The sequence below is a fragment of the Parabacteroides sp. AF27-14 genome (genome assembly GCF_003635425.1).
Classification (GTDB): Bacteria; Bacteroidota; Bacteroidia; order Bacteroidales; family Tannerellaceae; genus Parabacteroides; species Parabacteroides distasonis.
In genome coordinates this window covers 1-46,682 of the sequence record NZ_QTLZ01000031.1, presented here as the reverse complement: position 1 = coordinate 46,682, position 46,682 = coordinate 1, and the positions used below count along the sequence as shown (strand labels likewise).

Sequence of the window (46,682 nt, the reverse complement as noted above, 5' to 3'; positions counted from 1 at the left end):
CTGAAATAAACAATAGCAAAAAGGGGCTGTCACACTTTTTGGACAGCCCCTTCATTGGCTATTGAAGCATACTTACTTTTTTACTAACAAGAGCCATCTCTCTACAACTAATAGATAAAGGAATTTCTATTTGGAGCGAGTCATGATATAATCGGCCAACTGGATCAAGGATGTCCGGGCCCCGGATTCTGGCAATCTCAAAAGAACATCGACTGCCTTATCATGATATTCCTTCATGCGGGCCTCGGCATATTCGATTCCACCGTTCGCCTTGGCAAACTCAATCAAAGAATCGACATTCTCCGCCGCGAAATCCTTCCGTAAAATCATATCCAAATAACGGGCGGCCTCCTCTTCCCTACCCTGCCGCAAGGCATATAATAATGGAAGCGTAACCTTACCCTCACGAATGTCATTTCCCGTCGGCTTACCGATATTCGCCTCCTTGAAATAATCAAAGATATCATCCTTGATCTGGAAGCAATACCCCAGATGCTCGCCAAACTCACGGCAAAGAGCGATCACCTCCGCAGAGGCGCCCGATGAAATGGCCCCAATCTCCGTGCAAGCGGAAAGCAAGGTAGCCGTCTTCTTCTTGATAACTTGCAGATAACAATTCTCGTCTAAGATACTCTCCTCGGCGGTCTCCAATTGCTTGATCTCACCTTCGGACAAGTCTCTGCCTAAATTAGAGATAATCCCGACAATCCGCAAATCGCCGGTTTGTATGGAACGGATCAAAGCGGTAGAAAGCACATAATCACCTACCAACACGGAAATACGGTTATCGAAGATAGCGTTCAATGAGGGAACGCCACGACGTTGCTTCGTCTCATCGATCACGTCATCGTGAATCAATGTAGCGGTATGCAAAAGCTCCAGCAAAACAGCGGAATTGATCGTGTTATCCGTAACCTGTCCACAGACCTTGGCGGTAAGGAGCACCAATAACGGACGCACATGCTTCCCGGTAGAATTCAGTATAACGTCGATAGCCGATTGTAACCGGGTCGTCTCGCTGCGTAGAGATGCCTCGAAATCCTTATTGAAACGTTCAAATTCAGCGGAAACCGGTTCTTCTATTTTCCTTCTTTCATCCATAATTCCATGCAAAGATTCGCAAAAGTAACAAAAACTATCGAGTAAGCGAGTTTTTTCGTACATTTACCCAGATTTTGTCCCACTAAAACGTGTTAAAAGTAATGAAGTTATTCCTTATAGATGCGTATGCGTTAATTTATCGCTCCTATTACGCCTTCATCAAGAATCCGCGTATCAACTCCAAGGGTGTGAATACCTCCGCCATTTTCGGTTTTATCAACAGTCTGGAGGATGTATTAAAACGTGAGAACCCGACTCATATAGCGGTGGCCTTTGACCCGAAGGGACCGACCTTCCGCCATGAGGCCTTCGAGCAATACAAGGCACAACGGGAAGAGACGCCGGAAGTGATCCGGCAATCCGTCCCTATCATTAAAGAAATCATAGAGGCTTACAATATTCCGATTCTGGAAGTACCCCGCTACGAGGCGGACGATGTGATCGGCACCGTGTCCAAACAGGCGGAGAAGGAAGGCTTCGAGGTGTACATGATGACGCCGGATAAAGATTACGGCCAATTGGTGTCCGAACATATATTTATGTATCGTCCGAAATTCGGAGGCGATTACGAGATCATGGGCGTGCCCGAGGTCTTAAACAAGTACGGCCTCACGAGTACGGAGCAAGTGATCGACTTGCTGGGACTGATGGGCGACGCTTCCGATAATATCCCCGGCTGTCCGGGTGTCGGCGAGAAGACCGCTCAAAAACTACTGACCGAATTCGGAAGCATCGAGAACCTGTTAGCGAACACTGATAAGTTGAAAGGCGCGCAAAAGAAGAAGGTGGAGGAGAACGCCGAGCAAATCCGTTTCTCCAAATTCTTGGCGACGATCAAAACGGATGTCCCTATCGAGTTTGATGCCGCCCGTTGCGTTCGTGAAAAGCCAAACGAAGAGCGCCTGACTGAGATTTACACAGAATTGGAATTTAGAACATTTATTAACAAACTAAGTTCTGAGCCGGTCAAAGCCGCTCCGAAAGGTCCCGTTCAAGGCGATTTGTTCGCGATTTTTACGCCCGAGAGTACGGAAGAGCCAAAAAAATCGATTCTCACGGACTTAAAGTCCACCCCTCACAACTATTATTTAACTGATACAGAGGAAAAACAAGCCGATTTAGCCCGCTTTTTATTGGGTCAAGAATTTTTCGCTTTTGACACGGAAACCGACGGCATCGATCCCTTGAAAGCCGGACTGGTCGGAATGTCGTTCGCCGTGAAAGAAAACGAGGCTTGGTATGTTCCTGTTCCCGCCAACTCAGTAGAGGCGGCGAAAGTAGTGGAACGCTTCTCCCCTGCCCTGCAAAATCCGAAATCATTAAAGATCGGGCAAAACATCAAATTCGATATTTTGGTACTTCGTAAATACAACGTGAAGGTAGCCGGTCCTCTGTTCGATACGATGATCGCCCATTACCTGCTGAATCCGGAATTACGGCACGGAATGGATTACCTAGCGGAGACCTACCTCAAGTACCAGACCGTCCACATCGAGGAACTGATCGGCCCAAAAGGAAAGAACCAGTTATCGATGCGAAACGTACCCGTGGAGCAAATCGCCGAATACGCCGCCGAGGATGCGGACATCACGCTCAAGCTAAAGAATTATTTCGCGCCCGAGTTAAAGAAGGAAGGACTGGAATCCCTCTTCACCACGATCGAGATGCCATTAATATATGTATTAGCGGAAATGGAGGCCACCGGCGTCACGCTGGATACGGTAGCGCTTAAGCAATCTTCGGGGGAACTTACCGCCTCCATGAACAAGCTGGAGCAAGAGGTTTACGAGCTGGCCGGCACGGAATTCAACATCAACTCCACGAAACAGGTCGGCGAAATCCTTTTCGACCGCTTGAAGCTGGACGAGAAAGCGAAGAAGACCAAAACTGGCGGTTACAGTACCAGCGAGGATGTATTGGAGAAACTTCGCAACAAGCATCCCATCATCGGCAAGCTCCTTGAATACCGCGGACTTAAAAAGTTATTAAGTACCTATATCGACGCTCTACCCGAGTTGATCAATCCGCAGACCGGAAAGATACATACCTCTTTCAACCAAGCGGTAACATCTACCGGACGCCTCAGCTCTACCAATCCGAACCTGCAAAACATTCCGGTACGGGACGATCTGGGCCGTGAGATCCGTAAGGCATTTATCCCGGACAATACGGATTGCCTCTTCTTCTCGGCCGACTACTCCCAGATCGAGCTTCGTATCATGGCCCACCTGAGCGGTGACCCGCATATGATCGAGGCTTTCCAAAGCGGAGCGGATATCCACGCCGCCACAGCCGCCAAGATCTACGGAATCCCGGTAGAAGAAGTAACCAGCGATATGCGCCGGAAGGCGAAAACCGCCAACTTCGGTATCATCTACGGCATCTCCGTCTTCGGGCTCGCCGAGCGTCTGGGCATCCCTCGTTCTGAGTCCAAGGAACTGATAGACGGTTATTTCAGCACCTACCCCCGCATCAAGGAATACATGGAGGAGAGCATCAAGGTAGCCAAGGAAAAAGGATACGTAGAGACCATTTTCAAGCGCAAGCGTTTCCTTCCGGATATCAACTCACACAACGCCGTCGTACGCGGCTATGCCGAGCGAAACGCGATCAATGCCCCTATCCAAGGGAGCGCCGCCGATATCATCAAACTAGCGATGGTACGCATTTACGAACGCTTTGAGGAAGAGGGATTGAAAAGCAAGATGATCCTCCAAGTACACGATGAGTTAAACTTCAATGTCTACAAAGAGGAAGCCGAGGAGGTAAAGAAAATCGTGCTGGAGGAAATGGAAAACGTCATGAAACTACAAGTCCCCTTAATCGCCGATTGCGGCGAGGGAGAGAACTGGTTGGAGGCGCATTAAAATAATGCCGGAATTCCCCTTAAAAAAACATGTACGTGTTTTTTTAAGACCATAATAGCCTAAGTAAAAACAACAGGGTGTCCTAAATCGCCGGAAGCTTTTTAGGACACCCTATTTATTAGTGATCAAAAGGAACTCTTATTGCTTATAAATCTTCTTAGAGATTATTCCATCCGCCGTCTTTATACGTAAGATATAATGCCCGGAAGGTATCGACAAGGTAGTCGTATATTGTTTCCGGCTATCTATGGTAGTTCCCCAGACAGACGCGCCGTCGTAAGTATAAAGCATCATATTTTCTATCGCCACATCCGATTGAACCGATAATAGGCCGGAAGCGGAATCAAACGCATATTTCAAATCCGAGACAGACGGCTCGGTAACCTCATTAGAAACCACTAGCGAACCATCGATCTTTAGGCAGAACGTACGATAGCTTTCACGGATATCCGTATACTTGGTTTCCCACAGCTCACTCAAGTCACCTTGGTAAGTAGCCATTACGGCAAGCATATCACCAATACCCCAATCAAACGAGCCACTATAAGATACCGTCTGGCTCTTCCCTGCCGGAATCTCCAGCCAATTATTCACCTCCCAACTGTAATCGTCTATCGAGAGATTAGGATCTCGCACGTAAAGGCCGGCCGTACCTTGGAAATTCGTTTTTTGCTTGTTATAGAAAGTCACCTCAAAGGTAGCGGTCCCACTTTCCGCATCATACTCGACCTTTACAGGATCAGCGGTCAAGCTATTCCGTGCCTGTGAGAAAGAAATAACGCTATCCTTCACATCCAACAAGATATAATCATACGGATGATTTACCGAACGGATCGGACGTAGGATGCTATCTCCTTCCATTCCTCCCAGTACGTACATATACAGAGTAGCCGTAGTATCCGGGATACCTAGGGACTCACAAAGGAAATCTTTCGTTATATAATTACCTAGCTGAAAGTCCGCGATCGTATCTAAAAATGCCGCTTCGCTAACAGGCAACTCCACCGCCTCATTCTCCTCGAAAAAGGCTAATGTATGGACATAGCTCCCATCTTGCCCCAAGTTAAATAGGTTATAAGTAATCGGAAACTTCTCACCAAGCTTGATACTTTCAATATCTTTAGTACCCAAAGAACTGATCGTTAACAACTTCACAGGCTTCGAGTCATCAGACGGTTTGCGGATACCCGTGATCATGGCTTGGCGTTCATTGTAAGTACGTAAATTATCGCCAATCGCACCTAACTCAAAATATCCACTGCCAAACCAGCCCGTATTTAAATGGAAAAGTCCGCTCCGATTATAGCCATCGCAAACAAATGCCCATTTATAGGCCTGATTATTTTCTCCGCTACCTCCTTCATAATAAACCGGACGTTGAGCGGCTAGTTCCGTTTTCAGCAGATCCGTCCATTCTTTTCCGGAAAAGAAGGTCCTATCATACAATTGTATATTCTTATCATATCCAAAATTATTAATGAAAGCCTTCCGTACATCTTCTTTATTAGCCCCCATATCCCATTCATAATTCATATAGGCAGCCGCTCCACAATGAAAAATCAGCGTGGAAACAGCCTCTATCTCATCCCAAGAGGAAGACTCATCAAGAGTAGCAGGCATATTTTCCCAATCATACGTTGTATGCCCAAAATTAGCGGAAACAACCAACGTACTTCCCGGATTCTTATAATTTACGTTACCCATACCGCTTTTCGGATATTGATAATAATTCATGATCTGCGCCATAGCGACACCTTCCCCACCCGCAAAAGTTAGAACATCATTGACAACCGGGCACATCTCATTGTAGGGAGCATCATCCTTCCATTCCGTTTTAATCAAAGGGATCACCGCCTCTGGAAACCGTGAAGAAGCCTCAACACTATCCACCGCTAGAGGCATCCCGGACCGTAACGCCTTTACATAATGGATATACATACGCATAAAATTCTCCATCGTAGCGGACAGACCTTTCTCCGGCAAAGCCCCCTTATCGGATATACCCAATAACTGCTTTCCACGATCTTCTCCGGATACGATTACAAAACCTTGGTTATCCCCTGCGTTATACAGGTAAAGTAAGGCATTCTCCACACTCGAGGAACGTAATTTAGAAGGGGCCTCGATGCCTTCCTCCGTCCCTACGTAGGCCAACTTAAACTCAGGAAAAGAACCGGCCCTCAACACCGAGGTATTCTCCATCGAATACTGTTGCTGGGCAATCCGGAGCGCTTCGGCCGAACCTATCGGATCAGCTGAAAGTGTTTGTACACATAGCGTAGCACAAGCTAACAAAGCCAAGTAGACGTGTTTCATTGACATAAAGTTTTGAATGAATATTAAATACTAATACATACAAAGTTATCAAAAGCTTTCAAATTCTTTCTATACATAGGCAAGTCTCTACGCTAATTCATGCAAGAAAATTATGACAAATTAGCCATATGTATACATATTTCATCATATTCTCTTATTTTTGCGGAGATAAGGATCAGTAAATCTAATGGTATGATGAAAAATATCGATGATATCTTTCTTTTACAACGAATCAAAGAAGATGACGAGGCGGCATTCAAATATCTCTTCGACACCTACTTCACCGCTGTGTATCGACTTTCTTTTTTCTATATAAAGAAAGATACGTTATCGGAGGAAATAGCATTGGATGTATTCACGGCCCTTTGGGAGAAACGAAAGACAATCGAGATCAAATTATCCATAAAAGCTTACCTCCTCACCTCTGCCCGTAACCGGACCTTAAACTATCTCCGAGACCATGAACAAGAGCTTTACACGGAGAATATATCCCTTTTCGAATCCGCTATCGAGGAATATCCTCTCGAGATGAAAGAACTGGAACAACTGATAAACGAAGCCATTTATGCCTTACCGGACAAATGTAGGGAAGTCTTCTTAAAAAGCCGTATGGAGAATCGTTCTAACAAAGAAATCGCCACGGATATGAATATCACGGTAAAAACCGTAGAAGCCCAGATAACCAAAGCGCTCAAACATATTAAAACTCATTTAGGGAAAGGCTATCATTATCTTTTCTGAAAAAATTTCATTCGAGACGTTAGGGTTCTTTTCCAAAACCGTGTCTCTATTATAAAAGGCTAATTTCGGTGTAATGGAAAAAATCATACCATGGGGGCTACTTATAGCTCAATTAAAACACGAATCCACCCCGGAACAAGATGTATTGTTCGACGCATGGATAAAAGAAACGGATAACGCCGGGTTATTCGCCGACATCACCTTGCTCTGGGACAAAATACAAGAAGAGGTATCGGAAGCGAAACCGGATCTGGCAGTTTCTTGGGAAAAGATGCAAACTCGTATACATGCGGGCCAACATAAACAAAGAAATTTACGCCGGATCAAGTACTCAGTTATCTCCATCGCTGCCAGTATCTTATTACTGTTAGGTATCGGTTATAGCTATCAATTCGTACGGCAATATAATACAAATCAATATTATTCCGCCCTGAACGGGAAATCCAAAATAATCTTACCAGATAGCTCTGTTGTCTGGCTAAATACCGGCTCTACCCTTCAATATGCCTCTTCGTTCATCCATAAACGGCAATTAGTTCTGGAGGGAGAAGCCTCCTTTGAGGTCACAAAAGATAAAAGGCACCCGTTTATCGTCTCCAGCGGAGACTTAAAAGTAAAGGTATATGGAACGAAGTTCAACGTATATTCCTACCCGAACGATAATAATGCGAAGATCGCCCTTCGTAGCGGATCGGTATCCGTATCACTAAAAGACGGAAAGGAAGCCTTTCTAAGCCCGGGAGAGATCGCAAGGATCAATAAAAAGGAGCAGACATTGAAGATTGAACAGTCGGATGTGGAGCTAGAGACATTCTGGGCAAAAGAATCAGTATTCTTTAAAAGTAAGTCGCTCGGCTATATCTGTAAATATCTGGAAAGATGGTACAACGTGAAAATCAATGTCGATCCAAAGATAGCCGAGAGTCAATTCTATACGTTCACGGTAAAAGATGATTCCTTGGAAACGATATTACGAACTTTGTCTAAGATTAATCCGATAAAATATACATTCGATGATAACAACCGTGTAACAATAAGTAGTGTAGAACCTTAAATTATTTTGCCTATGAGTATATGACAAAAGACAAAAGGCATAATTTGATTATGCCTTTCGGGGGCATCGCATGCCCTCATAAACGAAAAAAAACGTGAGTTATGACAAAAGTTGGCGCTTTCCGTAGCTCACAGATTCTTAATCTTTTATTAATACAAAAGTATGAAAAATTATTCCATCTTTAAACATTCATTTTGCACTTTATCATTATTTATAGTGATGCTCCTCCATGCGGGAGTAACCTATGCGCAAGAAAAGCTTCGTATTTCTTTCTCTAATGTCTCTCTGGAAGAGGCTTTGAAAAAAATTGAGTCCGCAAGTAAATATACCTTTTTCTATGATGACAAGAGAACGGATCTTTCTCAGAAAGTCTCCGCTAACGCAAATGGTCAAAGTATAGAGGAGGTCCTCAATGCTATGTTAAAAACCACAAATCTCACCTACGAGATCGATAACCGCCAGATCGCTCTTATTATTAAAGAAAAGAATGGTATATCGCAAAAGAGCAAGAAGATTTCCGGTGTGGTAAAAGACGAGAATAACGAACCGGTTATTGGCGTCAGCATCGTTCAACGCAATACCACGAACGGAACGATCACGGATTTGGACGGACGTTTCTCTATGGAATTACCGGAAAACAGCTCGATAGAGATTTCGTATGTCGGCTATGGAAAACAAATTATCCCGGTAGCGAACAAGAGTAATTTCGATATCGTCTTGAAAGAAAACTCCTTGAATCTGGATGAGGTAGTAGTCGTTGGTTATGCCAGCCGCAAGGTTGAGGATATCACCGGAGCCGTTTCCAATATCCGTGCGGACAAGACGAATATAGGAGGAGCCTCTACTTCGGTGGATCAAATGCTTTCCGGTCGTATCTCCGGTGTACAGTTCAAGCAAAACACCTCTCAGCCCGGTGGTGGCGGTAAGACGATTATCCGCGGGCGTAACTCTCTTTTCTTAAATACGGACCCCTTATATGTAGTAGATGGTTTCGTCGTAAACACACCTAGCGCTCCTAGTAGCGGAATGGCGTTCAACGCTCCGGACCGTGATCCGCTGAACTCTATCAACCCGAACGATATCGAGAGCATAGCGGTCTTGAAAGATGCCGCCGCCACCGCTATTTATGGTGCTCAAGGCTCTAATGGTGTATTTATCATCACGACCAAAAGAGGTAAACAAGGTAAAATTCGCATATCCTATGATGGATATGCCGGCGTACAAACTGTCGCTAACGAGTATGACGTCATGAACGCACAACAATATATGCGATACAACAACGCTTTCAATTTGACCAGCTTTACCGAACAAGAGATCAACGCGGCACAAGCCACGAATTGGTTTGATCAAGTAACCAGAAACGGCTTCTTGCAAAGTCATAATGTAAACCTTTCCGGTGGTTCCGAATCACTTAAATATTATTTCTCCCTCGGATATTACGGAATGGACGGTATCGTGAAAAATACTGGAATGGACCGCTATACCGGAAGAAGTAATATTGAGTATAAGAAAGATAAATTCACCTTCAGTTCCAATATTTTCGCTACCCATATCTTGGATACGAACCAGCCGACGGAAGGTGGTACCCGTAATTCCGTCATCTCCTCCTCCATCGCTTTCGCCCCCAACGTAACCGTACGGGATCAAAACGGAGCGTATAATAAAGATCCGAACAATGATTTTATCGCCAATCCGGTTTCTTTATTAGACATAAACGATAAGATCTATACGGACAAATTAAATTTCAGCGCAGGCGCTTCTTACGAGGTATTACCCGGATTGAAACCGGAGATCAAGCTTACCTACGACGTACAAAACGCCCACCGCAGCTTCTATGTACCGTCGACAACCGCATATAATGGAAACTTTACGCACGGAGGAACCGCTAGCCAAAGTTCGATGAGAAGTACCGGTATCTCCTTCGATGGCTTACTTCATTATGATGCCGTATTCAATAAAAAACATCACGTAACCGGGTTATTAGGATACGAGTATTACCAACGGGATAACAATTATTTCCGTGCGGAGAACTCAGGTTTTGGTACAGATGCCACACACGAAAACAATCTAGGTGGTGGAAACGCTCCCAAGATGAGTTCTTCCAAAGATCGTCGTAAAGATATCTCCGGTTTCGGACGAGTCGATTATTCTTTCGATGATAAATACCTCGCTACGGTAACGTTAAGACGTGACGGATCTTCCGTATTCGGTGGTAATAATAAATATGCTTATTTCCCGGGTGTTTCAGTAGGTTGGAAAATAGACAAGGAAGATTTTATGGCCGGAGCCGCAGATAAGGTCGATATATTAAAACTCCGTCTGGGTTACGGACAATCCGGTAACTCGGGTATCGATCCTTACCAATCTCTTTCTAAGTATGATATGACAACGAATGGCATTCTCGGACAAAACAAAGTATCCGGAGCCACGCTAACGAATTATATGGAAAATCCGGACTTGAAGTGGGAAACTACCTCACAGGTCAACTTGGGTATCGACTATGGCTTCTTCAGCCGTTTATCGGGTAATCTGGATTTCTTCGTGAAAAACACGAAGGATATGTTAGTTCAGGTTTCACAATCACCTATGACCGGCCATAAATATCAATGGCAGAACGCCGCCTCCATGCGAGTATGGGGTCTTGAGTATAGCTTGAACTCAACCAATATACAAACCCGGGATTTCGAATGGGATACACAGTTGAGTTTCTCTTGGACAGATAATGAGATCACGGATTATAACGTAACCGACGAAAGCACGGTAGCGGCGTTGAATACGATCGGTGTTATCAAGGGAGAGCGCACGAACTCATATTATACCTACGTCATCGACGGCATCGATCCTTCCAGTGGCTCGTATCGTTTCAAGGATTTAGATGGAGACGGTTCTATCACGGTCAAAGACAAAGCGATTCTCGGGACTCCGGATCCCCGGGTAATCCTAGGCTTCGGCAATACATTCAAGTATAAGAACTTTGCTTTAGATATCTTCTTTAACGCTAATTTCGGCAATAAGATGTATAACTACTCAGCGATGAACTTCACGCTGCCGAATACTTTCGAGACTTCCAACTATATGGTAGATGCCATGAATTATTGGTCCGAATCCAATCCGAACTCAGATATAGCGGCCAACCGTGCGAATGGAAATGGTAATGCCCTTTATAATTCCCGCTGGATTGAGGATGCTTGGTTTATCCGTCTACAAAACGTAACCTTGTCTTATAACTTGGCTTCTATCCCTTCACTTCGTAAGATATTCCCGACGGCTAAGATATATGTGCAGGCACAAAACTTGTTCCTGATCACCCCTTACTCCGGCTTGGACCCGGAATTAGCGAATAACGCTTATATGTCCTCTTCCGAGAATCTTCCCGCATTCCTTCCCGGTAGCGTAGATATGAACGCATATCCCCCGGCACGGACATTCACGGTTGGTCTTAACTTTAGTTTCTAACATTAAAAACATACATTCAATATGATACGTAAACATTCTATCCAATATATTTTACTTGCCTTGTTAGCTGGCAATCTCGCTTTTACTTCTTGCTCTGATTCCATGGTAGAAGAAAAATTGTTCAGTCAGATCGGAGACGGTAACCTTTCCGATATCGAAGGCGCTCGTTTATTGACCAATGGTATTTACGGATATGTACAGTATTTCAGTTACTTCGGGGGAAATAATTGGCTAATGAATGTTAGCTCTTACTCCGATGAGTTTTTCTGTAATTGGGGTGGTACGCCTGAAACCGGATGGGGAGGCGCACAAAACTTCCTCAATATGGATGCCGGACATGCTATGTCGGAAACAAACTGGAATAGTGTCTACAGTCTTATTACGCAATGTAATGAGGTAATCACTAAATATGGGGAATCCACAGAACCGGAAATTATCCAGTATGTAGCTGAGGCTCGCTTCTGGAGGGCTTTCTCGTACGACAAATTATATCATTTATTCGGTACGGTTCCTTTGGTTACAGGTAGCCAAGATATCAAAAACGGCATTGCCCGGGCTTCCCAAGAGGAAATGGAATCTTTTATCGAGACGGAATTGGCTGATGTAGAGAAGGTCTTGCCGGAAACTTATTCCTCTACGGATTATGGCCGTCCCACCTCATGGGCTGTCAAGGCTACATTATCCCGCTATTACTTGAATAAGAAAGATTGGAAGAAAGCTTCCATCTATGCGAAAGAGATTATCGACAAGGGAGGTTTCAACTTGGTTGATTATCAAGATATATTCTCCAAGAATCAAAATGATGAAGTCATATTGGCTATTAATCATATAGCGGAGGCTAATCATGGAAACAAATACGTAGCCTTGGTATTGGAGGCATCCATCCGCGACGCCCTTGGCATTACCGGAGTATCCGCTTCCAACGGATACGGTATGGCCGTACCTTTCTTCCGAACTTTCGATCCGGACGATAAACGCATCACACCTTATAATCCAGCTACCGGCAAAGGTATAGCCGTATCCGGAATCGTTTATAAGAGTGATGGAACGCCGGTTTATGGTACTCCCGAGGAACCCAAAAGCGTAGAGGAACAACTAAGTCGCGTACTTACGTTCAAATGGGAGGTGCAAACGAATATTCCATTAGGAGAGGATGCCTCCCTAAATGTTCCCGCATTGCGTCTTGGCGAAGTTATGTTAACCTATGCGGAAGCCGAGAATGAATTAGGCCATTTGGAGGAAGCGAAAACCTATGTCGATAAAATCCGTAGCCGGGCGGGTTTGGAGAATCTCCCGGCAAACTTAAACATGGCATCCATGCGTGACGCCATTCTCGATGAGAGAGGTTGGGAATTGTACCATGAAGGCTATCGCCGTGAGGATTTAGTGAGACACGGCAAGTTATTGGAGAAAGTAAATGAGAAATATCATTATTATTTTGGTAAAGATATGCCATGGAAAAATAATAATGACCGGATATTGCAACCGATCCCGACAAATGCGTTACTTTTAAACCCGCTGTTGAAACAAAATCCGGGATATTAAATCCGGAATCTAATTAAATAACTCAAATTCTTCGATCATGAAATTATGTATATTATTAGCGAGCATCCCCCTTTTCCTTAGCTGTAACGCACCTAAGGCTCCCCAAGCATTCAGCTTTGGGAAAGAGGTTGGTCAATTACCTAATATCCAAGGTAAGAAAGGGAACGGGAACTATTTATATGTGACCGCCGGAAATAACTTATATTCCATCGGTAACCAGTATGGAGATTTCCCGCCGGCAGGTTTCCACGTACCCGGTGAAATGAGCGGTATATGGCAACATCCGATCAAGTTACTGGACGGCTTTACCTTATCCATACAGGATGGGGCAAAATCCATCGTTTTGAATAAATGCGATTCTTTTATCACGTACCCGTTAGCCACCCAATTCAAATATGACGGGGCCGATGATTTGGAAATTGTACGTACGGATTTTGTTCCGGATAGCCTTCCGGTATTGGCCGTAGAGTATCAAGTCCGTAATAAAACGAATCAGCCGAAAGAAATCCTTTTATCACTTACCGCCGATACCGATCTATCTCCGGTCTGGTTAGGTGAACGTAGTGGAATGACGGATACCAGAGACCAATATACCGGTTTGATCCATAATACGGTTTTCGCTAAAGACAGCTTAAACAATTGGTTCGTCGGCGTTACTTCCGATCAAGATAGCTTATCGATCGACGATTTGGGAAATAGCCCGGTACAAGGCCAAGGGATTTCCGTGAAACTTAATACACCCCGTTTAAACCTTGCGGCCAACGAAGTGAGGAACATCCGTTTCTTTATCTCCGGCTCCATGAAAAACGAGACCGAGATACAAGAGAACCTTCGGGTAGCGAAAGAGAATCTAAAAGACCTGTATGAGCAAAAGAGACTACGGTATGAGGAAATAGACCGTACCGCCGCTATAACCATACCGGATACTTTACTTATGACCGCCTACCAATGGGGTAAGTACAATAGTGATTGGTTGGTTCGTGATGTCCCCGGTTTAGGGAATGCCATGAGCGCCGGACTTCCGGATTATCCTTGGTTCTTTAGTAATGACCAATCCATCACGTTCAAGGCCCTAGTCGGAACCCGTGACCCGGGCTTATTCTACAATTCCATGAAAATGATCAAGGAGGTATCGGACAAGTTCAATAATAATACAGGGCGTATCGTCCACGAGTTCTCTACCAACGGGGCGGTCTATGATAAAGGGCGTATGGAAGAATCCCAAGAGTTTATCATCGCCACTTGGGAAATATTCAAATGGACCGGGAATATAGATTTCCTAAGAACCTATTATGAGCATGGGAAAAAGGTATGGGAGTTTTTACAGGAGCACGATACCAACCATAACTTATACGTGGAAGGCCCCGGAGGAGTGGAGATCAAAGGACTGAATGACGAGATGTTGGACGTAGCCGTTCATACCCAGACATTCTTGGATGTTATGTCACAAGCGGCAGCGGTATTAAATGAACCGGATTTATCGAAAGATTTCGCTTCTAAAGCGGAACAATTGAAGGAAAAGATCAACGAGGATTGGTGGAGTCCGTCCGAGAAACGTTTTGCCGATTTTATCTCGGATCAGCAAAAAGCCGTTCAATTGATCGATATGGCGCTTCAAGAGCGAGTGATCCCCAACCGAAACGAATGGGCACGGAAGGAACTAACAACCTTGAAAGAGCGGATATTGAAAGGGGAGCATAAGGAAAAAGGCTATACGGTATTCTATAATGCTTCTTGCCTCTTACCGATCAAGGAAGGCATTGCCGATCGGGATAAAGCTCTTCAAATGTTGGACGAGGTATCTTTCTTTACGAATAAGTTCGGTATTTACGTGGCAGGTATCGCACGACCGGATGATATCACGTTGGAGGAGTGTTCCGTGGCCGACCGCCTCAATGGTGATTTCAATTACAATGAGGCGATCATGCAAGGGGCGACATCCAGCTTAGCGATAGCGGAGTGCCAATACAGGGGATTTGAGAGTGCCCGTAAATATATCCGGCAAATCCTGAATAATTTCAGTTTCGCTACACCCGGAACGACTTATGAGGTTTCTCCGGATTACGGCATGTTCGTGCAAGCTTGGAACGTTAGTGGCTACAATATTCCATTAATACACTACGTATTCGGCGTAGACCCGATGGCTTATAAAAAAGAGATAAATATTAAGACCGATATCCCGGAAGACTGGGAGTATGCCAAACTTGATAATTTGTTAGTGGGTAATAATCAGTTAAGCATTGATTACCAGAAATCCGGACAACAAAAATCTTTTGTTATCTCTTGTACAGAAAACGGATGGAACCTACATTTTACCATACCGGTCAACTGTAAGTCTATCAAGATAAATGGAAAAGAGATACCCGCTAACTCCGGATCAATTGATTTAACTGGCATCAAGAATACAATCGAACTCATATAGCCAGATCAAAATAATTAATTATGGCATTACTGTAATATATTTGTAATGCCATAATTAAAGCAAAAGATTGTTTTAAATACTCTTGTCTAAATTTCCATATTAATTTCCTACATTTACAGACTTAATGTAACGAAATTATGATTAACACTTTAACATCTTTGCGATTTATATTCGCCATGATGGTTTTTGGGGCGCACTGTTATGTAATAGATAATCACTTCGATATCCATTTTTTCAAGGAGGGATTTGTAGGGGTTAGTTTCTTTTTCATGCTAAGCGGTTTTATTATAGCGTACAATTATCAAAAGAAATTTAGTGAGAATAAGATAACCAAACGCACTTTTTGGGTAGCACGCATCGCCCGTATTTATCCCTTACACTGGCTGACCTTATTGATTGCCGTCGCTTTAGGAAACTATGTAATAGCATCGGGAACTATAGATTGGTGCAAGCATTTCCTCGCCTCACTCACATTGACAAACGCCTATATACCAAAAGACAATTACTTTTTTTCATTCAACAGCCCTTCGTGGAGTTTATGTTGTGAACAGCTTTTCTATATTTGTTTTCCTTTCCTTATAGCATTCACGAAAGACTACAGAAAATTACTTAGCACTTTCTTGATTTGCGCGATATTGAGCGTTGTCGGTATGTATTTTACGCCTTTGGAAAGTATAAAAGGATATTGGTATGTTAATCCAATCACCCGACTTCCGGATTTTATAGCCGGGATGCTATTATTTCAATTATACGACCATTTGAAAACTAAAAACATCACCTCCAGCCAAGGAAGTATCATAGAGATCGTGTCAATAGCATTATTCTTAAGTTTCTATCTGTATGCCGCTGAAATCCCCAAAGTATACCGATACTCCTGCTACTACTGGATTCCCATCGCGTTTATCCTAATAAGTTTTTCCCTGCAAAAAGGTATGGTCTCACGACTCCTATCGAACCGCCTCTTAGTGATTGGCGGAGAAATCAGTTACAGTTTCTATTTGATTCATCTTTTTGTACTGCTCTCTTATGCTAAATGGCAAAAAGAAAGCGACTTTCATATAGACTGGTACATCTCGATTCCGCTTCTATTTTGTGTCATAATCCTGTTGAGCCTGCTTTCTTACTACTATTTCGAGAAGCCTATGAACAAACTCGTTAAAACATTATTAAGCAAACAATCGATGAGGCAACCGGTTAAGCATGAAGAGAAAGCCTAAGAAAATAACCGTATCAGCCTAAAATTGATTATCTTTGCGAACTCAAAACAAGTCGCTTGGGGCGACTATATAACAGATTGATAATAAAAAATACGATAATAATATGGCATTACAATGTGGCATTGTGGGACTTCCGAACGTAGGAAAGTCTACCCTTTTCAATTGTCTATCCAACGCGAAGGCACAATCAGCGAACTTTCCGTTCTGTACGATCGAACCGAATGTAGGCGTGATCACCGTACCCGACGAGCGACTGAATAAACTAGCGGAAATCGAACATCCGCAGCGAGTGATCCCCACCACCGTAGAGATCGTGGATATCGCCGGATTGGTGAAAGGAGCAAGTAAAGGCGAGGGACTGGGCAATAAGTTCTTGGCTAATATCCGTGAGACAGACGCTATCTTGCACGTATTGCGTTGCTTCGACGACGATAATATCGTACACGTGGACGGACGTGTAGACCCGGTCCGTGATAAGGAGATCATTGACTATGAGCTTCAGATCAAGGATTTGGAAACGATAGACAGCCGTATCGCCAAGGTGCAGAAACAAGCGCAAACCGGAGGTGATAAGCAAGCCAAGATCGCTTACGAGGTACTTTGTAAATACAAAGAAGCTTTAGAACAAGGAAAAAGCGCACGTACCGTTTCTTTTGATACGAAAGACGAGGAACGCATTGCCCACGATTTATTTTTGCTGACAGATAAACCTGTCATGTATGTTTGTAACGTGGATGAGGCTAGCGCCGTAAACGACAATAAATATGTAGATGCCGTACGTGAGGCGGTTAAAGACGAGGATGCCCAGATTCTAGTAGTCGCCGCTAAGATCGAGAGCGAGATCGCTGAGTTCGATACCTATGAGGAACGCCAGATGTTCTTACAAGAGATTGGATTGGAAGAGTCCGGCGTAAGCCGTTTGATTAAATCGGCTTATAAATTATTGAATCTGCAAACCTTCTTGACCGCCGGACCGGACGAATGTCGTGCGTGGACGTTCCATAAAGGCTGGAAAGCTCCTCAATGCGCCGGTGTTATTCATACGGACTTCGAAAAAGGATTTATCCGTGCCGAGGTGATCAAGTACGAGGATTATATCGCTTATGGCTCCGAGGCTGCTGTTAAAGAGGCCGGAAAGATGAGCGTTGAAGGTAAGGAATATGTTGTGCAAGATGGAGATATCATGCATTTCCGTTTCAATGTATAAAGAGTAATCGAAATAAATTATATCTTTGAAACCGGGTAAAATAGCGTAAAGCTAATTTTACCCGGTTTTCTTATATCCTTTAAATCTATATGTATATGAAACGTTTTCTCAATTCTGTACTTTGTATGTGTATCGCCGTTTTTTGTACGCATGCCCAAAAAAAGAATGTGACTAGTGTGCTGGAAGTGATGGACATTACGACTGGGCAACGTTCCGTTGTCAAGGAATTCCCTTTTTTAATCGAGGCACCTAACTGGACTCCGGATGGCAATTGGCTTGTATATAATAGTGGAGGAAAATTATATAAGCTCTCTCCGGAATCTCCGGGCGAGCCGCAATTAATCAATAGCGACTATGCGACCCGTTGCAACAACGACCATGTGATCTCTGCGGATGGCAAACAAATAGCGATCAGTAACGGAACAAAAGAAGATGGTAAATCGCGTGTCTATACCCTGCCTTTCGAAGGAGGTGTTCCCCGGTTGATTACCCCACTCGGTCCTAGCTACCTACACGGGTGGAGCCCCGACGGAAAACAACTCGCTTATTGCGCTGAAAGAAACGGTAATTTTGATGTTTACGTCATTCCTTCCCTAGGCGGAGAAGAAAAACGTCTTACGACAGCCGAAGGTTTGGACGATGGCCCCGAATACTCACCTTGCGGACAATATATCTGGTTCAACTCCGTACGTACCGGGCTTATGCAAGTCTGGCGCATGAAAGCGGATGGTTCCGAACAAACCCAGATGACATTCGATGAGACCCGTAATTCTTGGTTTCCCCACATCTCTCCGGATGGAAAACAAATCGTTTTCATCACCTATACAAAAGGAGATCTGGAACCCGGACAGCACCTCGCCAATAAAAACGTAGAGTTACGCCTTATGCCGGCCGAGGGCGGAGAACCTAAGACTTTAGTCAAACTATTCGGCGGCCAAGGTACCATAAACGTAAACTCTTGGGCACCCGATAGCAAACGATTCGCTTTCGTCAGCTACCGGTTAAATTGACTCGTTCCCGTCTCTCCTGTATTCGGAAGGAATAACCCCCGTCTGCTTAATAAACGCACGACGGAACGTACTGATAGAATGGAAGCCCGAACGTTCGGCTATCTCTTGTATACTGGCCAGAGGTTCGGCTTCCAATAGACGTTTACTTTCCTCTACCCTGAAATGGTTTACGTAATCCGAGAAGGAACAACCTAGTTCTTTATTAAACAATTGGGATAGATAAGAACGGCTCATCGGGAAGATCCGCTGTAAATCCGTTAAGCGCAAATCTTCCCGTAGATAGGGCTTTTCACGTTCAAACCACGCCTGTACTTCCTCAACATACCTTTGGCGTATGATGCCTTTCTGTTCCTCACTACCTTGATCATCATCCGTATCCTCCTCCAAATCGGGTAATCCCCATCCGCTCTCGAATGTGTGATCCAAATGGATAACCTTTAGGAACAAGGCCTTATAAAAGAAATAGTACCATAAAACCAATAAAAACGTTTTGTCGATTACATATAGGCTAACCCGATCCGTAAACAACAATACCAAATAAAAAATATACATAGAAGAAAGGATCAGCATGGTCTTTTTCAACCAGTCCAGATCATAATCTTCCGGGTCCGATACATTTTCCCTTAAATACACCTTAAATCCCTCACTATAGCGCAAGATCAGATAAATAGGAACGATCATATACAGAAGCGTGAAAAATAAAATCAAAAGCCTTATAACCACATCCAGATTCAAGGTATCGAATACCTCGCCAAAAGAGTTATAACGATGAATATTTCCACCGGATAGCCGGTAAATCAAAAAAGAAATACCCAATACCCATATCGGACTGGTAAAAATAAAGAAACGGCGAACGGTCATATAGCAAGGTCGTAACACTTCTATCACGTAACAAGCCAATGTAGCTACCACAATACATCCCATAATCAGCACATCCGGATGAAATATCTCTTTTGAATCCTCTAAATACAGGTTAACCGATACTCGTACCGCCGCTAAAAACGCCCATAATAACATACTCCACCCCAAAATCTGTTTTGCCCTATTCTCACGGGCCCGTAGTAGCAGGGTAATACCACCAAAAACACAAAAGCCTAATATCTGTAAGCTTAGTAGAAACTGAATTTTATCCAACATAATAACACTACCTCCTATCTATTAAACAATACGCCCCCCCGAATGTTCTTTTTGACCCCTCAGTTAACAATATGAACGCCTTAGACAATTTGAACGATCTAATTTTATACGATTTCACCGACGTTTTAGACCGTATGCACCTCCCTTTCCCCTTAACCACCCGATATTTGCATCCAGAAGTTTCACACAAAAATAAGTAAAATAATGAGAAATTTAGTACTCTTTACCAGTATGATTTTAAGCTTTTGGGGTTGCTCCAACGACAAAGACTTCGGAGGTCTTGAGAATATCGGCTGGAATGAAAAACCACTCCAAATAACGACTCGTATCCTAACTACAAAATCCACCAATTTTATACAAGAATTTAAAGAAGGCTCTATGCTCGGACTACAAATCACGTCCGGTACAGTCGACGATTTATACAATGGCATATCCACTTATAAAAACGTAAGCGTAAAAGCTTATAGAGTGAATGGAAAAATCCGGTGGTAACAGAGTCCGGAAGTGATCCTCGACTCTAATGAAGCTACGATATACGCATATTATCCATATCAAGAAGATATAAATTTTAACGCCCGGCAGATACCTGTTAAACTGGCCCCGAACGCATTGGAGACCGATGATTATATGTATGGAACCCATGCGATCGGACAAAAAGCAGTCAACAGTACCTCGCCACTTGTATTACTCAGCATGAATCATGCCCTATCGCTTATATCTTTCCAGCTGAACCTAAGCAAAGGCAAGACAGGTGCCTTTATTATAAGTTCCGTTCAAGTAGGAAATAAGCCCGGTGGAACAACTTTAGTCAGCGAAGGAACCCTCGATATCACGACAGGCGATATCATCGGTTCTACCGCCCGTAGCACGTCCGCATCCACGGTATTATCCTTGACGAATCCAGTTACCCTCATCAACGAGAAATATTGTGATCCTATGCGGCTCATGGTAATTCCACCTTCCGGCACGATCGGAACCGGAGACGTGGAGACCTTATTCACGATCAACGGAGAAACCTACAAATTTGACATACCCGCTAACACCCAATGGGAAAAAGGGAAAAAATATTTATATAAGCTAAGCTTTAACGGAAGGTCGTTACAATTGCGAGACGTCTCTATCACAGACTGGTTACCGGGTAACGACGAAGGATTGATTGGCAATATCATGTAAGTTTTTTATGTTTAAGAGAAACAACGGGTCTCGTCCAAATACCCTTTTACATTCAAGGGCTATCATTCCCTCTCAACTTATCGCCAAAAACACTCTTCTATTTGACTATTACAAGAACGAGACCCGTTTAATAATATCTTTATATCTCTTGGATATATTGATTATTATAGTATACAATAAAGCAGGTTACTTTGCGTATTAAGAGGATAAAACAATCGTTACTATATAATATATAAAAATATCATTTTATAACAGGAATGATAATTAATAGTAATAGAATAATAAACTATATTGGCTCAAATGTTTATTGTTTGAAAGGTTCCATTAAAACATTAGACAAAATGAACAAATTATTATTAATTACGATCTTGTTAATCATCTTTACCGGATGTCATGAAAATCAGCAGTGGATGTCCAAAGAGAAATCAACCACACGAAAGTCAGTTCTTGAAATGACCACCCGGTCCTATACGGCAGGTTCTTCAGTATTCACCGAAATTCTGCCCGAAGGGTCCGAAATAGGATTATTTATAACCTATGGTAATCAAGACAGTTTATATAAAGGCGCATCTCTTTATAAAAACGTAAAATCAAAGGCTGTAGGCTCATCAAAAGGTTCTTTAAAATGGAAACAAACACCGCAGGTATTCCTCAGATCTAATCGACCAGTCATGATCTACGCTTACTCACCTTATAAAGTACAAATACCGTTAGATCCCACTTCCATACCGATCAAAATATCCCCAATCGCGGCGGAAACCCCCTTTTATAAATATGGGAGGCTCTCGCAAGGTCAAAAAGAGGTTAACCGTAAATCTCCGCTCGCGAAACTCTCCATGAATTACGCGTTATCACTTCTCTCTTTCGAAATATATCAAGATTCGAACATTAACGGGCTATTCAAGCTAACCTCCATACAGATCGGTAACCGTGCGGGAGGTAATACCTTGCAGTATACCGGCACAATGGATATCGTAACCGGAAATATCAAAGGAACTCCCGGGGCACACAAGGCCACTTTACTTACAATAGATCCATCCGTAACTTTACGACACGCGAAAGCGGAGGAGCAAAATATCCGTATAGTCCCTACCTACTCTCCTATCCGGGAAAAAGAAGTTGAGGCGATCTTTACGATCAATGGGAAGACTTACAAATACATCATTCCGGAAGGCACCTGTTGGAATAAAGGATATAAATACTCATACAAATTCTACTTCGATGGTAAGGAGATTAAGTTTCACGACTTAGTTGCCTGCATTTGGATACCTAAGTTGAATAAAAAATAATTCTTTTTTTGCCTATTTTTGTAACAAACAAATCCCTTATCCCGTCTTCTTTGTGAAAGCCCCACTCTAAGGCGCACGGACGAAGGGCTATCCAAAAACATAGTATTAACGAAAAAGTCAATTACAATGAAAAGATTACTAGCGTTACTGGCCATCCTCCTTATCAGCCAAGTAGGATACGGGCAGCAGAAGATGGATCAATTATTCAATGCTTTCCGGGGTGAAAGCGATGTTACTTCCGTAAATATCGGAAACATAACGATGAAGCTAGCCAGCCTGTTCACCGAGACAATGGGAGTAAACGGTATAGAGATCCTTGAATTTGATAATTGTGCCCAAGAGGTGAAAGACCGACTGTCTACCGCCATACGGAACCTGAGAGATCCTGATTACGAGACGATGGTCACGGCAAATGAAAGGGACAGTCGCACGAAAGTTCTTGTCAAAATAAAAGAGGATATGATCCGTGAACTGGTCATATTCACGACAGGAAACGACAATGCGTTAATCCGTATCAAAGGAAAGATCAGCCCGTCCGATCTAGACCGGGTAATCAATGAGCACAAAACTGGAAATCATTAAGGGCGATACCGATGGACGTTGATGTTTTTAAACAACGGTTCCTTCCATTTCATCCTAAACTCTATCGAATCGCTTATGCCTTATTAGACAATAAAGCGGATGCGGAAGACATACTTCAAGATGCCTATTGCAAATTATGGAATAAAAGGGATGAGCTGGGAGACATCCAGAATCCGGAAGCATTTTCCATAACATTGGTCAAGAATCTTTGTCTGGATTTCCTGCGCTCGCCTAAAGCAAGCCGAAGAGACAACGAAGAGGCATTGGAGACCGTTCTATTAACGACCGACTCCTCGCCGGAAAAGGAACTGGAAGAAAAGGAGGATATCCGGCATATACAGGAACTGATCGAGCAGCTCCCCGAGAACCAGAGGCAGGTAATCCGCCTGCGTGGTATTGAGGATTGTTCCTATGAGGACATTGAACAGATTACAGGGCTTAGCTCCTCTAATATAAGAACATTACTTTCCCGGGCACGCAAATTGATCCGGGAGAAACTAGAAAAAGCAAGTTGTCATGGATGATAAAAAGATAGATGAACTAATAAACAAGGCACTCCAAGAGGATTTAGCCTTACCGGAGGGACTTTCCGAAAGGCTGGAACGACGAATCGACTTCCTAGCCCAAGAAGAGGTATCTCCCCGAGTCTCACGAAGACGTTCCTTCTATTGGATAAGCGGAATCGCCGCCGCTATTCTTGGCGCCCTATTCCTCATCTTCACGGAGACAAATCGTCCGGCTCCCACTATGGCCGATACCTTTACCGATCCTGAAGAGGCAGCTGTCGTAGCCCAAAATGCCTTGGCGTTCATGTCTAGGAATTTAAACAAAGGTCTCGGGCAGGTCAATGAAGCCGGTCAAGAGATCACAAAAATAAACAAGATCGTAAATAAACATTTAAATGATTAATACAATGAGACTCAAACAACTATATACAATACTGCTTCTCTGCTGCGTGAATATCTGTTTTGCCCAGAACAAGCTTTTCGACAAATATGCGGATATGGACGATGTTACTTCCGTATATATCTCCAAGAAGATGTTTCAGATGATGCCGGTCATGGAAACCGCCGGACTCAACCTTGCCAATCTGAAAGGGAAAATAGAATCCCTGCAAATACTCACCACCCAAAAAGCGGATTTGAGGGAACGAATGCGAGGGGAGCTCAAAGCCTTGATCGGAAAGGACCATGAGGAACTCATGCGAGTAAAAGACGGAAAGACCAAAGCCAATTTCTACGTCAAGCAACAAGGAGAACTGATACAGGAGTTGATCATGATAGCCGACATGGACGATGGGGGTTTCAGCGTCATGCAATTGTTAGGGCGTTTTACGCTCCAAGATGTGCAGGAAATTACCAGTGAGATCAACAAATAATTAGGATAATTTCGTGAAAACCATCGGCTTTTTATAGTATCTTCACCACCATAAGTTAAACAAAAATCATACGCGTATGAAAAGATTCATTTTTACAGGGATAATCATCCTGTTTGTTATGGCTGGATGTGGAGGCGACCATTCATCGACCGATGGTCTTATAACCGTGGATGTAAACGATAGTTATTCAACCAAAAAAGAGTTGGTCCTTCAAGACTTCATGGATGTGGAGTATATTCCGCTGGAAACAAACGATGAGTTTATCAATCGGGCATGCGTGCAGGCGGTTGGCGAGAAATACATAATCGTGACAAACTTTTACGATGATGGCAATATTTTCGTATATGGCCGGAACGGAAAAGCTATTCGCAAAATAAATCGCAAGGGACAAGGTGGAGAAGAATACGTGTCTATGAGATCGGTTTCGTTAGATGAAGAAAACGAAGAGATTTTCGTAAATGATTTTCATGCGAAAAAGATAAGGGTTTATGATTTGGAAGGAAATTTCAAACGAAGTCTGAATCAAAGAAGCGAGAAAAGTTCGTTTTACGTGGAAATGCTTGATTATGACAAGGACAACTTGATTTGCTATGATAAGTTTAATTTTGAGGTACCGTTCTTGCTTGTGTCGAAGCAAGATGGAAGTATAACGAAAGAAATCACGGTTCCATATAAAGAGAAGCAATTATTCCATATCGTTGAAAGACTTTATGATAAAGGAGAAACAAGAGCAGCTGGACCAGGTCCGTATAACAGTATAATTCCTTTTAAGGGTAATTGGATTCTATTTGAGGCCTCTGCAGATACGGTCTACACCTTAATGCCTGATTACAGTTTGCGCCCGCTTATCGCACGAACACCCCCTATCCACACCATGGATCCGGGCGTTTTCGTCGTCTTAAGATTGATTTCCGATCGTTATTATTTCATGGAAAGCGTAACGAATATATATGATTTTAACACAGGAGAAGGTTTCCCGAGAAAGTACTTCGCATACGATACGCAAGAAAAGAAATTTTTCAACTATATCACATACAACGATGATTATTCTTATAAGAAAGAAATCTATATGGTGACATTTCCTCCCATCAATTCAAAAGGCGAATTGTGTTCTACCATCAATGCTTCCGATCTTTGCCAGGACTATAAAAGGGGAAAGCTGAAAGGCAAACTAAAAGAGGTAGCCGCGACATTGGAAGAGGATGACAACCGGGTGGTAGTGTTGGTGAGACCTAAAAAGTAAACGATTACCAATCATCGGTAATACGATCAAGCGGATTATTTCCCCGTAATAATCCGCTTAATCTCACTCAGTTTGTTCAAGGCTTCCAAGGGGGTAAGATTATTCACGTCCAAGTTCTTGATCTCATCCCGTACTTGGCTCAACACCGGATCATCCAACTGGAAGAAACTCAGCTGATACCCCTCGGCGGCAGACGCGATCGCTTTTACAGGTTTACCCCCGATGCCTTCCTGACGATTCTCGGACTCCAACTGCTTCAAGATCTCATTCGAACGCTTCACGATGCTTTTAGGCATACCGGCCATTTTCGCCACGTGGATACCAAAGCTATGCTCGCTTCCTCCCGGTATCAACTTACGCAAGAATATCACCTTATTCCCTACTTCCTTGACCGATACGTTATAGTTCTTGATCCGCTTAAAGGCACGCTCCATCTCGTTCAGCTCGTGGTAATGGGTAGCGAACAGCGTTTTCGCCTTCGCATTCGGGTGCTCATGAATATATTCCACGATCGCCCAAGCGATCGATATGCCATCGTAGGTACTGGTACCCCGCCCTAACTCGTCGAAAAGCACCAAGCTCCGGGAAGTCATATTATTTAATATATCGGAAGCCTCATTCATCTCGACCATAAAAGTAGACTCACCCACCGAGATATTATCCGAGGCGCCTACACGGGTAAATATCTTATCCACGATACCGATATGGGCGCTCTCGGCCGGAACAAAGCAACCGATTTGCGCCATGAGCGTAATCAAGGCTGTCTGACGCAATAAGGCGGACTTACCGGCCATATTCGGACCCGTGATAATGATGATCTGTTGTTTCTCGTCATCCAGATAGACATCATTGGCGATATAAGGTTCTCCCAAGGGCAGTTGTTTCTCGATTACCGGGTGGCGACCTCCCTTTATGTCGATCTTGTCGGAATCACTCACGACCGGACGGATATACTTATTCGCCTCCGCAGCCTTAGCGAAAGATAAAAGGCAATCGATACGCCCGATCAAGTTCGCGTTCATCTGGATAGGCGGAATATACTCCGTCAAGGCCAATACCAGCTCATTGAAAAGGCGAGTCTCCAAAGCAAGGATCTTTTCTTCCGCCCCTAATATCTTCTCCTCGTATTCCTTCAACTCCTCGGTAATATAGCGCTCGGCGTTCACCAAGGTCTGTTTACGGATCCAATTCGCCGGGACTTTATCCTTATGGGTATTACGTACCTCTATATAATAGCCGAAGACGTTGTTGAAAGCGATCTTCAAGCTTGGGATACCCGTCAATTCGATCTCGCGCTGCTGTACCTTCAACAAATAATCCTTGCCGGAATAAGCGATGGCACGCAAGTCATCCAATTCCTCGTTGACACCCTTCGCTATAATTCCCCCCTTATTGACCAAAGAAGGGGGATCGTTATTAATCTCTTTCTCAATCCGGTCGCGGATCAAGGCGCAAACGTTCAACTGCTCCCCGATCCGGCATAAGCTAGGCTCCTCACTCGCCATACATGCCTCCTTGATCGGCTCGATCGCACGAAGCGCGACCTTTAGCTGAACCACCTCACGAGGAGATACACGGCCGACAGCCACCTTGGAGATAATACGCTCCAAGTCGCCGATCTGCTCCAACTGCGTATCCAGCAACTCCTTTGTCTCCGGTTCACGGAAGAAATAATCCACGACCTCTTGGCGTTCTTGGATCGGTTTTACATCCTTTAGCGGGAATAGTATCCATCGGCGAAGCATACGGGAACCCATCGGCGAGATCGTCTTATCGATCACGTCCAACAAGCTTGTTCCCTCATCGTTCATCGTACCCACCAGTTCCAAGCTGCGTACCGTAAACTTATCCAAGCGGACGTATCGATCTTCCTCGATACGAGATAAAGCGGTGATATGGGAAATATGCGTGTGCTGGGTCTGGTCCAGATAATACAGAATCGCCCCGGAAGCGATAATACCTAATTTCAAGTGTTGTACGCCAAAACCCTTCAAGTTCTTCGTCTCGAAATGCTTCAACAGGCGATCCTCGGCGGCCGAGGTCGTAAAGATCCAATCATCCAGCTCAAAGATAAAGAAACGAGGACCGAAAGCCTCCTCGAAACGTTTCTTGTTTCCCCGTTCGATCAACACTTCCTTCGGGGAAAAATTATTGAGTAATTTGTCGATATAGTCAATAGAACCCTCCGCCGTCATGAACTCGCCGGTAGAGATATCCAAGAAAGAGATACCACATACCTCCTTGGCGAAATGGATAGAGGCCAAGAAATTATTCTCTTTATGATTCAGTATATTATCATTGATGGAAACACCGGGAGTCACCAATTCCGTAATTCCCCGCTTCACCAATTTCTTAGTCAATTTAGGATCTTCCAGCTGATCACAAATAGCCACACGCTTACCGGCCCGCACCAATTTCGGCAGATAAGAATCCAAGGCATGATGTGGAAATCCCGCCATCTCAACATGCTGCCCTACGCCATTCGCACGTTTGGTCTGTACGATACCCAGTATTTCCGCGCCAATCACGGCGTCCTCGCCATACATCTCGTAAAAGTCTCCAACCCGGAATAAAAGGATAGCGTCCGGATGTTTCGCTTTTATATCGAAATACTGCTTCATCAAAGGGGTTTCCACAACTTTTGCCACGATAGTAATCTTTTAAATGCGTTTACGAATTAATCCGCACAAAGGTACTATTTTTTTTCTATCCGTTTACTTTCTTATAATCCGCTAGAAAAGTAGCCAGCCCACTATCCGTTAACGGGTGTTTCAATAAGCCTTTAATGGCGGACAAAGGACAAGTAGCCACATCCGCCCCGGCCTCCACGCATTGGATGATATGCTGGGTGCTACGGATAGAAGCCGCCAATACTTGGGTATCATAATCGTAATAATCATACATTTCCACGATCTTACGTACCAGCTCTATCCCGTCGCTGGCGATATCATCCAAACGCCCGACGAACGGCGATACATACGTAGCCCCGGCCTTAGCCGCCAATAACGCCTGACCGACAGAGAAAACCAGCGTACAATTCGTACGGATGCCTTTTCTGGTGAAATATTTTATCGCTTTAATCCCCGCTTCGATACAAGGTACTTTAACGACTATATTAGGATGTAAAGCTGCCAACTCCTCCCCTTCTTTTATCATGCCCTCTAAGTCGGTAGCGATTACCTCGGCGCTTACATCCCCGCCCACGATCTCGCAAATTTCCAAATAGTGTTTCCGTTGATTTTCCACCCCCCGGATTCCCTCTTTCGCCATTAAGGACGGATTAGTCGTCACGCCATCCAATACTCCCAATTCATTCGCTTCCCGGATTTGATCCAGATTCGCCGTGTCAATAAAAAACTTCATAGCTTTACACTTTAATGTTACGTATTTATATAACCCTTCTGATTCGCTATTAGTTCTAAATCAACCGCCTCAATCGCCTACTAATTCGATATACAAGTCGTTAAGCCATTTGCGGAGATGTAAGACGGCGTATCTTTTCCGGGACAGAAGCGTATTCACCGGAACATCCGTCGCCTCGGAGATCTCCTTAAAAGAAAAGCCTTCCAGCTCGGTCAACTCAAAAACCGTACGCTGCTCATCCGGCAACTCCGCTAAAGCGTTCTCTAACTCCTCCCATACCAAGGAACGGATAAAATCCATCTCAGGGGACTGATCCTCATCCATCAGCCACTCAGAAATCTCATTCATAAACCTTCCTTCCGAATCTTCCCCTTGCTTATAGGGCATTGGCTCCTCCGTATGCTTCCTGCTACGATCTATGATCTGGTTCCTCGCCACGGAATAAAGCCAAGCAGATACTTGCCCTATCACGGTACCCTCCGAGTCTGTTTTCAACAGTTGGTAAAAAACATTTTGTAAGATATCCTCGCAATCCTCTTTGGAGGGGACTCGTTTAGAGATAAAACTCTTTAGCTGAGATTGGTATTTCCTGAATATATCCGATATAGGTATATTTTCAGTCTGCCGTGTCATTCTTTCTCCTCATTAAAGCCATTCATCCATCTACGAATAAAGGCTTTTTTCTCCTCCAGAGATACATGTCCCATCCGCTCATGAAAACGCCTATGCTCTTTCCACCAATTCACATTCCGGTTACCCATGAAACCGAAGTGATGCCAAGGTCCCCCAAACAATAGGCGTGTCAATACCATCAAGCCTGCCGCCTGCCAGTAATTGATAGTCGTCCAGCCCGTGATAGACGGGATCAAGGCATTCCACAACAACATAACCACTGCTACGATCGCCGCGAAGACAGCGATAAATATAACGACGTGCGTTATTTTTCTCCATGCGTTCATATTACTTATCTGATTTTTTATTCGTTTTTACTTTGTGGTCACTAACTCAATCGCCTTAGCAGGACATATATGGACACATTTCCCGCATCCTACGCAGTTTTCCAGATATTCCACGGAAGCCAGCAGGCAGTGTCCGTTATCGATCATCTTCAACACATCGCGCCTACATCTATCAACGCAACTTCCACATCCTGTACAATCATATGAGGCTATCTCCAAAGAGAGTACCTCCTTCTTTTTATGCCAAAACATCTTTTCTTCTCTTTTAATTATTAAACTTCATTCTCGAGTCAGACATGTCCTTCTATTTAGGGAGACGATCGAGAAGAAAAGATATTTTATGAGAATACTTATTTTACAGACAAAGTATATTTCCTATCGATCCATTCGGCCAATGAAATACCGCCCAATTCTTCGATAGTCTCTTTCCTTTTATAAGGTTTTAGTTGATGAATACGTTTCCAAATATCATTAAGCCAGACCTCATATCGGTTAGGCAACATAAGTTCTGGACGGAATTCCGATATATCTAAGTCTAAATCATCACTATAAAGAAGATAGTTCTTTATTAAAGTCGCAGATTCTAACAACTCACCAACCACATGCGGTAAAGGAAAAGGCAGAAGTTCATCATTCAGTTTCAATTGTTGGCCCCCTGCGGAAAAAGTGTCCCGCATATGAAAATTAACAACAGACCGGCGCGTACATAACCATAAGGCAGCATTCTCATAATTCCCACTCACTACTTCCGGGAATAAAATAAATATCTCCGCTTTTAGTCTCTTATTCCTTTCCGGATCCGCATATTCTCCATTATCCACCCACAGGCTTATATTCATATCCGTATGCTCCTCCAAACTTTCCTCAGCGGAAGTGCCCAACCACCAAGGCATAGCTTTCTTTTTGGCTTTAATGGCTTTTTCCCTATAATATTTTCGAACGATCTCTATAGAATCCGGAGCATTCCTTAATTGATCATAAGCAACTCCCATCTTACTAAAAATAGTCTGCTCTTTCGTTAATTCCATATTAATCAAATAACGGGGAGAATGGGTAACAGCTATATCGGAGAGACAATCCTCATAAGGACGGCACTTAAACTCCGCCGTCTTACCTCCCAGTTTGCCGAAGAGCATATAGATATTTTCTACATTCTTATCACGTGTAGACTCCACGATGCTACTTCCCGTAGATGTCCAATGGTTCTCTTTTGTAGATTTTACCTCAACCCCATAATATTTCTCCGCGATAATATCTGGAAAATATTGGGCGGAAACCAAGCGTATCTCCTCCACACGGAAAGGAGTTCTACCGCAAAGTTCTTTCATCACGTTCACTACTACATTTTCCAGTTCCTTACTCTTACAATCGCAATACGTACCCGGAATAGCAGCTGCTTTTTCATTCAAGTATGATTCCAGCATAAACATAAAATCCGCAAAAGCCTCATCCGCTTTTTGAAGATTTCTATTACGCACAGTAATAATATTCTCCTCTTCCATATTATCTCTTTTTAAAATACAACGGCCATAAAGTCTGTATGCGATTCGCTATATGATACGCTAATACTGGAGGAACCGCGTTACCGATCACCTTATAAGCGCCTGAGGCACTTAACTCAAAACGTGTACTGTTCTTTTTATGGGAGACAAACGTATAATCCGGCGGAAACGTCTGTATCAAAGCACATTCTCGAGGAGTTAAGCGACGTTCTTGTAAACCGGCGTCTAATTCTTCCGTAATAACGCCCCCATGCTCCCGGGATAAACGACGGTATTCTATATTTCCATGATGCTCGGAACGAATCGTCGGGCCAATATTATCCAGCGCGATCTCCTTTTGACCTTGACAATGAGCTCCCATATATTTCGCCTGTGAATAATACCGCTGGGATGGATCTTCTGTCCTATCCGGTTCCTCCAATCCTACAAATACATCCCGACAAACCACCGGTGGCAATAGTTTCTTATCTTCCACGGTGCAAGCATGTGTCGGACTCGGATAAGGATCGTAAGCTTTGGGTATCTTCTCCTCTTGAAGCGCTCTTAAAGCCTTAACCTTTAACGCGGACTTACGTATCCCGATAAAAATCACACGCTCTCTAGACTCCGGAACCCCATAATTGCCCGCATGTAAAACTTGAGGATCTAAAACAATATATCCATCCCCAGCCGCATGGGCGAAGTCTCTCTGAATAATACTTTTCACGTCTCCCAGATTCACCAGTCCCTTCACGTTCTCCGCGATAAATATCTTGGGTCTCGTAATATCGATCACCTGCTTCATCCAATAGTAAAGTTTACCCCTCGTCTCTTCCGAGGCCTCATCGTCCTCACGCAATTTCCCGGTATGATCCTTATTCGACTCAAATCCCAGACGTTTACCAGAGACACTGAAATCCTGGCAAGGAAAACCTCCCGTGACGACATCTATATTTTTAGGGAAAACTTTTTTCCCCGCTCGATGCTCTTTCACCAAGTCTACGATACTCTTTGTATTATAAACGTTTTTATCATATCCGAATCGATCCATATATTGAAGCCAAGCGGTTTGTGCCTCTTTCAATATATCATTCGCAAAGACCGTTCGAAAACGATTCTTCTGTAAACGAACCCAGTGTTCATCGATAACCTCTTGAACCCAGGTACTTTGAGGAGATATAGACTTACGATGACATATAAAATCCCCCTCGAATCCTAAATCCATGCCCCCACATCCAGAGAACAGGGACAAGACCCGTAGTTCATTTGATGTATCAACCTCCTTTTCACTCATTTTCATATTCGATCCTTACTATAAGATATGCTTAAAGAACCACAAATTTACGAAGAATTTCAATTTTTTTGTTTTCATAGTCAATTGATTTTGATTCGGCATCCACTATTGGATAGTTTGTCAAAGATAGTTCTTAATCACGAGAGAGACAATATCGCAAACAAAAAATGCCTCAATAATTCTTGAGAATCTATATACATTATACAAGCAAAAGCCATGCATAGAATTATCTCTCTACACATGGCTCTTTTCACGTACTCTTTTCTTATAGGCAGTTATTCATCTTTGTTTTGGTTCCAAATAAAACATTATGTGTTTCTATACTTTATTATTCTATCATTTCAAAACAAAAGGAACATATACAGAGAGCATCAAATCCGAAAGATGTCCACGACGGCCATTAGCCGGTCCGTTATTGAAATGCTTCAAGGTATTGAAACAGCCATACTGATAAGAAAGGCCGAACTCACAATGCTTGCTTAAACGATATCCCACCTTCGCCATCACGGACAGGTCAAACACGGCTTGTGGCTGTACATAAAGCGTAGGAGCGATACCGACACCTAAATGGAATTTCTTGGCAAAACGCCAATTCCAACTAGCGGCTACGGAGATAGGCATGACAAATTCATCAATCGTCTCAGTACCACCTTTGAATATATGTGAACCACCTTCCATACCTTCGTAAGAAAGATAACGAGAAGACTTGACAGTTTCCATTTTTTGGAATCCCATCGTCATATCCAAGTCATAGAAGAATTTCTGTTCCGGAAGGAATCGGAAGCGATAACCGATCATACTATTCAATTTATAATCGTTCCGATAATCCAAATTCGATTTATCCCCCCAAGTAGTCTCCTTCCAACCGTCCTGCAAAGGGAATCCAACACCAGCACCTACTAATAACCCATGCTCTACTTGAGCGAAAGCTGAAGTTGTTATTAACAATAATAAAAATAAAACTTTTTTCATCGTATTAAATATTTATCCTTCTCTCAGTAGTATTGACGAATAACCCTTAAATGGAATGTCATCGGCTTGAATTTCCAAAGTTCCATTAAGTATCCAAAGAGGTGAATAGGCATTTTTACCACAAATACCTAAATCAATTGTATTTTTACCATAAGCTGCATATTTTAGTTTAAGTGGTTGATCATTACAACTCAAAAATTGCCCATTGTTAGGATTTGTAACACCAAAACCTACACCAGATCCTTTCACTCTATAATCTAAATACACATCTGCATGGTGTTTTTTCCACATCACCTTTTTTTTCTGACTAAGTATTTCACAACTTACTACCCGATATTCTTGATTAGATATCATCCGAGAACCTGTAAATTTAGGAATTGCTCTTGCTTTTACATAATCACCACCAGGTATTTGATATTTAATTTCAGCACAATTCATATCAGATTCAGTTGTGGCTCCATTACTACCATACAATGATATTCCTAATCCAAAATATTCCTCTAAAGATTCATATACAGCAGTATATACAACACTATCTCCAATTAAAAACAATCCTTGCCTATTTACAAAAGGACTATACGTGGAACCTTTTAATTTATAATGCGCAATAAAATCTGTAGAATCATAAGGTTCAAACATGAAAACATCATCATATTTTTGTTTGAATTCTTTAATTTTATGAGCAGGCCAAGGTTGGCTAAGATCTTTCTCATAATTGTCTACAATAAGCTCCTGTTCTTGATCTGCTTCTTGCATAAGTTGCCATTGACTTACGAAACCAGCTCCCGAGAAAATATTATTTATCTCTTCTTCTGACATATCATTCATCTCCCAAAGCATCGCATTAAATACGGAATCATTCTTGAACTGAATACATTTATCTCCCGCATAATCTACAATTTGGAAATCTGCTTCACCAACAAAAGCCTTCGTTTGTAATCCTGTCGTTTCAGCAACCTTAATCAACTCCGCATCATTACTACATGACATCATTAATAAAGTACATGCAGATGCTAAAAGCACTGTCTTTTTGTCCATACATCTAAAATTTAAATTATTTATAAATTAAAAAGACCTTCTGCGTAGTTTTCTGAATCTGATATATAAAGTCCATAAGATCCAGAAGTACATTCATCTAATGAGATAATACTAGAAGAAACATCTTGTGTATCCACTATCTCCTCATAAACGATATTTCCATTCGCATCCGCAACAGATACTCGTACCTCTCCTACATATTCCAAAAACTCCAAGGATAAAACTTTTGAGGTTTCATCTATGTCTGCTTTTATAGGTACATCCAAATTTACAGATCGCTGTTTTTTCTTAAGATGACCATGTAAAGGCACATGACCTGCAAAAGATGGAATACAAATTGAAAAAATAAACAACACTGCTAGTAGCCATTTTACATTTTTCATAATCTCTCTTTTTTGTTATGTTTCGGTTGCAAATCTAGAGATTATATATGATCTAAAGGGGTTAAATTATGTAATCCACATAGACAAAGAAAAAAACGTAAACACTTGACAATCAAATACTATAAAAACAAATACATAGACAAACAATCGTAGAGCCCCTTAAATGAAGGTTTATTACATACTAAATATTAACAAGAGATTCATACAATCCTTGTTTACCTTCCCAATTTAATTTCTTTCGTACTCGCAAACGTGTACGATCGACGGAAGTAGGAATAATATTTAAAAGGATAGATATAGCTGTTGAATCAAGTTTAAATAATGTAAGGAAACAAAGATGCATCTCCGATGGTGACAAGCCTGCATCCTTCAGTACCTTTATAACACTAGGGTAAACTTCCATCATCAAAACTTCAATATCAATCCACATTTTTTCGGAAACGGGTGCTTCAGAATGATTAGGCTGCACAGTTTGAGATATTTTCTTTATTTTTTTAGCTAAATTACTATTGAGAATTTTAGATTCTCTTAATTCGAATAATCGAGATCTCAAGCTATCTACCTCTTTCTTTACATTTTCATATTCCACTTGCATTTTCACCGAAGAATGCTGAGTATTTTGCAATTGGATTAGTTCATCACTCTTTCTCCGAAGTTCTGCATATAATTGATATATGCTTTGATTCAAAGTATTAATTTTTTCTTGTTGTTTTAAAAGTGAACGATTCTTTCTTCTTATCGTAGCTAAATAGACAATAATGAGTAAAGCACATAAAAATAACAATATCAATATAAAAGTATAATTCCTTTGCCCCTTTAATAGTAATCTTATATTTTCATTATGCAATTTCAAATGTTCATATTTTTGTTCTGTATCATATATATCGACAGATTTACTTATATTCATAAGGGAATCCTCTGCTGCTACATATTCTTCATAAAAAGACAAAGCTCTTTTATAATCATCTCTTTCTTTATTTATTTTATAATAATGATAAGCAATAGTAGCCGGTACAAAATCATTATCTATGGATACACTATTAGCCTTTTGAAGATAATTTTCCGCTTGTTCTAAATTTCCACGCTTTTGCTCAAGATCTGATAAGGTCAAATAATCCGAAGCAGTATCACTCGAATCCTCTTTTATGCTCTTCAATAAATATTTTTCAGCTAAATCATATTTTTCCAAAACATTAAATATATTACCTAGACCATTGTATACATAATTTCTAACCTCATCTACTCTCAAGGAATCTATTATCACTTCTGCTCGCTTCAATATAGTTAAAGCTAAATAATTAGAATCAACATCCATATAACTCCTTCCCTCATTCACAAACGAACGCACATAGCTTTTCATATTACCGGCCAATCGAAAATACCGTCCGCTCTCCTTATATTTTTTTGCAGCTAACACATAACGATCATCCAGTTCATACAAATCCCCCATATAACTACAAATATACCCGGCACGATTATAGTTCTTAATCGCCAACGCTACCTCCAGCGCATCGGAGTAAGCCCTCATTGCCTTCTCGTACTCCTTATCCTCCACATACGAACGCCCCAGATAAAGGCCGATCTCAGCCTCCTCTTCCCGCATCTTTTTCTTTTGATAGTATTTCAAGGCGATCTCAAGCTGGTTCGTATAAGGCATTTCGTCCTCTATTTTATCGGCGGCACGTGCGTACAACATACACCAACGGGCTATCAGACGGGGACTCATCTCTTCCGGGAGCGGAATGGAATCCAATGTAGTGATTACGCTATCCGGATAGGCATCAAACAGGCGTTCCGCCTGATTGATCAAACGGATTTCCTCAGATTCATTTTGGCATCCTACCACAAGGAAAGTCAAGGAAGTTAATAGTATATATATAAATGACTTCATCCTTTATTATAGATAAGCAAAATTAAATATTTTTAATTCATAAACAAACGATAGAACAACAAAATAACAAATACAAGAAGAAAAAACACACAATAAGTCCATGCAAAGGTATCAAGTTATATATACATGAATATCAGTGATATAAAAACATCATCATGTTTTCCGGAAAACACGTACATGTTTTTCCGAAAAGTCGTACGTGTTTTTCATAAATCACGTACGTGTTTTTCCCGGAAATCTTATAAGGAAAATAAGAACACATAAAAAATAGACAATAAGCCGGATCAGCAATAATTCATTGTACAACTTACAAATGCAACCAATCATTAATATCCAACTAGCTTATTGCTTATCTCAATTATTTTACAAACCTTTGCGACCATAATATTAAACTAAAATCTTTACTATGGAATTACAAACGATACAAAACAAGATTCACGAGATCAGAGGTATGAAAGTCATGCTGGATTTTGATCTGGCGGAAATGTATGGAACGGAAACTGCCCAATTGAAACGTGCGGTCAGACGTAATATAGAACGCTTTGAAGGAGATGATTTCATGTTTGAGTTAACCAAGGAGGAACTTTCAAGATGCCAATTTGGTATCTTGAATAAAGGAAGAGGTAGTAATTTCAAATATAAGCCTTTTGCTTTCACGGAATTAGGGGTGGCTATGCTTAGTAGTGTGCTAAATTCTAAAACTGCCATAGAAATCAACAGAAACATTATGAGAGCCTTTGTCGCTATCCGGAATTATACCTTACAAACTATCACTAGTTCCATCGAAATTAAAGAACTACAAGAACGTATCAAATCTCTTGAAATGGCTAATGAGGAAACCCTTTGCGCTATCAATGATCTCAGTGAAGACACCCAAAAGTCTTTGGATGATATTTACATAGCTCTTTCCGAACTGGCTACAAAGAAAAAGAACAATGCTAAAAAGCCTAAAATTGGTTATATCAAATAAAGTAAACTAATAAGTTCTTATACTATGGAATTACAAGCGATACAAAACAAGATTCACGAGATCAGAGGTATGAAAGTCATGCTGGATTTTGATCTGGCGGAAATGTATGGAACGGAAACCGCCCAATTGAAACGTGCGGTCAGACGAAACATAGAACGCTTTCCTGATGATTTTATGTTCACATTAACAATTCAAGAATTTAACAACTTGAAAAACAATATGGTATGCCAAATTGGCATCTCAAAGAAAGGAGGTAACCAATATGCTCCATTCGCTTTCACGGAGCAAGGTATAGCAATGCTTTCTTCTGTACTCAGATCCGATACAGCCATTAAAGTCAATATCTCTATCATGCGTGCTTTCGTCGGCATACGACAAATAATAAGTTCTTCCTCCCCTTTGCTTGAACTCCAACAAGAAGTAAAGGAACTCAAAGCGTATATCGAAGAAGCATTTGCCGATTACAACAACATCAACGAAGATACCCGCACGCAACTTGAGCTAATCAATCTGTCACTCGCTGAGTTACAAGTGAAAAGAACCGAGAATCAATCTCGCCCCCGGATTGGTTACGTGAAATAAACAGTTCATGTAAATAACTCATATAAAATAAATAAATTCACTAACTTTGTGGCCTTAAATAGAAAACGATACAAAAACGATAAACGATCATGGAGTACAATTTCAGAGAGATTGAGAAGAAGTGGCACGACTACTGGATTGCCGAAAAGGTTTATAAAGTCGAAAAGGACACGAATAAGCCTAAATACTATGTATTGGACATGTTCCCCTATCCTTCCGGTGCGGGATTGCACGTTGGCCACCCGCTCGGTTATATAGCTTCTGATATTTATTCGCGTTTCAAACGTTTGCAAGGTTTTAACGTATTGCACCCGATGGGTTACGACGCTTACGGATTGCCCGCGGAGCAATACGCCATCCAGACCGGCCAACATCCGGAGATCACGACAAAGAATAATATAGCCCGTTATCGGGAGCAATTGGAAAAGATCGGTTTCTGCTACGATTGGAGCCGTGAGATCCGTACCTGTGATCCCGAATATTACAAATGGACGCAATGGGCCTTCATCCGGATGTTCAACAGCTACTACTGCAACGACGAGAAGCAAGCCCGCCCGATCAGCGAGTTGATACAGGCTTTCGAGACCAGTGGTACGGAAGGTCTGAACGTAGCTTGCGGAGAGGAACTTAGTTTCACCGCCGAGGAATGGAAAGCCAAGAGCGATAAAGAAAAACAAGAGATATTACTCAACTACCGGATCGCTTATCGTGGAGAGACCATGGTAAACTGGTGTGCCGCCTTGGGTACCGTATTAGCGAATGATGAGGTCGTGAACGGTGTTTCCGAGCGTGGAGGCTATCCGGTGGAACAAAAGATCATGCGCCAATGGTGCTTACGTGTATCCGCTTACGCGCAACGCCTGTTGGACGGATTGGATACGATCGACTGGACGGATTCCTTGAAAGAGACCCAAAAGAACTGGATCGGACGCAGCGAAGGTGCCGAGGTTCGCTTCAAGGTAAAAGACAGCGACAGGGAATTCACGATCTTTACGACCCGTGCCGATACGATGTTTGGTGTTACCTTCATGGTATTAGCTCCGGAAAGCGAATTGGTTCAACAATTAACTACGGCAGACCAAAAAGCGGAAGTAGACGCTTACCTAGATCGTACCAAGAAACGTACCGAGCGCGAGCGCATCGCCGACCGTCAGGTAACCGGTGTATTCAGTGGTTCCTACGCTATTAACCCGTTTACGGGCGAGGCGGTTCCCATCTGGATCAGCGACTATGTATTGGCCGGCTATGGTACGGGAGCGATCATGGCGGTTCCGGCGCACGATAGCCGCGACTACGCTTTCGCGAAGCATTTCGGACTGGAAATCCGTCCGTTGGTAGAAGGTTGCGACGTAAGCGAGGAAAGTTTCGATGCCAAGGAAGGTATCGTATGCAATTCTCCGAGAGCCGGCGTTACTCCTTATTGCGATCTTTCCTTGAACGGACTGACGATCAAGGAAGCGATAGCCGCTACCAAGAAATACGTAAAAGATCACGATCTGGGACGTGTGAAGATAAACTACCGCTTGCGCGACGCTATCTTCAGCCGCCAGCGTTATTGGGGCGAACCGTTCCCGGTATATTACGACGCCGATGGCATGCCTCAGATGTTGCCGGAAGAATGTCTGCCCTTGTTGCTGCCGGAAGTAGATAAATTCTTGCCTACCGAGACGGGCGAGCCTCCATTAGGACACGCCGTTAAATGGGCTTGGGACACGGTAAACCAAAAAGTCACCGAGGTATCAAAGATAGATAACCAGACGATCTTCCCGCTGGAACTTTGTACGATGCCGGGCTTCGCCGGTTCTTCCGCTTATTATTTGCGCTATATGGATCCGCGTAATGATAAAGCCTTGGTAGCTAAAGACGTGGATGAATATTGGAGAAACGTGGATTTATATATCGGTGGTACGGAACACGCTACCGGCCACTTGATCTACAGCCGTTTCTGGAATAAGTTCTTGTTCGACTTGGGTATCGTTTGCGAGGAAGAGCCGTTCAAGAAATTGATCAACCAAGGTATGATCCAAGGACGCTCGAACTTCGTGTACCGCATCAACGGAACCAATAAATTCGTTTCCTTGAACTTGAAAGACCAATACGAGGTCACCCCTATCCATGTAGACGTAAATATCGTATCTAACGATCTGTTGGATATAGAGGCTTTCAAGAACTGGCGTCCGGAATACAACGACGCAGAGTTCGTATTGGAAGATGGTAAATATATCTGCGGATGGGCGGTCGAGAAGATGTCCAAATCCATGTTCAACGTAGTGAACCCGGATATGATCGTTGAGAAATATGGTGCCGATACCCTACGTTTGTACGAGATGTTCCTAGGCCCGCTGGAGCAATCCAAGCCTTGGGATACGAACGGTATCGACGGCGTACACCGTTTCTTAAAGAAGCTTTGGGGCTTGTTCTTCGGCAATACGGATACCCTGCAAGTTACCGATGCCGAGCCTACGGCCGACGAATTGAAATCCTTGCATAAGCTGATCAAGAAAGTAACGTTCGACATCGAGCATTTCTCATACAACACGTCCATTAGCGCCTTCATGATTTGCGTGAACGAGTTAACGAGCTTAAAATGCAGCAAGCGCGCCATCTTGGAGCCGCTGATCACCTTATTGGCTCCGTTCGCTCCCCACATCACGGAAGAGCTATGGCATCAATTAGGACATGATACGACCATCTGCGATGCCCAGTGGCCGGAACATAACGAAGAGTATCTGGTAGAAAAATCAGTTACCTACGTCATCTCATTCAATGGTAAAGCCCGTTTCAACCTCGAACTTCCGGCAGATATCTCCCGTGAAGACGCTGAGAAGGCGGCCTTGAGCCATGAGAACTCAGCGAAGTGGATGGAAGGCAAGACCGTTAAGAAGGTAATTGTCGTTCCCGGCAAAATCGTTAATATCGTAGTGGGATGAACTTAAAACTCACAAAAATCTATTTTTCCGTACAGGATTATCTAATGATCCTGTTCGGAACTCTATTATACGGATTCGGATTCAACGCCTTTATCCTTTCCAACGAAATCGTGACAGGTGGGGTAAGTGGTATCTGTGCGTTGATCTTCTTTGCCTCCAATGGATTGATCCCGGTATCCGTATCTTATTTTGTCATCAACGTAGCCTTGTTGGTGGTAGCCTTAAAGATCCTTGGTCTAAAATTCTTGATAAAAACTATTTTCGGAGTTTTCTCACTCTCGGCTTCTCTCTCTCTCTTCGAGTGGCTGCTGAAAGGACAACCTATACTGCACGACCAGCCGTTTATGGCTATCATAATCGGAGCGTTCATGTGTGGTGCCGGACTAGGATTGGTATTCTCGGCGAACGGTAGTACCGGAGGTACGGATATTATCGGTGCGGTAATCAATAAATATAAGAATATATCGATCGGACGTATCCTTCTGTTTTGCGATTTCTTCATCATCAGTTCCTCTTTCTTCCTGTTCCATAACGTGGACAAGATCGTTTTCGGTTTCGTGGAGATGGTCATAAGCAATTACGTTCTCGACATGGTATTGAACGGTAACCGCCAATCCGTACAATTCCTCATCTTCTCCCAGAAGTACGACGAGATAGCGGATCGCATCATCCATGACTTAGGCCGTGGCTGCACGATACTGGACGGCGAGGGCGGTTATTCCCGCAAACCCGTCAAGGTAGTCGTACTACTCGCCAAGAAATCCGAATCCGTCTCCATCTTCCGGATCGTGAAACGGATAGACCACCAAGCGTTCATCTCCCAAAGCATTGTCCGAGGGGTATATGGTGAGGGGTTCGATCAGATAAAGACTTAAAAAAGAATATACAAACAATTTAAAGCATTTCCATACGTTATATATCTACCGTATAGAAATGCTTTCTTATTTAATAGATTACGAAATATGAAACTTGTATTCGCGACAAATAATCAACACAAACTGGACGAGGTCCGCAAGATAACCGCCGGATACGCGGAAATCATAAGTTTATCCGATATCGATTGCCATGACGATATCCCCGAGACGGCAGATACCTTAGAGGGAAATGCTTTGCTAAAAGCCCGCTATATCAAAGAGAAATTCGGATATGATTGTTTCGCTGACGACACGGGATTAGAAGTCGAGGTATTAAATAATGCTCCGGGAGTCTATTCGGCTCGTTACGCAGGAACGGAGCACGACTCGGAAGCTAATATGAACAAGCTGTTGTCTGAAATGAATCATAAAGAAAACAGAAAAGCACGTTTCCGCACGGTCATAGCTCTAGTCCTTGACGGAAAAGAATATACCTTCGACGGTATCGTGAATGGCTCTATCACTACCGAAAAACGCGGAGATAGCGGATTTGGATACGATCCTATATTCATGCCTGATACCTATACACAAACTTTCGCCGAGATGGGTAACGATACAAAAAACCAGATCAGCCATCGTGCGAAAGCCGTCATGAAGTTAACATCATTTTTATCTGATTACAATTGTTAATATGAGACATATACTTACTATCATTCTATTTTCATTCTTTTCATTCACTGTATTAGCCGCGAATTTTAATACAACCGGATGGAAAACGTATCTTTCTTACAATAACACAAACAGCGTAGAGGAATCGAACGACCAAGTATTTGTGGTAGCGGAAGGATCTCTTTATACGTATGGAAAAGAAGATAATAGTATTAAGCAATATTATAAAGGAAACGGATTAAATGATAATACGATTTCTTTGATCCGCTATAATAAACAAACAAAATCACTCCTTATTATCTATGATAATTCAAATATAGATATACTTGAGGGAGGAGTGGCGACAAATCTACCTTATCTGTCGACCAGTACGTCCATAAGAGACAAACAAATCAATTCAGTATTGGTACATGATGAATATGCCTATTTATCGACAGCATTCGGTATCGTCGTGGTCAATATGGCCAAAAAGGAAATAAAGGATACCTACAAGCTTTCCTTAAATATAACATCGTGTGCCATACAGAATGGCAATATATATGCCTCTACAACCAATAAGGCAGAAGTATCTTCGGGGATTATATACGCCTCATTAAAAGAGAACCTACTGGATAAGGCAAACTGGAAGCCCTATGGATTATCAAACCTTTCCGATAGTCATACGATCTCAGCTATCGCTTCATTCAAGAATACTTTGTTCTACTTGGTCAGTCAGCAAGGTATCTTCTATGAAAACAATGGAGAGCTTTCCCGAATAATAAATAGCTCAACCCTAAAATACATGAAAGTAATAGGCGAAAAATTAGCATGTATAGATAACTCAAGGGTTTTCATCGTATCCGATACGCAAAAGTTTGACCAAATAAACTTAAGTATCAATGATATCAGTACCTATCAAACAGACAAATATTGGATAGCGGAAGGAAGCAAAGGGCTACGTTCTATCCAACGGAAAGGATCAAATAGTTTTGAGGCTCTTAATGAACCTATCATTTTAGACGGACCTTACAGCAATAGCGCATTCGATATTGTTTGTAAAAATGATAAAGTATATATGATCATAGGAGGTAAAGACCTCCTAAATGGTAAACGCTTCGACAAAGGAGGTTATATTCTTACATACGATTATGATAAATGGTCTTTTATCGATCCTAAAGAAGCCCAAAAGAAACTCAATTTACCAAGAAATCCACGAGACTATACAAGTATAGCCGTAACGACCGATGATTCTAATGATGAGATCGTATACGCCTCTTCCATGGGTGATGGCGTTATCCAATATAAGAATGGAACTCCCGTCCAGTCATACAATGAAAAGAATGCCTTTAAAGAAACCGCGGGAGGCTATGGGTCCGGTTATTGTTATATAGATGGACTGGCCTTTGATAAAAATGGAAATTTGTGGATGACAAGCTCAGAGGTTAACCATGCGGTACTTGTTCTTGACAAAGCAGGAGCATGGCATCGTTTGGATATCGAGCAACTTAGAGGAGTTTATACAATAAACGATATACTTATAACCTCCACTAACGACAAATGGATTTATGTGCCTCGTAACACCCCTAAACTTGTAATGATACCGAATAGCGAGTCTTTAGATGAAGTTTCCTCGTATGAGTTTACTACACTTATTGATACCGACGGAAAAGAATTGACTCCTAGTAATTATACATGCGTAGCCGAGGATAAGGATGGATATATCTGGGTTGGTACGAATCGGGGAGCCGTATACTTCACTAAACCTAGGATCTCTTCCGCTGAGGATAAAGCCGCTACACGTTGTACAAGGGTAAAATATACCAATGAGGAAACTGGTAATCTCGCTTATTTCTTAGATAACGTTGTTGTCACGACCCTAAAAGTAGACGCAGGTAATCGAAAATGGATTGGAACCAAAGGAAATGGCGTCTATGTTCTAGATAATGATAATGAGACAATCGTTTATCAATTTAATACGACCAATAGCCCGCTCCTTTCCGATAACATATACGATATAGAGATAAACGATAAGACCGGTGAGGTTTTTATCGGTACCGATAAAGGACTAAATTCCTATCAAGGAGAAGCTTCGGAAGGTAAATCTGATTACTCGGAGATCTATGCATATCCTAATCCGGTACGTCCCGAACATATGGATAAAGTAACGATTGTAGGATTAATGGATAATTCGAATGTAAAAATCACGGATTTAAACGGAAATATTATTTATCAAACTAAATCCTTGGGGGGGCAAGCTATCTGGAATTGCCGGAACGCAAGCGGATCACGTGTAGCGACAGGCGTATATCTTGTACTAGCTTCCACAGAGGAAGCCTCAGAGAGCGTTGTAACAAAAATCATTGTAGTCAAATAGAACAATGAATCAATCAGAGAAAGTTTTACTCAACTCCAGATTAATAAATCAAGTAAAAGAAGCGAATAATTTTGATTTTATTCGCTTCTTTCTTGCGTATTCTGTCATGTTCAACCATTTCAGCACACTGACAGAGACAGATCCTTTTTGGTTTGTTAGCGGAGGATTTCGAGTGAAAGGTTTCTTTATTATTAGTGGATTTCTTGTTATGTTTAGCTTCTTACGTACGCCTAATACCCGGATTTTTTTCCGTAAACGTATTCAACGTATTATGCCCGCCTACAGCTTGACTATTTTATTATGTGCCTTAATCGGATTATTCCTTACCTCTTTATCCTGCAGGGAATACCTCACCTCTTCTAGCTTATACACCTATCTTATCTGTAATTTACTTACATTTAACTTTTTATCGCCGGATTTACCCGGCGTATTCGATACCAATCCTTTACAAGCGATGAATGGGTCTTTATGGACTATCAAGGTTGAATTCATGCTATATATCACCATACCCATTATCTATTGGTTACTGAAAAGATACAATAAATTGGTATGCCTACTTCTTATTTATATCTTATCTTTCATCTACTCGACAACGTGTAATTATTTAGATGATATGACACACAACCCTATTTATGAATTCATGAAAAGACAATTCCCCGGACAAATGATGTACTTTTGTTCCGGTATTATCATACTTGCCTATTTCCCTGTTTTTCGAAAATATATGAGATATTTGTTCCCTGTCAGCCTATTTCTTTTATTGGGTAGAGAGTATATGTTGCTGAGTATTTTCGAGCCTATCGCTCTAGCCTCTATCATTATCACGGTAGCTTATGGATTCAAGTGGTTACATGTATTCAATCGGATGGGAAATTTCTCGTATGGTATCTTCTTGATTCATTTCCCGATCATCCAAATATTCATTCATTACGGACTTGATCGGTATAGCTTGATATTGACATTGGCTCTTACCACTATCCTTAGCACCGGATTGGGTATGTTATCTTGGAAATACATAGAGAAACCTTGTTTATATCATCCTAAAAAGAAAAACCAGACGAACGCAATGCTCGGATGATCTGATCTGTTATCTTCTCCGCTCCTTTCGCAGCGATTAATGCCAAGAACCAAATTCCACCATCCGTAAAAGAGGAAGGTGTCTGAAAAGGATACCTTCTTTTTTGTTATGCTGCCCGTTCATTATC

The 46,682-nt window shown here is 42.4% G+C and carries 38 protein-coding genes; 24 read left to right on the top strand and 14 right to left on the bottom strand.

All coding sequences use genetic code 11. The features are described from left to right. Positions 1–126: 126 nt before the first annotated feature. Entirely contained in the window at positions 127–1,101 is a 975-nt protein-coding gene (locus tag DWY79_RS20545) for a polyprenyl synthetase family protein (RefSeq protein WP_122370257.1), read from the bottom strand. 101 nt (positions 1,102–1,202) lie between these two features. Here DWY79_RS20545 and polA point away from each other — a divergent pair, with 101 nt between their 5' ends. Then, a complete protein-coding gene (gene polA, locus DWY79_RS20540; protein ID WP_122370255.1) occupies positions 1,203–3,968 on the top strand; it encodes a DNA polymerase I in 2,766 nt (921 codons plus the stop codon). A gap of 138 nt (positions 3,969–4,106) precedes the next feature. On the opposite strand, the gene DWY79_RS20535 is transcribed toward polA, so the two are convergent. Continuing rightward, the gene (locus tag DWY79_RS20535; protein ID WP_233564024.1) at positions 4,107–6,284 is read right to left on the bottom strand and encodes a thiol protease/hemagglutinin PrtT; all 2,178 of its coding nucleotides are present in this window, start codon (positions 6,282–6,284) and stop codon (positions 4,107–4,109) included. Positions 6,285–6,476: 192 nt separating this feature from the next. On the opposite strand from DWY79_RS20535, the gene DWY79_RS20530 reads away from it, so the two are divergent. The 8 genes from DWY79_RS20530 to DWY79_RS20495 all read left to right on the top strand — a co-directional run bounded on the left by DWY79_RS20530 (position 6,477) and on the right by DWY79_RS20495 (position 18,936). Continuing rightward, positions 6,477–7,025 (top strand): RNA polymerase sigma-70 factor, encoded by a 549-nt coding sequence (locus tag DWY79_RS20530; RefSeq protein ID WP_080707560.1) that lies wholly within the window; start codon positions 6,477–6,479, stop codon positions 7,023–7,025. A gap of 73 nt (positions 7,026–7,098) precedes the next feature. Further along, complete coding sequence (locus DWY79_RS20525; RefSeq protein WP_122370251.1) at positions 7,099–8,079, top strand: FecR family protein; 981 nt, start codon at positions 7,099–7,101, stop codon at positions 8,077–8,079. Between the two features lie 162 nt (positions 8,080–8,241). After that, the gene (locus tag DWY79_RS20520) at positions 8,242–11,535 is read left to right on the top strand and encodes a TonB-dependent receptor (protein ID WP_057328981.1); all 3,294 of its coding nucleotides are present in this window, start codon (positions 8,242–8,244) and stop codon (positions 11,533–11,535) included. 21 nt (positions 11,536–11,556) lie between these two features. Further along, the gene (locus DWY79_RS20515) at positions 11,557–13,080 is read left to right on the top strand and encodes a RagB/SusD family nutrient uptake outer membrane protein (RefSeq protein ID WP_122370249.1); all 1,524 of its coding nucleotides are present in this window, start codon (positions 11,557–11,559) and stop codon (positions 13,078–13,080) included. A gap of 37 nt (positions 13,081–13,117) precedes the next feature. Continuing rightward, positions 13,118–15,502: a hypothetical protein gene (locus tag DWY79_RS20510; protein WP_122370247.1), complete on the top strand. Its 2,385-nt coding sequence runs from the start codon at positions 13,118–13,120 to the stop codon at positions 15,500–15,502. 137 nt (positions 15,503–15,639) lie between these two features. Continuing rightward, on the top strand, positions 15,640–16,719 hold the full coding sequence (locus DWY79_RS20505) for an acyltransferase (RefSeq protein ID WP_122370245.1): 1,080 nt from the start codon (positions 15,640–15,642) through the stop codon (positions 16,717–16,719). Between the two features lie 103 nt (positions 16,720–16,822). Beyond that, the gene (gene ychF, locus DWY79_RS20500) at positions 16,823–17,926 is read left to right on the top strand and encodes a redox-regulated ATPase YchF (protein WP_122370243.1); all 1,104 of its coding nucleotides are present in this window, start codon (positions 16,823–16,825) and stop codon (positions 17,924–17,926) included. Positions 17,927–18,021: 95 nt separating this feature from the next. Next, positions 18,022–18,936 (top strand): TolB family protein, encoded by a 915-nt coding sequence (locus DWY79_RS20495; RefSeq protein ID WP_008773214.1) that lies wholly within the window; start codon positions 18,022–18,024, stop codon positions 18,934–18,936. On the opposite strand, the gene DWY79_RS20490 is transcribed toward DWY79_RS20495, so the two are convergent. Continuing rightward, entirely contained in the window at positions 18,928–20,073 is a 1,146-nt protein-coding gene (locus DWY79_RS20490; protein ID WP_005860425.1) for an AraC family transcriptional regulator, read from the bottom strand. The two genes, DWY79_RS20495 and DWY79_RS20490, sit on opposite strands and share 9 nt — an antisense overlap. A gap of 204 nt (positions 20,074–20,277) precedes the next feature. On the opposite strand from DWY79_RS20490, the gene DWY79_RS23160 reads away from it, so the two are divergent. The 8 genes from DWY79_RS23160 (at position 20,278) to DWY79_RS20455 (ending at position 25,738) form a co-directional block, all read left to right on the top strand. Further along, positions 20,278–20,565 carry a hypothetical protein gene (locus DWY79_RS23160; protein ID WP_233564023.1) on the top strand — a complete coding sequence of 96 codons (288 nt, stop codon included), beginning with the start codon at positions 20,278–20,280 and terminating at the stop codon, positions 20,563–20,565. A gap of 12 nt (positions 20,566–20,577) precedes the next feature. Next, a complete protein-coding gene (locus DWY79_RS20485; protein ID WP_233564022.1) occupies positions 20,578–21,246 on the top strand; it encodes a fimbrillin family protein in 669 nt (222 codons plus the stop codon). A gap of 341 nt (positions 21,247–21,587) precedes the next feature. Further along, complete coding sequence (locus DWY79_RS20480; RefSeq protein WP_048926929.1) at positions 21,588–22,535, top strand: fimbrillin family protein; 948 nt, start codon at positions 21,588–21,590, stop codon at positions 22,533–22,535. 126 nt (positions 22,536–22,661) lie between these two features. Next, the gene (locus DWY79_RS20475) at positions 22,662–23,117 is read left to right on the top strand and encodes a DUF4252 domain-containing protein (RefSeq protein ID WP_048926930.1); all 456 of its coding nucleotides are present in this window, start codon (positions 22,662–22,664) and stop codon (positions 23,115–23,117) included. Positions 23,118–23,128: 11 nt separating this feature from the next. Continuing rightward, positions 23,129–23,641 (top strand): RNA polymerase sigma factor, encoded by a 513-nt coding sequence (locus DWY79_RS20470; RefSeq protein ID WP_005863772.1) that lies wholly within the window; start codon positions 23,129–23,131, stop codon positions 23,639–23,641. Continuing rightward, positions 23,634–24,026 (top strand): hypothetical protein, encoded by a 393-nt coding sequence (locus DWY79_RS20465; RefSeq protein ID WP_048926931.1) that lies wholly within the window; start codon positions 23,634–23,636, stop codon positions 24,024–24,026. The genes DWY79_RS20470 and DWY79_RS20465 overlap by 8 nt, the downstream gene beginning before the upstream one ends. Beyond that, positions 24,019–24,495, top strand: a complete 477-nt coding sequence (locus tag DWY79_RS20460) for a DUF4252 domain-containing protein (RefSeq protein ID WP_081024254.1) — start codon at positions 24,019–24,021, stop codon at positions 24,493–24,495. Before DWY79_RS20465 ends, DWY79_RS20460 begins: the two co-directional genes overlap by 8 nt. A 76-nt stretch (positions 24,496–24,571) precedes the next feature. Then, positions 24,572–25,738 carry a 6-bladed beta-propeller gene (locus DWY79_RS20455; RefSeq protein WP_048926932.1) on the top strand — a complete coding sequence of 389 codons (1,167 nt, stop codon included), beginning with the start codon at positions 24,572–24,574 and terminating at the stop codon, positions 25,736–25,738. Positions 25,739–25,773: 35 nt separating this feature from the next. On the opposite strand, the gene mutS is transcribed toward DWY79_RS20455, so the two are convergent. The 11 genes from mutS to DWY79_RS20400 form a co-directional block, all read right to left on the bottom strand. Next, the gene (mutS, locus tag DWY79_RS20450; RefSeq protein ID WP_229036878.1) at positions 25,774–28,359 is read right to left on the bottom strand and encodes a DNA mismatch repair protein MutS; all 2,586 of its coding nucleotides are present in this window, start codon (positions 28,357–28,359) and stop codon (positions 25,774–25,776) included. An 85-nt stretch (positions 28,360–28,444) separates the two neighbouring features. Beyond that, entirely contained in the window at positions 28,445–29,101 is a 657-nt protein-coding gene (gene fsa / locus DWY79_RS20445; protein ID WP_005860406.1) for a fructose-6-phosphate aldolase, read from the bottom strand. A 69-nt stretch (positions 29,102–29,170) separates the two neighbouring features. Continuing rightward, the gene (locus tag DWY79_RS20440; RefSeq protein WP_048926934.1) at positions 29,171–29,734 is read right to left on the bottom strand and encodes an RNA polymerase sigma factor; all 564 of its coding nucleotides are present in this window, start codon (positions 29,732–29,734) and stop codon (positions 29,171–29,173) included. Beyond that, a complete protein-coding gene (locus tag DWY79_RS20435) occupies positions 29,731–30,060 on the bottom strand; it encodes a hypothetical protein (protein WP_122370241.1) in 330 nt (109 codons plus the stop codon). Before DWY79_RS20435 ends, DWY79_RS20440 begins: the two co-directional genes overlap by 4 nt. A gap of 27 nt (positions 30,061–30,087) precedes the next feature. Then, on the bottom strand, positions 30,088–30,312 hold the full coding sequence (locus DWY79_RS20430) for an ATP-binding protein (protein WP_048926936.1): 225 nt from the start codon (positions 30,310–30,312) through the stop codon (positions 30,088–30,090). Positions 30,313–30,410: 98 nt separating this feature from the next. Further along, the gene (locus tag DWY79_RS20425) at positions 30,411–31,562 is read right to left on the bottom strand and encodes a hypothetical protein (RefSeq protein ID WP_122370239.1); all 1,152 of its coding nucleotides are present in this window, start codon (positions 31,560–31,562) and stop codon (positions 30,411–30,413) included. Between the two features lies 1 nt (position 31,563). Continuing rightward, entirely contained in the window at positions 31,564–32,835 is a 1,272-nt protein-coding gene (locus DWY79_RS20420) for a DNA cytosine methyltransferase (protein ID WP_009275478.1), read from the bottom strand. A gap of 336 nt (positions 32,836–33,171) precedes the next feature. Next, entirely contained in the window at positions 33,172–33,807 is a 636-nt protein-coding gene (locus tag DWY79_RS20415; protein ID WP_122370237.1) for an outer membrane beta-barrel protein, read from the bottom strand. Between the two features lie 12 nt (positions 33,808–33,819). Then, a complete protein-coding gene (locus tag DWY79_RS20410) occupies positions 33,820–34,845 on the bottom strand; it encodes a DUF4848 domain-containing protein (RefSeq protein WP_122370235.1) in 1,026 nt (341 codons plus the stop codon). A 20-nt stretch (positions 34,846–34,865) separates the two neighbouring features. Further along, on the bottom strand, positions 34,866–35,228 hold the full coding sequence (locus DWY79_RS20405; protein WP_048926939.1) for a DUF3244 domain-containing protein: 363 nt from the start codon (positions 35,226–35,228) through the stop codon (positions 34,866–34,868). 181 nt (positions 35,229–35,409) lie between these two features. After that, complete coding sequence (locus tag DWY79_RS20400) at positions 35,410–37,119, bottom strand: lipopolysaccharide assembly protein LapB (protein ID WP_048926940.1); 1,710 nt, start codon at positions 37,117–37,119, stop codon at positions 35,410–35,412. A 406-nt stretch (positions 37,120–37,525) separates the two neighbouring features. Here DWY79_RS20400 and DWY79_RS20395 point away from each other — a divergent pair, with 406 nt between their 5' ends. From DWY79_RS20395 to DWY79_RS20365, 7 genes are all read left to right on the top strand, one after another. Next, positions 37,526–38,089, top strand: coding sequence for an ORF6N domain-containing protein (locus DWY79_RS20395; protein ID WP_087345186.1), 564 nt, complete (start codon positions 37,526–37,528; stop codon positions 38,087–38,089). 24 nt (positions 38,090–38,113) lie between these two features. Continuing rightward, entirely contained in the window at positions 38,114–38,671 is a 558-nt protein-coding gene (locus DWY79_RS20390) for an ORF6N domain-containing protein (RefSeq protein WP_122370233.1), read from the top strand. 89 nt (positions 38,672–38,760) lie between these two features. Further along, a complete protein-coding gene (gene leuS, locus DWY79_RS20385; protein WP_057317220.1) occupies positions 38,761–41,601 on the top strand; it encodes a leucine--tRNA ligase in 2,841 nt (946 codons plus the stop codon). Then, complete coding sequence (locus DWY79_RS20380; RefSeq protein ID WP_005860386.1) at positions 41,598–42,476, top strand: YitT family protein; 879 nt, start codon at positions 41,598–41,600, stop codon at positions 42,474–42,476. Before leuS ends, DWY79_RS20380 begins: the two co-directional genes overlap by 4 nt. 87 nt (positions 42,477–42,563) lie before the next feature. Then, positions 42,564–43,145, top strand: a complete 582-nt coding sequence (locus tag DWY79_RS20375; protein ID WP_008773198.1) for a non-canonical purine NTP diphosphatase — start codon at positions 42,564–42,566, stop codon at positions 43,143–43,145. A gap of 1 nt (position 43,146) precedes the next feature. Further along, the gene (locus DWY79_RS20370; RefSeq protein WP_122370231.1) at positions 43,147–45,477 is read left to right on the top strand and encodes a T9SS type A sorting domain-containing protein; all 2,331 of its coding nucleotides are present in this window, start codon (positions 43,147–43,149) and stop codon (positions 45,475–45,477) included. A gap of 4 nt (positions 45,478–45,481) precedes the next feature. Further along, positions 45,482–46,555 (top strand): acyltransferase, encoded by a 1,074-nt coding sequence (locus DWY79_RS20365; protein ID WP_122370229.1) that lies wholly within the window; start codon positions 45,482–45,484, stop codon positions 46,553–46,555. The last annotated feature ends 127 nt before the right edge of the window (positions 46,556–46,682 follow it).

Excerpts from the sequence above, each read along its gene's own strand:
- DWY79_RS20545 (WP_122370257.1), bottom strand. The coding sequence starts at position 1,101 with ATGGATGAAAGAAGGAAAATAGAAGAACCGGTTTCCGCTGAATTTGAA.
- polA (WP_122370255.1), top strand. The coding sequence starts at position 1,203 with ATGAAGTTATTCCTTATAGATGCGTATGCGTTAATTTATCGCTCCTAT.
- DWY79_RS20535 (WP_233564024.1), bottom strand. The coding sequence starts at position 6,284 with ATGAAACACGTCTACTTGGCTTTGTTAGCTTGTGCTACGCTATGTGTA.
- DWY79_RS20530 (WP_080707560.1), top strand. The coding sequence starts at position 6,477 with ATGATGAAAAATATCGATGATATCTTTCTTTTACAACGAATCAAAGAA.
- DWY79_RS20525 (WP_122370251.1), top strand. The coding sequence starts at position 7,099 with ATGGAAAAAATCATACCATGGGGGCTACTTATAGCTCAATTAAAACAC.
- DWY79_RS20520 (WP_057328981.1), top strand. The coding sequence starts at position 8,242 with ATGAAAAATTATTCCATCTTTAAACATTCATTTTGCACTTTATCATTA.
- DWY79_RS20515 (WP_122370249.1), top strand. The coding sequence starts at position 11,557 with ATGATACGTAAACATTCTATCCAATATATTTTACTTGCCTTGTTAGCT.
- DWY79_RS20510 (WP_122370247.1), top strand. The coding sequence starts at position 13,118 with ATGAAATTATGTATATTATTAGCGAGCATCCCCCTTTTCCTTAGCTGT.
- DWY79_RS20505 (WP_122370245.1), top strand. The coding sequence starts at position 15,640 with ATGATTAACACTTTAACATCTTTGCGATTTATATTCGCCATGATGGTT.
- ychF (WP_122370243.1), top strand. The coding sequence starts at position 16,823 with ATGGCATTACAATGTGGCATTGTGGGACTTCCGAACGTAGGAAAGTCT.
- DWY79_RS20495 (WP_008773214.1), top strand. The coding sequence starts at position 18,022 with ATGAAACGTTTTCTCAATTCTGTACTTTGTATGTGTATCGCCGTTTTT.
- DWY79_RS20490 (WP_005860425.1), bottom strand. The coding sequence starts at position 20,073 with ATGTTGGATAAAATTCAGTTTCTACTAAGCTTACAGATATTAGGCTTT.
- DWY79_RS23160 (WP_233564023.1), top strand. The coding sequence starts at position 20,278 with ATGAGAAATTTAGTACTCTTTACCAGTATGATTTTAAGCTTTTGGGGT.
- DWY79_RS20480 (WP_048926929.1), top strand. The coding sequence starts at position 21,588 with ATGAACAAATTATTATTAATTACGATCTTGTTAATCATCTTTACCGGA.
- DWY79_RS20475 (WP_048926930.1), top strand. The coding sequence starts at position 22,662 with ATGAAAAGATTACTAGCGTTACTGGCCATCCTCCTTATCAGCCAAGTA.
- DWY79_RS20470 (WP_005863772.1), top strand. The coding sequence starts at position 23,129 with ATGGACGTTGATGTTTTTAAACAACGGTTCCTTCCATTTCATCCTAAA.
- DWY79_RS20465 (WP_048926931.1), top strand. The coding sequence starts at position 23,634 with ATGGATGATAAAAAGATAGATGAACTAATAAACAAGGCACTCCAAGAG.
- DWY79_RS20460 (WP_081024254.1), top strand. The coding sequence starts at position 24,019 with ATGATTAATACAATGAGACTCAAACAACTATATACAATACTGCTTCTC.
- DWY79_RS20455 (WP_048926932.1), top strand. The coding sequence starts at position 24,572 with ATGAAAAGATTCATTTTTACAGGGATAATCATCCTGTTTGTTATGGCT.
- mutS (WP_229036878.1), bottom strand. The coding sequence starts at position 28,359 with ATGAAGCAGTATTTCGATATAAAAGCGAAACATCCGGACGCTATCCTT.
- fsa (WP_005860406.1), bottom strand. The coding sequence starts at position 29,101 with ATGAAGTTTTTTATTGACACGGCGAATCTGGATCAAATCCGGGAAGCG.
- DWY79_RS20440 (WP_048926934.1), bottom strand. The coding sequence starts at position 29,734 with ATGACACGGCAGACTGAAAATATACCTATATCGGATATATTCAGGAAA.
- DWY79_RS20435 (WP_122370241.1), bottom strand. The coding sequence starts at position 30,060 with ATGAACGCATGGAGAAAAATAACGCACGTCGTTATATTTATCGCTGTC.
- DWY79_RS20430 (WP_048926936.1), bottom strand. The coding sequence starts at position 30,312 with ATGTTTTGGCATAAAAAGAAGGAGGTACTCTCTTTGGAGATAGCCTCA.
- DWY79_RS20425 (WP_122370239.1), bottom strand. The coding sequence starts at position 31,562 with ATGGAAGAGGAGAATATTATTACTGTGCGTAATAGAAATCTTCAAAAA.
- DWY79_RS20420 (WP_009275478.1), bottom strand. The coding sequence starts at position 32,835 with ATGAGTGAAAAGGAGGTTGATACATCAAATGAACTACGGGTCTTGTCC.
- DWY79_RS20415 (WP_122370237.1), bottom strand. The coding sequence starts at position 33,807 with ATGAAAAAAGTTTTATTTTTATTATTGTTAATAACAACTTCAGCTTTC.
- DWY79_RS20410 (WP_122370235.1), bottom strand. The coding sequence starts at position 34,845 with ATGGACAAAAAGACAGTGCTTTTAGCATCTGCATGTACTTTATTAATG.
- DWY79_RS20405 (WP_048926939.1), bottom strand. The coding sequence starts at position 35,228 with ATGAAAAATGTAAAATGGCTACTAGCAGTGTTGTTTATTTTTTCAATT.
- DWY79_RS20400 (WP_048926940.1), bottom strand. The coding sequence starts at position 37,119 with ATGAAGTCATTTATATATATACTATTAACTTCCTTGACTTTCCTTGTG.
- DWY79_RS20395 (WP_087345186.1), top strand. The coding sequence starts at position 37,526 with ATGGAATTACAAACGATACAAAACAAGATTCACGAGATCAGAGGTATG.
- DWY79_RS20390 (WP_122370233.1), top strand. The coding sequence starts at position 38,114 with ATGGAATTACAAGCGATACAAAACAAGATTCACGAGATCAGAGGTATG.
- leuS (WP_057317220.1), top strand. The coding sequence starts at position 38,761 with ATGGAGTACAATTTCAGAGAGATTGAGAAGAAGTGGCACGACTACTGG.
- DWY79_RS20380 (WP_005860386.1), top strand. The coding sequence starts at position 41,598 with ATGAACTTAAAACTCACAAAAATCTATTTTTCCGTACAGGATTATCTA.
- DWY79_RS20375 (WP_008773198.1), top strand. The coding sequence starts at position 42,564 with ATGAAACTTGTATTCGCGACAAATAATCAACACAAACTGGACGAGGTC.
- DWY79_RS20370 (WP_122370231.1), top strand. The coding sequence starts at position 43,147 with ATGAGACATATACTTACTATCATTCTATTTTCATTCTTTTCATTCACT.
- DWY79_RS20365 (WP_122370229.1), top strand. The coding sequence starts at position 45,482 with ATGAATCAATCAGAGAAAGTTTTACTCAACTCCAGATTAATAAATCAA.